General features: G+C 73.0%; 53 protein-coding genes (2 of these 53 only partly in view). 29 read left to right on the top strand and 24 right to left on the bottom strand.

Translation table 11 applies throughout. The annotated features are described in order from the left end of the window. From AC1C2V_RS06615 to AC1C2V_RS06575, 9 genes are all read left to right on the top strand, one after another. Positions 1-709, top strand: the final stretch of a protein-coding gene (locus AC1C2V_RS06615) for a dihydrolipoamide acetyltransferase family protein (RefSeq protein ID WP_495388789.1). Its footprint begins 887 nt before the window's first position; the window shows 709 of its 1,596 coding nt (coding positions 888-1,596); its start codon lies beyond the left edge, outside the window; the stop codon is at positions 707-709. After that, positions 706-2,379 (top strand): carboxyl transferase domain-containing protein, encoded by a 1,674-nt coding sequence (locus AC1C2V_RS06610; RefSeq protein WP_495388788.1) that lies wholly within the window; start codon positions 706-708, stop codon positions 2,377-2,379. Before AC1C2V_RS06615 ends, AC1C2V_RS06610 begins: the two co-directional genes overlap by 4 nt. Positions 2,380-2,384: 5 nt before the next feature. Further along, positions 2,385-4,709 carry an acetyl/propionyl/methylcrotonyl-CoA carboxylase subunit alpha gene (locus AC1C2V_RS06605; protein ID WP_495388787.1) on the top strand — a complete coding sequence of 775 codons (2,325 nt, stop codon included), beginning with the start codon at positions 2,385-2,387 and terminating at the stop codon, positions 4,707-4,709. After that, positions 4,706-5,908, top strand: a complete 1,203-nt coding sequence (locus AC1C2V_RS06600; protein WP_495388786.1) for an acyl-CoA dehydrogenase family protein — start codon at positions 4,706-4,708, stop codon at positions 5,906-5,908. The genes AC1C2V_RS06605 and AC1C2V_RS06600 overlap by 4 nt, the downstream gene beginning before the upstream one ends. A gap of 102 nt (positions 5,909-6,010) precedes the next feature. Further along, positions 6,011-6,541, top strand: a complete 531-nt coding sequence (locus tag AC1C2V_RS06595) for a MaoC family dehydratase (RefSeq protein ID WP_495388785.1) — start codon at positions 6,011-6,013, stop codon at positions 6,539-6,541. Then, positions 6,538-7,506 (top strand): HpcH/HpaI aldolase/citrate lyase family protein, encoded by a 969-nt coding sequence (locus tag AC1C2V_RS06590; protein ID WP_495388784.1) that lies wholly within the window; start codon positions 6,538-6,540, stop codon positions 7,504-7,506. The genes AC1C2V_RS06595 and AC1C2V_RS06590 overlap by 4 nt, the downstream gene beginning before the upstream one ends. After that, complete coding sequence (locus tag AC1C2V_RS06585) at positions 7,503-8,318, top strand: CoA transferase subunit A (RefSeq protein ID WP_495388783.1); 816 nt, start codon at positions 7,503-7,505, stop codon at positions 8,316-8,318. Before AC1C2V_RS06590 ends, AC1C2V_RS06585 begins: the two co-directional genes overlap by 4 nt. Beyond that, complete coding sequence (locus AC1C2V_RS06580; protein ID WP_495388782.1) at positions 8,315-9,067, top strand: 3-oxoacid CoA-transferase subunit B; 753 nt, start codon at positions 8,315-8,317, stop codon at positions 9,065-9,067. Before AC1C2V_RS06585 ends, AC1C2V_RS06580 begins: the two co-directional genes overlap by 4 nt. Next, the gene (locus AC1C2V_RS06575; RefSeq protein WP_495388781.1) at positions 9,064-10,239 is read left to right on the top strand and encodes an acetyl-CoA C-acyltransferase; all 1,176 of its coding nucleotides are present in this window, start codon (positions 9,064-9,066) and stop codon (positions 10,237-10,239) included. Before AC1C2V_RS06580 ends, AC1C2V_RS06575 begins: the two co-directional genes overlap by 4 nt. 9 nt (positions 10,240-10,248) lie before the next feature. Here the strand turns inward: AC1C2V_RS06575 and AC1C2V_RS06570 are convergent, their stop codons facing one another. Next, positions 10,249-10,689, bottom strand: coding sequence for an anthrone oxygenase family protein (locus tag AC1C2V_RS06570; RefSeq protein ID WP_495388780.1), 441 nt, complete (start codon positions 10,687-10,689; stop codon positions 10,249-10,251). An 88-nt stretch (positions 10,690-10,777) separates the two neighbouring features. Here AC1C2V_RS06570 and AC1C2V_RS06565 point away from each other — a divergent pair, with 88 nt between their 5' ends. Continuing rightward, entirely contained in the window at positions 10,778-11,365 is a 588-nt protein-coding gene (locus AC1C2V_RS06565) for a TetR/AcrR family transcriptional regulator (RefSeq protein ID WP_495388779.1), read from the top strand. A gap of 138 nt (positions 11,366-11,503) precedes the next feature. Here the strand turns inward: AC1C2V_RS06565 and AC1C2V_RS06560 are convergent, their stop codons facing one another. Next, entirely contained in the window at positions 11,504-17,467 is a 5,964-nt protein-coding gene (locus AC1C2V_RS06560) for a GH92 family glycosyl hydrolase (protein WP_495388778.1), read from the bottom strand. 187 nt (positions 17,468-17,654) lie between these two features. On the opposite strand from AC1C2V_RS06560, the gene AC1C2V_RS06555 reads away from it, so the two are divergent. The 4 genes from AC1C2V_RS06555 to AC1C2V_RS06540 all read left to right on the top strand — a co-directional run bounded on the left by AC1C2V_RS06555 (position 17,655) and on the right by AC1C2V_RS06540 (position 19,326). Further along, positions 17,655-18,386 carry a ThuA domain-containing protein gene (locus AC1C2V_RS06555; RefSeq protein WP_495388777.1) on the top strand — a complete coding sequence of 244 codons (732 nt, stop codon included), beginning with the start codon at positions 17,655-17,657 and terminating at the stop codon, positions 18,384-18,386. Positions 18,387-18,389: 3 nt separating this feature from the next. Continuing rightward, complete coding sequence (locus tag AC1C2V_RS06550; protein ID WP_495388776.1) at positions 18,390-18,587, top strand: hypothetical protein; 198 nt, start codon at positions 18,390-18,392, stop codon at positions 18,585-18,587. A gap of 31 nt (positions 18,588-18,618) precedes the next feature. After that, positions 18,619-19,011, top strand: a complete 393-nt coding sequence (locus tag AC1C2V_RS06545; RefSeq protein ID WP_495388775.1) for a VOC family protein — start codon at positions 18,619-18,621, stop codon at positions 19,009-19,011. Positions 19,012-19,083: 72 nt separating this feature from the next. Further along, positions 19,084-19,326: a transcriptional regulator gene (locus AC1C2V_RS06540; RefSeq protein WP_495388774.1), complete on the top strand. Its 243-nt coding sequence runs from the start codon at positions 19,084-19,086 to the stop codon at positions 19,324-19,326. Between the two features lie 125 nt (positions 19,327-19,451). Here the strand turns inward: AC1C2V_RS06540 and AC1C2V_RS06535 are convergent, their stop codons facing one another. Further along, a complete protein-coding gene (locus AC1C2V_RS06535; protein ID WP_495388773.1) occupies positions 19,452-19,724 on the bottom strand; it encodes a hypothetical protein in 273 nt (90 codons plus the stop codon). A 390-nt stretch (positions 19,725-20,114) separates the two neighbouring features. Here AC1C2V_RS06535 and AC1C2V_RS06530 point away from each other — a divergent pair, with 390 nt between their 5' ends. Next, entirely contained in the window at positions 20,115-20,666 is a 552-nt protein-coding gene (locus tag AC1C2V_RS06530; RefSeq protein WP_495388772.1) for a DUF2599 domain-containing protein, read from the top strand. A 125-nt stretch (positions 20,667-20,791) separates the two neighbouring features. On the opposite strand, the gene AC1C2V_RS06525 is transcribed toward AC1C2V_RS06530, so the two are convergent. From AC1C2V_RS06525 to AC1C2V_RS06495, 7 genes are all read right to left on the bottom strand, one after another. After that, positions 20,792-21,094, bottom strand: coding sequence for a PA14 domain-containing protein (locus tag AC1C2V_RS06525; RefSeq protein WP_495388771.1), 303 nt, complete (start codon positions 21,092-21,094; stop codon positions 20,792-20,794). 233 nt (positions 21,095-21,327) lie between these two features. Continuing rightward, a complete protein-coding gene (locus AC1C2V_RS06520) occupies positions 21,328-21,999 on the bottom strand; it encodes an AIM24 family protein (protein WP_495388770.1) in 672 nt (223 codons plus the stop codon). 86 nt (positions 22,000-22,085) lie between these two features. Beyond that, a complete protein-coding gene (locus tag AC1C2V_RS06515; RefSeq protein WP_495388769.1) occupies positions 22,086-22,838 on the bottom strand; it encodes a succinate dehydrogenase/fumarate reductase iron-sulfur subunit in 753 nt (250 codons plus the stop codon). After that, positions 22,835-24,880, bottom strand: coding sequence for a fumarate reductase/succinate dehydrogenase flavoprotein subunit (locus AC1C2V_RS06510; protein WP_495388768.1), 2,046 nt, complete (start codon positions 24,878-24,880; stop codon positions 22,835-22,837). The genes AC1C2V_RS06515 and AC1C2V_RS06510 overlap by 4 nt, the downstream gene beginning before the upstream one ends. A gap of 100 nt (positions 24,881-24,980) precedes the next feature. After that, complete coding sequence (gene sdhC / locus AC1C2V_RS06505; RefSeq protein ID WP_495388767.1) at positions 24,981-25,802, bottom strand: succinate dehydrogenase subunit SdhC; 822 nt, start codon at positions 25,800-25,802, stop codon at positions 24,981-24,983. Next, positions 25,799-26,086 carry an Rv0250c family protein gene (locus AC1C2V_RS06500; protein WP_495388766.1) on the bottom strand — a complete coding sequence of 96 codons (288 nt, stop codon included), beginning with the start codon at positions 26,084-26,086 and terminating at the stop codon, positions 25,799-25,801. Before AC1C2V_RS06500 ends, sdhC begins: the two co-directional genes overlap by 4 nt. A gap of 97 nt (positions 26,087-26,183) precedes the next feature. Further along, positions 26,184-26,705 (bottom strand): tRNA (cytidine(34)-2'-O)-methyltransferase, encoded by a 522-nt coding sequence (locus tag AC1C2V_RS06495; protein WP_495388765.1) that lies wholly within the window; start codon positions 26,703-26,705, stop codon positions 26,184-26,186. Positions 26,706-26,850: 145 nt separating this feature from the next. Here AC1C2V_RS06495 and AC1C2V_RS06490 point away from each other — a divergent pair, with 145 nt between their 5' ends. The 3 genes from AC1C2V_RS06490 (at position 26,851) to trpS (ending at position 30,355) form a co-directional block, all read left to right on the top strand. Then, complete coding sequence (locus AC1C2V_RS06490; protein ID WP_495388764.1) at positions 26,851-27,963, top strand: alcohol dehydrogenase family protein; 1,113 nt, start codon at positions 26,851-26,853, stop codon at positions 27,961-27,963. Continuing rightward, positions 27,950-28,999: a proline racemase family protein gene (locus AC1C2V_RS06485; protein WP_495388763.1), complete on the top strand. Its 1,050-nt coding sequence runs from the start codon at positions 27,950-27,952 to the stop codon at positions 28,997-28,999. Before AC1C2V_RS06490 ends, AC1C2V_RS06485 begins: the two co-directional genes overlap by 14 nt. A 219-nt stretch (positions 29,000-29,218) precedes the next feature. Then, complete coding sequence (trpS, locus tag AC1C2V_RS06480; RefSeq protein WP_495388762.1) at positions 29,219-30,355, top strand: tryptophan--tRNA ligase; 1,137 nt, start codon at positions 29,219-29,221, stop codon at positions 30,353-30,355. Between the two features lie 281 nt (positions 30,356-30,636). On the opposite strand, the gene AC1C2V_RS06475 is transcribed toward trpS, so the two are convergent. Beyond that, the gene (locus AC1C2V_RS06475) at positions 30,637-31,089 is read right to left on the bottom strand and encodes a MarR family winged helix-turn-helix transcriptional regulator (RefSeq protein WP_495388761.1); all 453 of its coding nucleotides are present in this window, start codon (positions 31,087-31,089) and stop codon (positions 30,637-30,639) included. Between the two features lie 74 nt (positions 31,090-31,163). On the opposite strand from AC1C2V_RS06475, the gene AC1C2V_RS06470 reads away from it, so the two are divergent. Further along, entirely contained in the window at positions 31,164-31,622 is a 459-nt protein-coding gene (locus AC1C2V_RS06470) for an SgcJ/EcaC family oxidoreductase (protein WP_495388760.1), read from the top strand. Positions 31,623-31,712: 90 nt separating this feature from the next. On the opposite strand, the gene AC1C2V_RS06465 is transcribed toward AC1C2V_RS06470, so the two are convergent. Next, positions 31,713-33,656: a phosphoenolpyruvate carboxykinase (GTP) gene (locus AC1C2V_RS06465; RefSeq protein WP_495388759.1), complete on the bottom strand. Its 1,944-nt coding sequence runs from the start codon at positions 33,654-33,656 to the stop codon at positions 31,713-31,715. 143 nt (positions 33,657-33,799) lie between these two features. Here AC1C2V_RS06465 and AC1C2V_RS06460 point away from each other — a divergent pair, with 143 nt between their 5' ends. After that, positions 33,800-35,284 (top strand): helix-turn-helix domain-containing protein, encoded by a 1,485-nt coding sequence (locus tag AC1C2V_RS06460; protein ID WP_495388758.1) that lies wholly within the window; start codon positions 33,800-33,802, stop codon positions 35,282-35,284. A 3-nt stretch (positions 35,285-35,287) separates the two neighbouring features. Here the strand turns inward: AC1C2V_RS06460 and AC1C2V_RS06455 are convergent, their stop codons facing one another. Together AC1C2V_RS06455 and AC1C2V_RS06450 are read right to left on the bottom strand one after the other, a co-directional pair. After that, on the bottom strand, positions 35,288-35,449 hold the full coding sequence (locus tag AC1C2V_RS06455) for a transporter associated domain-containing protein (protein WP_495389130.1): 162 nt from the start codon (positions 35,447-35,449) through the stop codon (positions 35,288-35,290). A 420-nt stretch (positions 35,450-35,869) separates the two neighbouring features. Beyond that, a complete protein-coding gene (locus tag AC1C2V_RS06450; protein ID WP_495388757.1) occupies positions 35,870-36,649 on the bottom strand; it encodes an ABC transporter ATP-binding protein in 780 nt (259 codons plus the stop codon). A gap of 154 nt (positions 36,650-36,803) precedes the next feature. Here AC1C2V_RS06450 and AC1C2V_RS06445 point away from each other — a divergent pair, with 154 nt between their 5' ends. Next, positions 36,804-37,184, top strand: coding sequence for a YybH family protein (locus AC1C2V_RS06445; RefSeq protein ID WP_495388756.1), 381 nt, complete (start codon positions 36,804-36,806; stop codon positions 37,182-37,184). A 63-nt stretch (positions 37,185-37,247) separates the two neighbouring features. On the opposite strand, the gene AC1C2V_RS06440 is transcribed toward AC1C2V_RS06445, so the two are convergent. Next, on the bottom strand, positions 37,248-38,597 hold the full coding sequence (locus AC1C2V_RS06440; RefSeq protein WP_495388755.1) for an alpha/beta fold hydrolase: 1,350 nt from the start codon (positions 38,595-38,597) through the stop codon (positions 37,248-37,250). A gap of 30 nt (positions 38,598-38,627) precedes the next feature. Between AC1C2V_RS06440 and AC1C2V_RS06435 the strand changes: the two genes are divergently transcribed. From AC1C2V_RS06435 to AC1C2V_RS06425, 3 genes are all read left to right on the top strand, one after another. After that, a complete protein-coding gene (locus AC1C2V_RS06435; protein WP_495388754.1) occupies positions 38,628-39,368 on the top strand; it encodes a YqeB family protein in 741 nt (246 codons plus the stop codon). Then, positions 39,352-39,945, top strand: coding sequence for a TetR/AcrR family transcriptional regulator (locus tag AC1C2V_RS06430; protein ID WP_495388753.1), 594 nt, complete (start codon positions 39,352-39,354; stop codon positions 39,943-39,945). The genes AC1C2V_RS06435 and AC1C2V_RS06430 overlap by 17 nt, the downstream gene beginning before the upstream one ends. Before the next feature lie 295 nt (positions 39,946-40,240). After that, entirely contained in the window at positions 40,241-40,468 is a 228-nt protein-coding gene (locus AC1C2V_RS06425) for an EamA family transporter (protein WP_495388752.1), read from the top strand. Between the two features lie 291 nt (positions 40,469-40,759). Here AC1C2V_RS06425 and glpK read toward each other — a convergent pair whose 3' ends face one another. The 3 genes from glpK to AC1C2V_RS06410 all read right to left on the bottom strand — a co-directional run bounded on the left by glpK (position 40,760) and on the right by AC1C2V_RS06410 (position 44,971). Beyond that, entirely contained in the window at positions 40,760-42,274 is a 1,515-nt protein-coding gene (gene glpK, locus AC1C2V_RS06420; protein ID WP_495388751.1) for a glycerol kinase GlpK, read from the bottom strand. Between the two features lie 75 nt (positions 42,275-42,349). Continuing rightward, positions 42,350-43,111 (bottom strand): MIP/aquaporin family protein, encoded by a 762-nt coding sequence (locus AC1C2V_RS06415; RefSeq protein WP_495388750.1) that lies wholly within the window; start codon positions 43,109-43,111, stop codon positions 42,350-42,352. A gap of 114 nt (positions 43,112-43,225) precedes the next feature. Further along, positions 43,226-44,971: a glycerol-3-phosphate dehydrogenase/oxidase gene (locus AC1C2V_RS06410; protein WP_495388749.1), complete on the bottom strand. Its 1,746-nt coding sequence runs from the start codon at positions 44,969-44,971 to the stop codon at positions 43,226-43,228. A gap of 100 nt (positions 44,972-45,071) precedes the next feature. On the opposite strand from AC1C2V_RS06410, the gene AC1C2V_RS06405 reads away from it, so the two are divergent. Further along, positions 45,072-46,043 carry a sugar-binding transcriptional regulator gene (locus AC1C2V_RS06405; RefSeq protein ID WP_495388748.1) on the top strand — a complete coding sequence of 324 codons (972 nt, stop codon included), beginning with the start codon at positions 45,072-45,074 and terminating at the stop codon, positions 46,041-46,043. Between the two features lie 71 nt (positions 46,044-46,114). Next, positions 46,115-46,645, top strand: a complete 531-nt coding sequence (locus AC1C2V_RS06400; RefSeq protein ID WP_495388747.1) for an amino-acid N-acetyltransferase — start codon at positions 46,115-46,117, stop codon at positions 46,643-46,645. A 128-nt stretch (positions 46,646-46,773) separates the two neighbouring features. Here the strand turns inward: AC1C2V_RS06400 and AC1C2V_RS06395 are convergent, their stop codons facing one another. Then, the gene (locus tag AC1C2V_RS06395; RefSeq protein ID WP_495388746.1) at positions 46,774-47,682 is read right to left on the bottom strand and encodes an HhH-GPD family protein; all 909 of its coding nucleotides are present in this window, start codon (positions 47,680-47,682) and stop codon (positions 46,774-46,776) included. A gap of 179 nt (positions 47,683-47,861) precedes the next feature. Between AC1C2V_RS06395 and AC1C2V_RS06390 the strand changes: the two genes are divergently transcribed. Next, positions 47,862-49,088 carry a hypothetical protein gene (locus tag AC1C2V_RS06390; protein WP_495388745.1) on the top strand — a complete coding sequence of 409 codons (1,227 nt, stop codon included), beginning with the start codon at positions 47,862-47,864 and terminating at the stop codon, positions 49,086-49,088. A gap of 27 nt (positions 49,089-49,115) precedes the next feature. Here the strand turns inward: AC1C2V_RS06390 and disA are convergent, their stop codons facing one another. Further along, positions 49,116-50,201, bottom strand: a complete 1,086-nt coding sequence (gene disA / locus AC1C2V_RS06385) for a DNA integrity scanning diadenylate cyclase DisA (protein ID WP_495388744.1) — start codon at positions 50,199-50,201, stop codon at positions 49,116-49,118. Positions 50,202-50,210: 9 nt separating this feature from the next. After that, the gene (gene radA, locus AC1C2V_RS06380) at positions 50,211-51,656 is read right to left on the bottom strand and encodes a DNA repair protein RadA (protein ID WP_495388743.1); all 1,446 of its coding nucleotides are present in this window, start codon (positions 51,654-51,656) and stop codon (positions 50,211-50,213) included. 169 nt (positions 51,657-51,825) lie between these two features. Between radA and AC1C2V_RS06375 the strand changes: the two genes are divergently transcribed. After that, positions 51,826-52,452, top strand: coding sequence for a hypothetical protein (locus AC1C2V_RS06375; protein ID WP_495388742.1), 627 nt, complete (start codon positions 51,826-51,828; stop codon positions 52,450-52,452). 44 nt (positions 52,453-52,496) lie between these two features. Then, positions 52,497-53,354: a pyrroline-5-carboxylate reductase gene (gene proC, locus AC1C2V_RS06370; protein WP_495388741.1), complete on the top strand. Its 858-nt coding sequence runs from the start codon at positions 52,497-52,499 to the stop codon at positions 53,352-53,354. Between the two features lie 166 nt (positions 53,355-53,520). Here proC and AC1C2V_RS06365 read toward each other — a convergent pair whose 3' ends face one another. The 3 genes in view from AC1C2V_RS06365 to AC1C2V_RS06355 are tightly spaced (each overlapping or abutting the next) and all read right to left on the bottom strand, a layout consistent with a single transcriptional unit that may run on beyond the window. Further along, positions 53,521-54,753: a CehA/McbA family metallohydrolase gene (locus AC1C2V_RS06365; protein ID WP_495388740.1), complete on the bottom strand. Its 1,233-nt coding sequence runs from the start codon at positions 54,751-54,753 to the stop codon at positions 53,521-53,523. Beyond that, positions 54,750-55,556 (bottom strand): ChbG/HpnK family deacetylase, encoded by an 807-nt coding sequence (locus tag AC1C2V_RS06360; protein WP_495388739.1) that lies wholly within the window; start codon positions 55,554-55,556, stop codon positions 54,750-54,752. Before AC1C2V_RS06360 ends, AC1C2V_RS06365 begins: the two co-directional genes overlap by 4 nt. Further along, positions 55,553-56,253 carry the 3' portion of an MFS transporter gene (locus tag AC1C2V_RS06355; RefSeq protein ID WP_495388738.1) on the bottom strand. 649 nt of this gene lie beyond the right edge of the window, so only the last 701 of its 1,350 coding nucleotides appear in the window; the start codon falls outside the window, past its right edge; the stop codon is at positions 55,553-55,555. Before AC1C2V_RS06355 ends, AC1C2V_RS06360 begins: the two co-directional genes overlap by 4 nt.

Here is a 56,253-nt window from a genome sequence, read left to right as displayed (position 1 = left end):
CCTCACGGTGGACGTCACCGCGAGCATGGAGCTGCTGGCGCGCCTCAAGACTCACCCGATGGCGGGCGGGCAGCGGATCACCGTGCTCGCCCTCGTGGCGCGGGCCGTGTGCGCGCTGCTGCCGGCGCACCCCGCGCTCACGAGCCGTTGGGTGGACCGCGCGGATGGGGAGGCGGAGATCGTGCGCCCCCCGCATGTGAACCTCGGGATCGCGGTGGCCACCGACCGGGGGCTCGTCGTGCCGCACGTCCCCGCCGCGGACACGCTGTCCCTCACCGGGCTCGCCGCCGCGCTCATGGAGCTCACCACCACGGCGCGGGCCGGGCGCACGACGCCCCAGCGCCTGGTGGGTGGCACGCTGACCATCACGAACATCGGCGTGTTCGGCGTGGATTCCGGCACGCCGATCCTCAACCCGGGCGAGCCCGCCATCCTCGGGCTCGGCCAGGTGGCCCGCCGCCCGTGGGAGCACGACGGCGAGCTGGCGCTGCGCCAGGTGACGACGCTCAGCCTCACGCTCGACCACCGCGTGGTGGACGGCGAGCAGGGCGCCCGGTTCCTCGCCGAGCTGGGGGCGGTGCTCGCCGACCCGGGCCTTGCCCTGCTGCTGCCGTCGGTCGAGCCTGTCGAGTCCACGGGGGCCCGGGTTTCGACCCTTCGACAGGCTCAGGACGACGCAAGCTCAACCGACGGGGTGGCGGGCGCATGACCGTCCTCGCCTCCGCCGTCGACCCCCGCGCCGACGCCGCCCGCACCAACGACGAGGCGCAGCGCGCGCTGGCGGACCGGCTGCGCGACCGCACCGCCGTCGCCGCCGAGGGCGGCACGCAGCGCGCCCGGGACCAGCACACGTCGCGCGGCAAGCTGCTGCCGCGCGACCGGGTGGCGCGGCTGCTCGACGAGGGCAGCCCGTTCCTCGAGGTCGCGCCGCTCGCGGCGTACGGGGTAGACCCTTCGGCAAGCTCAGGGCAGCCCGCCGGCCCGGGCGAGGTCGGAGCGTGGCCGGGTGCCGGCGTCATCGCCGGCATCGGGCAGGTGAGCGGGCGGCAGGTGATGGTGGTCTGCAACGACGCGACCGTCAAGGGCGGCACCTACCACCCGCTCACCGTGAAGAAGCACCTGCGGGCGCAGGAGATCGCGCTCGAGAACCGGCTGCCCTGCGTGTACCTGGTGGACTCGGGCGGCGCGTTCCTACCGCGGCAGGACGAGGTGTTCCCCGACCGGGACCACTTCGGCCGGATCTTCTACCACCAGGCGCGGTTGTCGGCGGAGCGGGTCCCGCAGATCGCGGCGGTGCTGGGCTCGTGCACCGCGGGGGGCGCGTACGTGCCCGCGATGAGCGACGAGACCGTCATCGTGCGCGGCCAGGGCACGATCTTCCTCGGCGGCCCGCCCCTGGTGAAGGCGGCCATCGGCGAGGACGTGACGGCCGAGGAGCTCGGCGGCGGCGAGCTGCACGCGCAGCGGTCCGGCGTCGTCGACCACCTGGCCGAGGACGACGAGCACGCGCTCGACATCGTGCGCGACATCGTCTCCACCCTGCCGCCGGACCCCGACCCGGCGTGGGACGTCGCGCCCGCGGTCGCGCCCGCCGTCGATCCCGCGGGGTTGTACGCCGCTGTACCAGTCGACGTGCAGCAGCAGTACGACCCGCGCGAGGTGATCGCCCGGCTCGTGGACGGCAGCGAGCTGCACGAGTTCAAGGCCGAGTACGGCAGCACGCTCGTCACGGGGTTCGCGCGCATCCACGGCCACCCGGTCGGGATCCTGGCCAACGCGGGCGTGCTGTTCCGGGAGTCGGCGCTCAAGGGCGCGCACTTCATCGAGCTGTGCGACCAGCGCGGCATCCCGCTGCTGTTCCTGCAGAACATCTCGGGGTTCATGGTGGGTCGGGACGCCGAGGCGGGCGGCATCGCCAAGGACGGCGCCAAGATGGTCACCGCCGTCGCGACCACCCGGGTGCCGAAGCTGACCGTGATCGTGGGCGGATCGTTCGGCGCCGGCAACTACGCGATGTGCGGGCGGGCGTACTCGCCGCGGTTCCTGTGGTCGTGGCCCGGCTCGCGGATCTCCGTGATGGGCGGCGCGCAGGCGTCGTCCGTGCTCGCCACCGTGAAGCGCGACCAGCTCGCCCGGCGCGACGAGGAGTGGGACCCGGCCGAGGAGGAGTCCTTCCGCGCCTCGATCCGCGACGACTACGAGGTCGCCGGCGACCCGTACCACGCGACGTCGCGCCTGTGGGACGACGGCATCATCGACCCGCTCGACACGCGTCGCGTGCTCGGGCTCGCCCTCGGCGTGTGCGCCCGCACGCCGCTGCCGGGCGGGTCCTCGACGACCGCCCCGACCGAGCCCCGCTTCGGGCTCTTCCGGATGTGAGGCGCATGTCCACCCGACCGTTCACCGCCGTGCTCGTCGCCAACCGCGGGGAGATCGCGTGCCGCGTGATCGGCACGCTGCGCCGCCTCGGCATCCGGTCCGTCGCCGTGTACTCCGACGTCGACGCGGACGCCCGGCACGTGCGCGAGGCGGACGTCGCCGTGCGCCTCGGCCCGGCGCCCGCCGCAGCAGGTCGAATCCGACTCGGGGGCTACCTGGACGTGGAGGCGGTGGTCGCGGCGGCCGTCGCCACCGGCGCCGACGCGATCCACCCCGGCTACGGCTTCCTGTCCGAGAATCCCGCCCTAGCCCTGGCGTGCGAGCGGGCGGGGATCGTCTTCGTCGGGCCGCCGGTCGGGGCGATGGAGACGATGGCGGACAAGGCCGCCGCCAAGCGGCTCGTCGCCGACCACGGCGTGCCCGTGCTGCCCGGCACGCTCGAGGACGGGCTCGACGACGACGCCCTGGTCGCGGCGGCCGACGGCGTCGGGTTCCCGCTGCTGGTCAAGCCCGTCGCGGGCGGCGGCGGCAAGGGGATGGTCGTCGTGAGCGCGGCGGCCGAGCTCCCGGACGCGCTCGCCTCGGCCCGGCGGGTGGCGGCGTCGTCGTTCGGCGACGACGGGCTGCTGCTGGAGAGGCTGGTGGAGCGGCCGCGGCACGTGGAGGTTCAGGTGCTCGCCGACGCCCACGGCACCGTCGTGCACCTGGGCGAGCGCGAGTGCACGCTGCAGCGCCGGCACCAGAAGGTGGTCGAGGAGGCGCCGTCGCCCGCCGTCGACGACGCGACGCGCGCGCGGATCGGCGAGGCGGCGTGCGCTGTCGCCCGGTCCGTCGGGTACGTCGGGGCGGGCACCGTGGAGCTGCTCGTGCCCGCCGACGACCCGTCGTCGTTCTGGTTCATCGAGATGAACACCCGCCTGCAGGTGGAGCACCCCGTCACCGAGATGGTCACCGGCCTCGACCTCGTCGAGCAGCAGCTGCGCGTCGCGGCGGGGGAGCGGCTCGCGATCCGGCAGGAGGACGTGCGCCTGCGCGGGCACGCCGTCGAGGCTCGGCTGTACGCGGAGTCGCCCGCGCGCGGGTTCCTGCCCGCGGCCGGGCGCGTGCTCGCATACGACGACGCCGGGGCGCTCGCCGGGCCGGGCGCCTCGCCGCTCCGGCTCGACAGCGGGCTGCGCTCGGGCACGGAGGTCACCGGCGACTACGACCCGATGCTGGCCAAGGCTGTCGCGTGGGCGCCGACGCGCGCCGAGGCGATCCGGCGGCTCGACGGGTTGCTGGCCGACGTCGTCGTGCTGGGCGTCGAGACCAACGCCGGGTTCCTGCGCGACCTCCTGGCCGACGACGACGTGCGCGCCGGCCGCCTCGACACCGGCCTCATCGACCGCTTCGTCGCGGCCTCGCCGGTCGAGCCGGTCGAGACCGCTTCGCTGGTCGAGACCGCTTCGCTGGTCGAGACCGCTTCGCTGGTCGAGCCTGTCGAGACCCCTCGAGCGTTCGGGAACCGGGCTTCGATCCTTCGACAGCCTCAGGACGGCGCGAGCTCGACCGTCGGACGGGTGGCCGCCGCGCTGCTGATGCTCCCGACGTCGCGCGACGCGACCCCCGGACCGTGGGCCGCCGCCGACGGGTGGCGACTCAACGCTCCCGCCGCGCAACGCCGCGTGCTGCTCGTCGACGCGGCGGGCGCCGAGCACGCGGTGACCGTCGTCGGGACGCCGGACGACGCCGTCGTCACGACCGACGACGGCGAGCCCACTTCCGCCTCGCTGCGCCCGCTGGGTGACGACCGGTTCCTGCTCACCGTCGGCGGCCTCACCCGGCCCCTGGCCGGTGTCGTGGATGGGCTCGTTGCCCACTCCGGCGGGCGGAACCGGGCCACGAGCCCACCCACGACACCAGCGGTGTGGGTGCACGTCGACGGACGGACGACGTCGTTCACCGTGCTCGACCGGGCCGCGCAGGCCGCGCGACGACGCGCCGCGCGCGAGGTGCCCGCGGCCGACGACGGCGCGGCGCAGGTCGCGCCCGTGCGGGTCTCGATGCCGGGCACGGTGTCGGTGGTGCCCGTCGCGGACGGGGACGTCGTGACCGCCGGCCAGCCCGTCGTCGTCGTCGAGGCGATGAAGATGGAGCACCCGCTGCTCGCACCCGTCGCCGGCGTCGTCCGGCTCGACGTGCGGCCCGGCGACCAGGTGCGGCTCGACCAGGTCGTCGCGGTCGTCGACCCGCCCGCGATCGACCCCGCCACACCAGCCCCCGCCCCGGCACACCCCGCCGCGGCGGCCGCGCCTATCCAGGCTGACCCCGCCACCCGAGGAGCGTCATGATCAGCGAGACCCAGTCCACCGTGCTCACCGACGAGCAGCGCAAGCTCAGCGCCGTGGTGCGCGAGTTCGCCGACGAGGTGGTGGCCCCCGCGGCATACCGGTACGACACCGAGCGTCGCCTGCCCCTGGAGATCATCGCCCAGATGGGCGACCTCGGGCTGTTCGGCCTGCCGTTCCCGGTGGACGTGGGCGGGCAGGGCAAGGACTACGTGTCGCTGTGCCTCGCGGTCGAGGCGCTGGCCCGGGTGGACCAGTCGATCGCGGTGACGCTCGAAGCGGGCGTCGGGCTGGGCATCATGCCGATTTTTCGGCACGGCACGGGCGCGCAGAAGCAGAAGTGGCTGCCCGACCTCATGGCCGGCAGGGCGCTCGCCGCCTTCGGGCTCACCGAGGCGGAGGCCGGGTCCGACGCCGGGGCCACGCGCACCACGGCACGGCTCGAGGAGGGCGCGGGGCCCGACGGCGCGGGCGAGTGGGTGATCGACGGGTCCAAGCAGTTCATCACGAACTCCGGCACGCCCATCACCAGCGTCGTCACCGTCACCGCCGTGACCGGACGCCGGACGGCCTCGGACGGTTCGGACCAGCCGGAGCTGTCGTCGTTCCTGGTGCCCTCGGGCACGCCGGGCTTCGCCGTCGGCCCGGCCTACGACAAGGTCGGCTGGCACACCTCCGACACGCACCCGCTGACGCTCGAGGGCGTGCGCGTCCCGGCCGCCCACCTGCTGGGCGAGCGCGGCCGTGGCTACGCCAACTTCCTGCGCGCGCTGGACGAGGGCCGCATCGCCTTCGCCGCGCTCGCGACGGGCGCCGCGCAGGGCTGCCTGGAGGAGGCGCTGCGCTACTCGCGCGAGCGCCACGTCTTCGGCCGCGCCATCGGCAGCAACCAGCACATCGCGTTCACGCTGGCGCGCATGCAGGCGCGCGTGCACTCGGCACGGCTGTGCTGGATGGACGCCGCGCTGAAGCAGGTGCACGGGAAGCCGTTCAAGGCCGAGGCGTCGGTGGCGAAGCTCGTGGGCGGCGAGGCGGCGATGGCCAACGCCCGGGACGCGTCGCAGATCTTCGGCGGGTACGGCTTCCTCAACGAGAACCCGGTGGCGCGGCACTACCGCGACTCCAAGATCCTCGAGGTGGGCGAGGGCACCACCGAGGTGCAGCTCATGGTCATCGCCCGCGACCTGGGGCTCGCGTCGTGACCCCCGGGCAGGTGCCGAACAGGCGGTTGACACCGTTATCGCGCGCCGACGGCCGTCATAGCGGTGTCAACCGCCTGTTCGGCACGGGGAGGGAAGGGCGCGATGCGTGACGAGGTGCAGCGCGGGCTGTACTCCGACGAGCTGGAGCCGGACGTGCGGTACGTGCACCGGCCGGGGCGCACGATGACGGAGGCGGACGACGTGCTGTTCACGTCCGTCACGATGAACCCGCAGGGGCTGCACCTGGACGCGGCGTGGGCGGCGACGCAGCCGTTCGGCAAACCGCTGGTGAACTCGATGCTCACGCTGGCCACGCTGGTGGGGCTGTCGGTGGCGCACCTGACGCGCGGCACGATCGTGGCGAACCTCGGCTTCACGGACGTGGCGTTCCCGCACCCGATGTTCCACGGCGACACCCTGTACGGCGAGACGACGATGACGGACCGGCGGCCGTCGCGCTCGCGGCCGGGCACCGGCGTCGTCACGTTCGAGCACGTGGGGCGCAACCAGGACGGCGAGGTCGTCGCCCGCGCCGTGCGCACGGTGCTGATGTGGACGCGCGAGGGTCACGAGGCGCACGAGAGCGAGCGCACCAGTGACGGTGCTGGGACCGACGTCCGGAGGGGGACATGAACCCCCTCCCCTTCGCCCTCGGTCCGGCGCTGCTGTTCTGCCCGGCCGACCGGCCCGACCGATATGCCAAGGCCCTGGACCGCGCGGACGCGGCGATCCTGGACCTCGAGGACGCGGTCGCGGCGGGGCGCAAGGACGCGGCCCGCGCGGCCCTGGTGGAACAGTCACTCGATCCCGACCGTGTGATCGTGCGGGTGAACGCCGTCGGCACGCCCGACCACGACGCGGACCTCGCCGCCCTCGCGCACACGCCCTACCGCACGGTGATGCTGCCCAAGGCGGACGGCCGGTTCGTCGGCCCACTGGTGGGGCCCGACGGCCGCCCGTACGCCGTCGTCGCCCTGTGCGAGACGGCGGCGGGTGTGCTCGCCGCACCGGCGCTCGCGGCCCGGCCCGACGTCGTCGCGCTCGCGTGGGGGGCGGAGGACCTGGTCGCGTCGCTGCACGGCACGTCGAGCCGGGGAGCGGACGGCCGGTACCGGGACGTCGCGCGGCACGCCCGGTCCGCGGTGCTGCTGGCGGCGGGCGCGGCCGGCAAGGCGGCGATCGACGCCGTCCACCTCGAGCTGGACGACCTGGCGGGCCTGCGCGACGAGGCCGAGGACGCCGCGGCGAGCGGGTTCGCCGCCTCGCTGTGCGTGCACCCGAGCCACGTGCCGGTGGTGCGCGCGGCCTTCGCGCCGTCGGAGGCCGAGATTGAGCGGGCGCGCGAGGTGCTCGCCGCCGCGGCTGGTCAGGCGGAAGCGTTCGAGTGGCTGCCGGGCGTCGGCGGCGCCGGCGCGTTCACCGGCGCGGGCGTGCTCACGGTGGGCGGGCAGATGGTGGACGCCCCGCTGCTGCGACACGCCGAGGCGGTGCTGCGCCGCGCGGAACGGGTCGGCCAGCACCAAGGTGATCCCGACAGCGCCGCGGTCGGAAGTACTGTCGTCGGAAGTACTGTCGAGGAGAATGGGGGACCACGATGACGACACGGCTGCAGCCCAGCGCCGTGGCCGCGCTGGAGGGCCTGCTGCACGACGGCATGACGATCGCCGTCGGCGGGTTCGGCCTGAGCGGCAATCCGAACGACCTCATCGAGGCGGTGCGCGACTCCGGGGTGAAGGACCTGACGATCGTGTCCAACAACATGGGCGTGGACGGCAAGGGGCTCGGGATCCTGCTGGAGAACGACCAGGTGCGCAGGGTGCTGGCCTCGTACGTGGGGGAGAACAAGCTGTTCGCGCAGCAGTACCTGGACGGCGAGCTCGAGGTCGAGTTCGTGCCGCAGGGCACGCTCGCCGAGCGCCTGCGGGCGGGCGGTGCGGGCATCCCCGCCTTCTACACCCCGACGGGCGTGGGCACACCCGTGGCCGAGGGCAAGCCCGTGGACGAGATCGACGGCCGTCGGTACGTGCTGGAGCGGGCGATCGTGGCCGATCTGTCGCTGGTGCACGCCCGGCGGGCCGACCGGTTCGGCAACCTCGTCTACCGGTACACGGCACGCAACTTCAACCCCGTGATCGCGACGGCGGGGCGCGTGACGGTGGTCGAGGCGGAGGAGATCACCGACGAGCCGATCGACCCGGACGTCGTGGTGACCCCCGGCATCTACACGAACCGCCTGGTGCTGGCGCGCGAGCGGGTCAAGGACATCGAGCAGCGCACGGTGCGCCCGCTGGCTGAGCCTGTCGAGACCACCCCGCCGGTTGAGCCTGTCGAAACCCGGGTTTCGACAGGCTCAACCAGCGAAGGGGTTTCGACCAGCGCAACCGGCGTAGAGCATGGAGGTGCGGCATGACCTGGACGCGCGACCAGATGGCCGCGGTCGCCGCGGCCGAGCTGCGCGACGGCGACTATGTCAACCTGGGCATCGGCATCCCGACGCTGGTGGCGAACCACCTGCCGCCCGGCGTCGGGATCACGCTGCAGAGCGAGAACGGCCTGCTCGGCATCGGGCCGTTCCCGGTGGAGGGCGAGGAGGACGCGGACCTCATCAACGCGGGCAAGCAGACGGTCACCGCGATGCCGGGCGCGAGCTTCTTCGACGCGGCCGACTCGTTCGCGATGATCCGCGGCGGGCACGTGGACATCGCGATCCTGGGGGCGTTGCAGGTGTCTGCCACCGGCGACCTCGCGAGCTGGACCGTGCCCGGCAAGCTCGTCAAGGGGATGGGCGGCGCGATGGACCTCGTGGTCGGCGCCCGGCGCATCGTCGCGCTCATGGACCACGTGGCCCGCGACGGCACGCCCAAGCTGCGCGGCCGCTGCACCCTGCCGCTGACGGGGGAGGGCGTGGTCGACCGGGTCGTCACCGACCGGGCCGTGCTGGACGTGACGGACCACGGGCTCGAGGCCGTGTTCGTGCTCCGGCGGCTCGCGCCCGGCGTCACCGTCGACGAGGTGCGCGAGGCCACCGAGGGGGAGCTGGTCGTGGAGCTGGAGGAGTCCGTCCTGCCGGTCGAGCCTGTCGAGACCAGGGTTTCGACCCTTCGACAGGCCCAGGACGGCGCAAGCTCAACCATCGACCGAGGGGAGCAGCCATCATGAGCGTGATCGTGGGGTACCGCCGCACGCCGTTCGTCCGCTCGAACGGCGCGTTCGCCGCAGTGCCGGCCACCGCGCTGGGCGCGCACGCGCTCGCCGGGGCGCTGGCGGCGGCGGGCGTCGAGCCGGGCGAGGTGGACGTCGTGATCGGCGGTCAGGTGCTGCAGGGCGGCGCCGGGCAGAATCCGGCCCGGCAGGCGGGCGTCGGGGCGGGGGTGCCGATGACGGTGCCGGCCGTGACGCTCAACGCCGTCTGCCTGTCCGGGGCGGAGGCGGTGGTGCAGGCGCACCGGCTGATCGCGGGCGGCGAGGCGCAGGTGGTGGCCGTGGTGGGCATGGAGTCGATGACGCTGGCCCCGCACGCGTGGGTGGGCTCGCGGGCCGGGCAGAAGTTCGGCCCGGTGGAGCTGATCGACACGATGACGCACGACGGCCTCACCGACGCGTTCGAGCGCGACTCGATGGGGCTGAGCACCGAGCGGCACGGGGAGAGCATGGCCGCCGCCGCGTGGAACACGCGCGAGGCGCAGGACGCCCTGGCCGCGGCCTCGCACACGCGGGCGGCGAAGGCGGCCGAGCTGCTGGCCGAGGAGATCGTGCCGTTGGAGGTGCCGGGGCGCCGCGGGTCGGTGACCGTGGACGCCGACGACGGCGTGCGGCCCGACTCGACCCTCGAGGGCCTGGGCCGCCTGCGCCCGGCGTTCCGCCCCGAGGGCACGATCACCGCGGGGAACGCGTCGCAGATCTCGGACGGCGCCGCGGCGCTGGTGCTCGTCGCGGACGACGTGGCCGCCGCGCGCGGCCTGACCGGCGTGCGGGTGCGGGGGCACGCGCTGGTCGCGGGGCCGGACGTGGGCCTGCACGCGCAGCCGGCCAACGCGATCACCGCGGCCTGCGAGCGGGCCGGCCTGGCGCCCCGCGACCTCGCCGCCGTCGAGATCAACGAGGCGTTCGCCGCCGTGGTGCTCGCGTCGGCGGACATGCTCGGGCTCGACCCGGAGCTGGTCAACGCCCATGGCGGGGCCATCGCGCTGGGGCACCCGATCGGGGCGTCCGGAGCACGGGTCGTGGGGCACCTGGCCCGGCGGCTGCAGGAGGTCGGGCCCGGGTCCGTGGGCGTCGCCGCGTTGTGCGGCGGCGGCGGTCAGGGGTCGGCGGTGCTGCTGGAGGCGTGAGCGCGGCCGTCACCGCGCGGCGGCGACGGTCGCCAGCACGAACGCGGCGACGATCAGGGCGAGGCGCACCAGGTGCAGGCGGTCCCACCGGCTCTTCTGCTCCTGGTAGTCGGCAGGCGCGGTCTCGGGCGTCACGTTCTTCGACCGGTTGTTGATCGGGACCAGCAGCGCGACGGACAGCACCACGCTGACGAGCATCAGCCCGACGGCGGTCCAGGCGGGGGCCGCGGCGTCGGGCCTGACGAGCGCGGTGCCGGCGACCAGGAGCGTCGAGCCGATGTACCAGAACGGCATGAGGCGGCCGAGCATCCGGCCACCGTGGGCGCGGGCGAGGATCCCGGCGTCCTCGGGCAGGCCCTCGAAGATCGGGTTCATCACGAACGCGACCGACAGCTCCACCCCCACCATCAGCCCGACGACCACGACCGCGACGATCGGCAACCATTCCATGACCTGCTCCTCCGCTGGCTAGCGCCGCTAGATCTAGCGGCGCTTGAGAACGTATCAGAGATACGCTAGCAGTGCTAGAGTCGATGTCATGCCGACCCCCGCCGCAGCACGCCGAGCCCGTCAGCTCGAGGAACGCCGGGACCGGATCATCGCCGCCGCCCGGCACCTCGCCGAGGAGCAGGGCTGGGAGGCCGTGACGACCCGGCGCCTCGCGGACGCGATCGAGTACAGCCAGCCCGTGCTGTACGGGCACTTCCCGCAGGGCAGGACGGAGATCGTCACCGCCGTCGCGCTCGCCGGCTTCGAGGAGTTCGCGGCGGCGCTGAGCGCGTCGGCGCTCGGCTCCGAGGCGTCCGACGCCGAGCGGGTCCGGGCGCTCGTGACCGCCTACGTCGACTTCGCCGACCGCCACCCGGCCACCTACGACGCCATGTTCCTGCTGCCCGTCGTGGTCCCGTTCGCGTCGGACGAGACCCCGGCGGTCATGCGCGAGGGGTTCGAGGCGATCGCGAGCATGCTGCGCAGCCTCGACCCCCCGGTCGCGGACGTCGGGACGACGGCGGAGGTGCTCTGGGGCGCCGTGCACGGCCTCGTCACGCTGCACCGGGCCGACCGGCTCTCGGCCGGGAACCAGGAGGAACGGGTGGAGACGCTCGTGCGTCTCTTCGCCCGCTGACCGTCGGGCGTGCCGAGATAGAGAAGCTGAACCCGCGAGATAGAGAAGCTCGGACGAGGCCGCACATGTGCGGCCTCGTCCGAGCTTCTCTATCTCGCGGGTTCAGCTTCTCTATCTCGGCCCATCAACCCCGGCGGGTTACTCCGCCGGCAGGTTCGCCAGCAGGGCGCTCAGCCCGCTCGCCTGGGTGCGCCAGTCGAACACGTTGGCCTTCTCCGTGCCGTTGCCGCCGGCCCAGCGCAGGCCGAGGCGGTCCTCGCCGTTGCGGTCGTGCGCCCACACGGACGCCGCCTGACGGTCGACGAACTCCTGGTACGGGTGGTCGTCCACGGCATCGTTGAGGTCACCCAGGTACCGCATGAAGATGCCCTTGAACTGCTTCTGGTTGTCGTCGCACGTGCCCTTGGCGTCGCACGACTCCGTGAGCACCCCGTCGGTCACCAGCTCCGGCGCCGTGGTGCCGGCGTCGGCCAGCCCGCGCACCGTGTCGAGGACGTCTGCGTCGCCGGTGGCCCGGTACAGCTCCAGGCCGCCGCCCAGGAACAGGCCCTGGTTGTAGCTCCAGACCGTCCCGCCGTTGTTCTCGCAGTCGGCGGTGAGGCCGTCGTTCACCAGGCCGTCGGAGTTGATCATGCCGCTGGACGTGAGCCAGTCCCAGCCCTCCTGCGAGCGGTCGAGCCACTGCGTGTCACCGTCGATGCGGTGATGCAGCTCGGCCGTCAGGCGCACCCAGAGCCCGTTGGTGATGGCGTTCTTGTAGGTGCGCTCGTGGTCCCACCACACGCCGCCGCCGCAGGTGCTCGTGTCCCAGTACCCGTGCACGAACTCACCGATGGTCTCGGCCATGTCCAGGTACTTCCGGTCGCCGGTGAGGTCGTACGCCTGGATCCAGGCCAGGCCCCACCACTCCGAGTCGTCGATCGCCCGGCTGGTGAAGTTGCCCCAGAGCTCGTCGCCGGAGAGCTCGCCGGCAGGGAACGCTCCCTTGTTGCGCTCGAAGGTGCGGTCCACCTGCGGCAGGTAGCTGGTGTCGCCGGTGCGCTGCATGTACTCGATGACGGTCTCCGTCGCGACGGCGGAGTTCCACCACGACGACGGCCACCACGCCTTGTCGGTGTCGTAGTCGCTCATGAGCACCTCGGCGGCGCGGGTCGCCCGCACCGCCGACGGCGGCGACTCGATCAGGGCGTCGACGAGTGGCAGCAGCGCCGCCTTCGCGAGCCTGCTCACCTTCTTCTCCTTCGCTGTGTCGATGGCGGACCGCATGTCGGCCAGCGCCTCCGCGAGCGGGGCCGAGTGGCTCCCGTCCGCGGCGTCCTGCGCCTGGTCGACGAGGCCCAGGAGGGTGCGCGAGACGCCCTTGGCGACGTCCCCGCTGCGGGTCAGGTCGCCGACCTGCGCCCGGATCTGGTCGAGGCCCTCGCCGGCCCCGACCCACAGCGACACGACCAGCTCGAGGTCCTCGCGGACCCGGTCGGGGAGCCGCTTGCTCGGCATCGCGTCCATCGCGGCCTTGAGGGCCCGCACCTGGGCGCGCACCCCGTCGGTGTCCCCGGCGTCCTCCGCCTCCTGGGCGGCGTCGAGGATCTCGCCGAGCTCCCGCGCGGTGCGCGCGGGGATCTCGCGGTCGTGCCTGGCCTCGTCGACGACCTCGGAGATCTCCGCGACGAGCGGCTGGTGCGCCAGCAGCTCCAGCTCGGACAGCGAGGTGGCTGCGTCCTGAGACTTCGTCACGACGAGCCGGTAGTGCCCGTAGATCCCCGGGTCCGCCACGGAGAAGGCTCGCGTCTGCTGACGCTCGGCGAACTTCTGCCCGCGACGGGTATCGAGGGTGACCCAGCGCTTGCCGTCGGACGAGCCCTGCAGCTTCCACGCCTTCGGGTCGCCGCCCTTCTCGTCCCCCGACGTGAGCGTGTACATCGTCGCCCGGGCCGTGGGTCCGGACAGCTTGTACGCCACGGTGGGCTTCGGCGACGTGAACGTCGTCGATGTGCCGGACGTGTCGTCGAACAGCCGCTCGGCCTTGGCGACGTCGTCGTCCGTGCTCGCCTTGCCGGCCTTCGGGCCGGTGACGTCGGTGAGCGGGTCGGGCACCTTGTCGCCCTGCGTGATCGACGGCGTCACGTCGTCCTCGCCGGTACCCCAGGCCGACGGCTGGGGGCCCATGGCGAACTCGATGGTGCCGCCCCGGGTGAGCTGCTCGTGCGTGAGCGACGTCGAGCTCTGCGGCTCGCCGTTCACCGTGACGCCCTGGACGTAGACGTTCGTGGCGCTGTTCTCGGGCGCGTCGATCACCAGGTCCTTGCCGTCGGCGAGGTGGATGGTGGCCTTGGTGAACAGCGGTGAGCCGATGGCGTACGTCGGGCTGCCCACCTGCAGCGGGTAGAACCCGAGGGAGCTGAAGACCTGCCAGCCCGACATCTCCCCGTTGTCCTCGTCGCCCGGGTAGCCCTGGCCGATGTCGCTGCCGACGAAGCCACGCGCGAGCGCCTCGCGGACGATCGCCTGCGTCTTCGACGGCTGGCCGGTGGCGTTGTACAGGTACGGGATGTGGTGCGAGACCTGGTTGCTCAGGCCCCACTGGCCCATGCGGACGGCCTTGGCCTCGCGCATCTCGTGGATGACGCCGCCGTAGGCGCCCGGGAACTGCGCCGTCTCGGGCGTCGCGAAGAACTCGTCGAGCTTGTCGGCGAGCTGCCCGCGGCCGCCGTACAGGTTGGCCAGACCCTGGCCGTCCTGGACGGCGTGGAACGCGAAGTTCCAGCCGTCGGTCTCGGTGAACGGGCTGCCCCAGTCGCGCGGGTCGAAGTCCGCCGCCGACTGCTCCCAGCTGCCGTCGGCGTCCTTGGCCCGGAAGAACCCGGTCTCGGGGTCGAAGAGCTTGACGTAGTTCTGTGCGCGGTTGAGGTAGTACTCGTGGTTGTCCGCGTACTCCTGGTGGCGCGGGTCGGACGCGTCGGAGGAGTCCAGCAGCTTCTTCGACATCGTGGCGATGCCGTAGTCGTTGAGGTAGTCCTCCAGCGACCACGACACGCTCTCGTGGGTCTCCGCCGGGGTGTACCCGAGGAACGTCGCCTGCTCCTGGCCCTTGCGGCCCACGTGCTCGTTCGGCGGCGCCACGGACGCGTTCTTCAGCGCCGCGTCGTACGCCCGCTGCACGTCGATGCCGTCACCGTCCGCGCCGACGACCCCCTTGACGTACGCGTCCGCGAACGACACGTCCGAGCTGGTGCCGGTCATGGAGTTCGCGTAGCCCGGGGCGGACCAGCGCGACACCCAGCCGCCGTCGGCGTACTGCTGGGTGAACCCGTCGACCATCTCCGCGGCGTCGCCCGGGTAGAGCAGCGAGTACGCCGGCCACGCGGTGCGATAGGTGTCCCAGAAGCCGTTGTTGACGTAGACCTTGCCGTCGACGATCTCCGCCCCGGTCTTCGTGGCCGTGGTGCCCTCCGGCGCGGGGTCGAGGTCGGAGCCGGACTGGTCGACGTGCTGCCACTCCGGCTCGGCCGCGGTGCCCACGTTCTCGTGCCCGGAGTTCGGGTAGAGGTTCAGGCGGTAGAGGTTGGAGTACAGCGTGGTGAGCTGGTCCTCGCTCGCGCCCTCGACGTCGATCACGCCGAGCTTGGCGTCCCACAGGTCCTGCGCGCGGTCGCGCACGGACTCGAAGGTGTCGTCGCCGGCGATCTCGAGCGCGAGGTTGCGCTTCGCCTGCTCGACGCCGATCAGCGACGTCGCGATCCGCATCTCGACCGTCCTGCTCTGGGACGTGTCGAACTTCAGGTAGCCCGCGACGTCGTCGCGGCTGCCGGGGGAGAGCTTGTCGCCGGCGGTGGCGGGGCGGTCGAACGCGGCGTAGACGTACATCCGCTTGAGGCCGTTGCTCTGGCCGCTCGCGACGTCGGTGTAGCCCGACAGGGTGCCCGCCTCCGGGTCGAGGGTCAGCCCACCCTCGTTGCTGACGTTGTCGAACAGCACGTTCGACTCGTCGCCGGTGAACGTGAACCGGAACATCGCGGCGTGGTCGGTCGGCGTGATCTCGGTCTTCATGCCGTCGTCGAAGGTGACGCCGTAGTAGTGCGCGCGCGCCACCTCGTTGTCGTGGCCGAAGGTCTGCGCCCGGACGTCGCGGGCCGCGTCGGGAACGCCCTGGGCGGCCGACGGCATCACCTGGAACGTCTGCCTGTCGGCGATCCACGGGCTGGGCTCGTGGCTCAGGTTGAACGACTGGATCGTGGGCCGGTTCTGGCCGTCGTTGTTCCGCTGGTACTGGTACAGCCAGTTGCTGGCCCCGGCGTCGGTCGACGGCGTCCAGAAGTTGAAGCCGTGCGGCACCGCCGTGGCGGGGAAGTTGTTGCCGCGCGAGAAGTCCCCGCTGGAGTTGGTGCCGCGCGTCGTGACCACGTGGTCGGACGGGCGCGCGGAGGTGTTGGCCTCGGGGGCCGCGCCGATCTCGACGTCGTCGATCCAGCCGCTGAAGTCGGCCGGGCCGGCGTCCTTGTCGTAGCCGAGCAGGACGCGGTCGACCGTCTTGCCCGCGGCCACCTGGCCCAGGTTCGCGCGGACGGCGTTCCACTGGTTGGTGTACAGCACCTTCGCGTCGCCCTGGCCCTGCGGGCTCAGGCCGAAGCCGTGCTGGTCGGTGGCCCCGAGGTCGCTCAGGTACGTGCCGTCGGTGAACGCGAGGTCGACGGCGACGTGGGTGCTCGCGTACGACTGGTCCTTCTCCGACGCCTCGGGGAAGAGCGCGTACGACAGCTGCGTGTCGTCGCCCACGGGCACGTCGACGTCGAGCACGCGGTTGTCCGCGTACCCGCGGTCCTCGGCGGTCTGGCTCCCCGCGTAGCGCAGGGCGTGCACGCCGGTCCAGCCCGCCTCGGTCTTCGCCGCGTACGCGCTGGACGGCCCGGAGCCGAGCGTCGTCGCCATCGGCGTGGGCTCGACGGCCTCTCCGGACAGCAGCCACTCGGCGAGCTGGGTGCCGTCGGCGCCGGAGTTCTCGGTGATCTTCAGCCGGTAGAAGCGGAGCTCCTGCGGCTCGTCGACGGAGTACTGCCGGGTCTCGAGCCGCTCGGCGAAGCCCTGGTTGCGGCGGGTGTCGAGCGTGGTCCAGCTCTCGCCGTCCTTCGACCCCTCCAGCTTCCAGGCGCGCGGGTCCCGCTCGGGGGCGTCGCCCGCGGAGGCCAGCGCGTAGGTGGCGACGGGCACCGCCTTTTTCATCTCGTACGTCACGGTGGCGGTCGTGTCACCCGCGAGCCACTTGGTGCTGACGTCGCCGTCGGCGAGGTTGGCGGCCGCCTCGTCGGGGGCGTTCTCGGCGCTGGCGCTGACCTTCGTCACGGAGTCGGTGACGTCGCCCGGGAAGGTGATCTCGCCGGGCTGGAGGCGCTGCACCGTGGCGTCGGCGATCATGACGTCGACGGAGCCCGCCGAGTGCGTGCGCACCTGGAACTGGGGTCGGCCGCCGCCGTCGCCCGGGCGGGCGAGGTCGACCGTGACGGTCTGCGGGTCGGCGGTGAGCGCGACCTCCTCCCCGCCGACGTCCTTGCTGCCGCCGTAGACGTTGAGGAAGACCGTGCCGCTGCCGCTCAGCGTCACCTGCGCGCGCAGCGGGGTGCCGCGCACCAGGTCGGGCATCGGCACCTGCACCCACGTCTCGCCGGCGGTCGCCATGCTCCAGTGCATGGCATCGTCGTCGTCCGCCGCGGTCGGCTCCAGGGTGCCTGGCACCTCGCCGACGCCGTTCTGGAACGGCCCCTCCCAGCCGAGCTCGTCGGTGCGGCCCTCCAGCAGGTCGTCGCCGGTCGGGGTGCTGGGGCCGCGCTCCAGCACGGTGGTGCCCGTGACCCCGGACGAGCGCGGGCCGTCGGGCCCCTGCTCGGTCTCGCTGTCCCAGGTGGGCTGCGGGTCGTCGGGCTCGAACGAGGTGGCGAAGGTGCCCCCGGCGGCGGCGTCCGCGGGTGCGGCCGCCGCGGAGCCGATCCCCGTGACGCCGATCCCTGTGACGCCAAGCGCGAGGGCCAGCGTGGAGGAGACGGTGCGCCGGAGGCGGCGGGGCGGGGCGCCGGGTGGCGCGGGCGGTCGGTGGATCGGGCGCGAACGCATCGGACGAGAAGGCATCGTTGACCTCATGGCTCGGGGGCAGGCCGGGGCCCACCAGATCGACTGCATCGTCGTGTGCCGGCTAGCCCATCACAGATTGACAGCGCTGCCAATGGATAGTTCAGATATGTGTTTTCACCCGCTCGGGGCGGCGCCCCTGGGCGGCCGAGGCATGGGCCAGGATGGGGCCGTGAGCTCACCCGACGACGCGCCCGAGCCCGTTCGCATCCTCGTCCTGGCCGGCCGCGGCCGGCACGAGGACCCGTGGCACGACCACGCCGCGACCTCGCACCGCCTCGCGCAGGTGCTGTCCGGCCTCGACCTCGGCGCGGGGGCGCCCGACGTCGTCGTGCGCAGCACCTTCCCCGACGCGCTCGACGGCGCCGACGGCTTGGACGACGTCGACCTGCTGGTCGTCAACGCGGGCAGCGCGTGGCCCGGGTTCCGGGAGGCCGGCATCGGCCCCGACGACGCGGCGTGGGCGCCGTTCCACGACCGCCTCGACGCGTGGGCGCGGGCCGGCGGCCGGATCCTTGCCGTGCACCAGGCGGCGAACGCCTTCGGCGACCGGCCGGCATGGGAGGAGGTGCTCGGCGGGCGCTGGGTGCCGGGAGCCTCGATGCACCCGCCGCTCGGCTCGGCCACCGTGTCCCTCGCCGTCGGCGCACACCCGATCACCGAGGGCCTCGGCGCCGTCGAGGTCGTCGACGAGCGGTACTGCCGCCTGCGCGTGGCGCCGTCGTCGCAGGTGCTGGGCTGGGTGACCGACGACGACGGCGAGCGCCATCCCGCCGTCTGGGTCGCGACCGCGCACGGCGGCCGCACCGTGTACAGCGCGCTGGGTCACGACGGCCGCGCCTACGACTCCCCGTCGCACGCGGACCTGCTGCGCCGGGCCGCGACCTGGCTGCTGGAGGGCTGACGCGTGCGCGTGCTCGGCGTAGGGGCGCTGTTCCTGGTGGCGTTGGTCGCGGCCACGTATGCGATCGAGGGCCTGGCACCGGACATCTCGCCGCTCGGCCAGTACGCCGTGATGCTTCCGATCTTCGTCGGCGGAGGGCTCTCCGTTCGCGCGGCTGCGGAGCGGCGCCGTCGGGAACGGTCCCGAGACAAAGTATCTTGACGTCGAGATACTTCGACGGCGAGGGGGAGCGATGCGGCTGCACCACGTGCAGGTGGCGTGCCCGGCGGGCGGTGAGGACGCGGCGCGCGCGTTCTACGGTGACGGGCTGGGGCTGATGGAGGTGCCGAAGCCGCCGGAGCTGGCCGGCCGCGGCGGCTGCTGGTTCTGCGGGTACGACGACGCCGGCGCGGTGGTCGCGGAGATCCACGTCGGCGTGGAGGACCCGTTTGCCCCGGCCCGCAAGGCGCACCCGGCACTGCTGGTCGACGACGTCGCCGAGCTCGACGCGACGGCCGACCGGCTCCAGGCCACGGGCTTCGCCGTCGACCGGACCGAACGGGAGACGTTCCCCGGGTACCTGCGGTTCCACACCCGTGACGGCGCGGGCAACCGCGTCGAGGTGCTGACCCCGCGTCGCGTGTGAGCGACGAGGGGCGGCCGGGCCGGAGCCCGGCCGCCCCTCGCTGTTCTGACTACTCAGGATGCTCGTCACCCGTTGGCGGACCTCGACGAGAGGGTTCACGAACGCGGCCGCCTCGGGATCCTCGCGATTCTCAACGAGACGAAGGAGGCGGACTTCACACACCTGAAGAGGGCTCTCTGGCTGAGCGATGGGAACCTGGGTCGCCACCTTGAGGTCCTTGTCGAGGCGGGCCACGTGACGTTGCGCATAGGTTCCGACGGGCACCGCATCCGCACCTGGGTGCGCATCACCGCGAAGGGCCGGCGAGAGAGTTGAGGTCAGAAGTGGAGTTGCTCCGCCAGCTGATTCGACCGCCGAACGCTAGATGCCCCCACGCACTTGGGACCGGAACGCGAGAGCATCCCGCCGCGTAGCCACGAGGTACTCTCGCGCAAAAAGAATCACGCAGCGCCGTTGGCACCGACCAGGCCCGGCGTGGGGGCGAGACGGGCCCGTCGCGTTGAAATCGCGAACAGGACGGCCGCGACGACGAGGAGCGGACCGAGAACGAACCCGGCGATCTCGGCCGGCAAGAGCCCCGACGTCGGGAGCCCCTCGTCCGCGCGGACGCCCTCGGTATAGCCCGTGTATGCACCGGCGGCGAAGAGTGCTACGCCCGCAACCCCGACAAACCAGTACGTCGCTGTGGTCACGCGGCGGTCGATCGATGTCATCTAGCTCCCTAGAAGTCGCTGCTGTCGTGGCAGTTGCGGTCCCGCCCACCGTATGGCGGCGGCCTGGCCTGGCGGGACGTGAATTGTGGACTCCACAAAGACCACACAAGGGTTGCGCAAAACCTAGAGGTCGGCTTAGCCTTTCCTTGGCGTTTGCTGAACGGCAACGCTCGGCCTTTGTGCCCGCAACCACCCCTGGGAGAGCCGGTGAGTCGCAGTCCCCGAACGGCCGCCGTCATCGCTGCTACCGCCCTCGTCGCCGGCTCCACGGCTACGGGCGCTTCGGCGAGCGAACCTGCACCTCACGAGACCTTTCGATCAGCCCAAGCGACGGCTGTGAACGTCGAATCCTAGTCAGCGGCAGTTGCCGATGTTGCTGGCTACGACGGTGTGCAGGTCCACGCCGAAGTGAACGCAGCCGACGAAGCCGTCACCGCGACGTTCGACCTCCAAGGAGGGCGTTTCATCGATGGCAACGATGGCGGAATCGTTGCCCTCGATGGAAACGAGGATTACCTGTTCGTGGTTCTTCCCGAGGTTGTCGACGCCTCAGGCGAGCCGGTTGATGCTTCGGTGCAGGCAACCGGTGAGACTGTCGCGGTGGATCTGGGTGCGTTGGATGAGGCCGCCTACCCCCTGGATGTGAGCGTGATGGCGGTTTCGGACCTCATCGCGAAGGTCACCAAGGTGAGCACGACGCAGGGTGCAAGGTTCAAGGTCCAGCCCTCTGCGTACGGCCGCGCCGCTCCGACCCTGATTCACAACCAGTGGGGCTGGCCGGAGGCCAAGCGTAAGGGCGTCTGGAACTACGCGAGCATGCAGCAGCAGTACGTCTGCCACCCGATGTCGGCAGTCGCTCGGGTCAAGAGCACCTGGAACCTTGAGAGTTGGCGACCGGTCGTGTCGGCCGCGACGCTCGTGAAGACAGCCTGCAACCCGTAGCAGCAGCCACCGCACGGCGACAGGTACATACGGCAGCACCCCCGCCGCGGAATGCTCCGGGGGTGCTGCTATGCATCTGTGCAGCCCGCCAAGGCGCGACTCCCATGACGGCGCACCTGACGACTTCAGCCGAACTTCTTGCGGAGTTCGGCTTCGTTCACGTTCTCAACCCCGTGCTTGCGCAGCACACGCGCGAAGGCACGGGCCTCGGCCTCAGGCGTTGACTCACGGGCCGCCGACGGTTCGCCTCCGCATCCGCCTTCTTGAGGCCCTGGGTCGATGGCTGGCTCGTCGTCGAGGAACAGCCGGAATCCGTTGTCGCCCACGGCGTAGAACGTGTAGTCGCCCGACGTGGCCGCCGTGAGCGTGCCGGTCCAGCGCGCCGTGGTGTGTTCCGTCTGCCCCGTGAAGGACTCGTAGGCCGGCACCAGGTTCGGCTGGACGATGTCGAGGTCGAGGGCGTCGCCCCCAAGCTCGTGGAAGTCGTGCGCGCCAGGGGCGGACGTCGAGAAGTACTCGCCCTTGAGTCGTGGACCTCGATCGGATCGTCGTTCGCCTGGGCCGCGGGGACGGCAATACGTCCGTAGGCGTTACGGAAGCATGAAGTGCCCGAAGCGACAAGTGGTGCGGCGCGCGATGCCCACGCGCCGCACCCCGCCGGTCACTGCTGGTTCGGCACGGGGTGGCCCTCGGAGGCCTGCACGACGACGATCCCGTCGCCGGTCAGCCCCAGCTGGTACGCCTCGCCGGAGCCGCGGCCGAGGACGGCGCCCATCTTCGCCGTCTTGCGCACGGTGCTGGTGAGCGACGTCGACCAGAGCACCACGCTCTGCATGTCGACGTACGTCGGCTCGTCGACCTGGAGCACCACCGGGGTGCCGTAGGCGGTGACGGCGAGCGCGCCGGAGCCGGTGAACGTGGTGTTGAACAGCCCGCCGCTGAGCATCGAGGCGCCCTGGACCCGGTTGATGTCCCAGGTGAGCGTGCTCTCGAACGCGAGGATGTTGCCGCCCGAGACGGTGACGCTCTCGTTCTCGAGGTACAGCACGAACACCTCGTCGGCGTCCTGGGCCAGGAAGACGTCGCCGCTGCCGGAGACCTTCATCAGCGACATCCCCTCGCCGGTGAACGCCTTCTTGAACAGCTTGGTCATGCCGCCGGCGCCCTCGTAGGCGAAGTCGACGTCGCCCTGGTAGGCGACCATCGAGCCCTGCTTGGCGAAGAAGAACCCGCCGGAGCCGGCGAGGTCCACCTTGACCATCCGGGGGTTGACGAGCTGGAAGCTACCGGGCTCGCCCTGCGGCTCGGTCAGGGTCATCAAGCTGCTGCGCATGGCTCCCATCCTGCCGTCTGCGTGCAGCCCGCGGTATCCGCCGGAAGCATCTGACGTGTCGGCCGGAAGGACGACCTCGGCGACGATCAGTCGCGGCGACGCGAGATGGTGCGGCCGAGCCAGACCAGTGGGTCGTAGCGCCGGTCGGCCACGCGCTCCTTCATCGGGATGAGCGCGTTGTCGGTGATCTTGATGCCCTCCGGGCAGACCTCGGTGCAGCACTTGGTGATGTTGCACAGGCCGAGCCCGTGCTCGTCCTGGGCGGCGGGCACGCGGTCGGCGACGTCGAGCGGGTGCATCTCCAGCTCGGCGACGCGCATGAGGTAGCGCGGGCCGGCGAACGACTCCTTGTTCTCGTCGTGGTCGCGCACCACGTGGCACGTGTCTTGGCACAGGAAGCACTCGATGCACTTGCGGAACTCCTGGGACCGCTCGACGTCGACCTGTGCCATCCGGTACTCGCCGGGGACCAGGTGGGCCGGTGGCGTGAACGACGGGATCTCGCGCGCCTTCTCGTAGTTGAACGACACGTCCGTCACGAGGTCGCGGATCACCGGGAACGTCCGCAGGGGCGTGATGACGATCTCGTCGTAGTGCGTGAACACGGACGTCCGCGTCATGCACAGCAGGCGAGGCCGCCCGTTGATCTCCGCCGAGCACGACCCGCACTTGCCGGCCTTGCAGTTCCAGCGGATCGCGAGGTCGGGCGCCTGGGTGGCCTGGATCCGGTGGAGCACGTCGAGCACCACCTCGCCCTCGTTGACCTCCACCCGGAAGTCGACGAGCTCCCCGTCGTCAGCGTCGCCCCGCCAGACGCGGACGAGACGCGTGTCGGTCATGGCCTGCCCCTTCCCGGTGAGCCCTGCGGGTGGTCCGTCAGCTCTATCGGCGTGTAGTACTTCTCGAGCTCGGTGAGGTCGAACAGCGCGAGCAGGTCGTCGCGCATCGGGTCCCGCTCGGCCACGTCGACCTCGACGCGCGGCACCACGGGGTGTCGGTCCAGATCGGGGTCCCGGCCGTCGCCGTCGCGGCCGGCCGGGACGCAGCGGGTCACCAGCACCCGGTGGCGCCACTGCGGGTCGAGCGTCGGGTAGTCGTCCCGCGTGTGCCCGCCGCGGCTCTCGGTGCGGCGCAGCGCCGAGGACGCCACGGCCTCGCCGACCATGAGCATGTTTCGCAGGTCGAGCGCCAGGTGCCAGCCCGGGTTGTACTGCCGGTGCCCGGTGACGACGACGGTGCGCAGCCGTGTGCGCAGCTCGCCGAGCCGGTCCGTCGCGGCGGTCATCTCGGCCTCCGTCCGGATGATGCCGACGAGGTCGTTCATGGTTCGCTGCAGGTCGGCGTGCAGCGCGTACGGGTTCTCGCCGGCCCCGCCCGACCCGCCCGACCCGCCCCGGCCGTCCGCCTGCCGGGCGAACGGCGCCAGGGCCATCTCCGCGGCCGCGTCGACGTCCTCGTCGTGGACGGCGGGCCGGCCGCCTCCCCGCCCCGCGACGCCGTCGACGTGGTCGGCCGCGCCGATCCCCGCGCGGCGACCGAACACCAGCAGGTCGGACAGCGAGTTGCCGCCGAGCCGGTTCGAGCCGTGCATCCCGCCCGCGCACTCGCCGGCGGCGAACAGGCCCGGCACGCTCGTGGCTCCGGTCTCCGGGTCGACGTCGATCCCGCCCATGACGTAGTGGCAGGTGGGGCCGACCTCCATCGGCTCGGCCGTGATGTCGACGTCGGCCAGCTCCTTGAACTGGTGGTACATCGACGGCAGGCGCCGCTGGATCTCCCCGGCGGGCAGGCGGCTCGCGATGTCGAGGAGGACGCCGCCGTGCTCCGAGCCGCGACCCTCCTTCACCTCGGTGTTGATCGCGCGGGCCACCTCGTCGCGCGGCAGCAGGTCGGGGGTGCGGAGGTTGTTCTCCTGGTCGTCGTACCAGCGGTCCGCCTCGTCCTCGGTCTGCGCGTACTGGCCCTTGAACACGTCCGGGACGTACCCGAACATGAACCGGTCGCCGGCCGAGTTCTTGAGCACCCCGCCGTCGCCGCGCACCCCCTCGGTCACGAGGATGCCCTTGACGCTGGGCGGCCAGACCATGCCGGTCGGGTGGAACTGGACGAACTCCATGTCGACGAGGTCCGCGCCGGCCCGCAGCGCCAGGGCCTGGCCGTCGCCCGTGTATTCCCACGAGTTCGACGTCACCTGGAACGACTTGCCGATTCCGCCCGTGGCCAGCACCACGGCGGGTGCCGAGAACACCACGAACCGGCCCGACTCCCGCCAGTACCCGAACGCCCCGGCGATCTCGCTCGCCTGCCCTGAGCCTGCGGCGTGCCCCGAGCTTGTCGAAGGGTCGGTGAGCAGCTCGGTGACCGTGCACTCGGCGAACACCCGCAGCCGCGCCTCGTAGTCACCGGTCTCGGCGTGGTCGGCCTGCTGCAGGGCCACGATGCGCTGCTGCAGCGTGCGGATGAGCTCGAGCCCGGTCCGGTCGCCGACGTGCGCGAGCCGCGGGTAGGTGTGCCCGCCGAAGTTGCGCTGGTGGATCCGGCCGTCCGCCGTGCGGTCGAAGAGGGCGCCCCAGGCCTCCAGCTCCCAGACGCGGTCGGGCGCCTCCTGCGCGTGCAGCTCCGCCATCCGCCAGCTGTTGAGGAACTTGCCGCCGCGCATGGTGTCGCGGAAGTGCACCTGCCAGGAGTCCTTCTCGGCGACGTTGCCCATCGCCGCCGCGCACCCGCCCTCGGCCATCACGGTGTGCGCCTTGCCGAACAGCGACTTGCAGACGATCGCCACCCGCAGCCCCCGCTCGCGCGCCTCGATGGCGGCGCGCAGCCCGGCACCGCCCGCGCCGATGACGAGGACGTCGTAGTCGTGGCGTTCGGTCTCGGTCAAGGCGGGCTCCTAGTCCTTTGCCGTTCTTCGGTCGAGGCTGCGGTTCCACTGCGGGCGAGCGCCTCGTTCCTCCGCCCTCACCCTGCGTTGCACCTCCGCCTCACCCGAGGAGCCGCAGGTCGGTGATGGTTCCCGCCGCCACGAGGGCGACGTACAGGTCGGTGAGGACCAGGCTGGCGAGCGTGACCCACGCGAAGAGCATGTGTCGCGTGTTGAGCGCGGAGATCTTGGTCCACAGCCAGTACCGCACGGGGTGCTTCGAGAAGTGCGTGAGCCGCCCGCCCATCACGTGCCGGCACGAGTGGCACGACACGGTGTAGCACCACAGCAGCGCGACGTTCACCAGCAGCACGATGTTCCCGACGCCGACGACGAAGCCGTCGGTGGGATGCCGGAACGCGACGATCGCGTCGTAGGTGTTGATCAGCGACACGAGCAGCGCGAAGTAGAAGAAGTACCGGTGGACGTTCTGCATGATCAGCGGGAACCGCGTCTCGCCCGAGTACGTCGCGTGCGGCTCCGGCACGGCGCACGCGGCGGGGGACAGCCAGATCGAGCGGTAGTACGCCTTGCGGTAGTAGTAGCAGGTCAGGCGGAAGCCGAGCAGGAACGGCAGGCTGAGCGCCGCGTACGGGATGAGGGGGTTGTCCGGGAGGAACATCCCGAAGTGCGCGGAGCCCGGCTCCGAGGCGCACCCGAGCGACACGCACGGGGAGTAGAACGGCGTCAGGTACCGCTCGTCCGCGAAGAAGTACTGCTGCTGGAACGCCCGCACCCCGCCGTACACGAGGAAGACCAGCAGGCCCGCGGTGGTCGCCGCCGGCGGCAGCCACCACCGGTCCGCCCGCAGCGTGGGCGCCCCGATGGCGGCACGCCCGGGGGTGGCGACCCCGCGCGTGCCGGCGTCACGCGCGGTCGTCACGTCCGGTCGCCGTGATAGCCGCCGACGCCCTCGTCGTCGGCGTCGGTCCACATGCTCTCGTCGAGTGGGGTGTCCGGGACGACCACGTGCTCCGGGACGCCCGGAGCGCCCTGCGGTGCGGGCGGGGACGAGGCGAGGGCATCGGCGTCGATCTCCAGCCGCTCGAGGTCGTTCGCGAGCCGGCGGACCGCCGGCGCGTCGCCGAAGGCCCGGTGCACCTCGGCGACGCTATGTCGCAGCTGCTCGATCGAGTGTTGGAGCGTCGAAATCTCAAGGCTCGTCACACGCCACCTCCTGGACGCCGCACCTCACATCGTTGTGAGGTGCGTCACCGACGACTCTGCCGTGAATGCCCCGGGACGGCAAGGGCGGCGCGCGGGCTCAGGCGCCGGGAAAGCCCGCCTGCCGCCAGGCCTCGTAGACGACGATCGACGCGGCGTTGGTGAGGTTGAGCGACCGGCGCCCGGGCAGCATGGGGATCTTCACGCGGCCGGTGACGCGCGGGTGCTCGAGCGCCTCGTCCGGCAGGCCGGTGGGCTCGGGGCCGAAGAGCAGCACGTCGCCGGGGCGGTAGGAGACGTCGGTGTACGTCGTCGTCGCGTGCGCGGTGAAGGCGAAGACGCGCGCGTCGGGCAGGGCGTCCAGAGCGGCGTCGAAGGTGGGGTGCACGTCCGTGACGGCGAGGTCGTGATAGTCCAGCCCGGCGCGCTTGAGCTTCGCCTCCGACAGGTCGAAGCCCAGCGGCTCCACCAGGTGCAGGCGCGCCCCCGTCACCGCGGCGAGCCGGATCGCCGAGCCCGTGTTCCCCGGGATACGCGGCTCGTAATAGACGACGTGGACGAACGGGGACGGCCCTTCGACAGGCTCAGGGGAGACCGGTGGCGCGGGCGGGAGCTGTGGCACGGCCTGATTCTCGCACTGCGGGCTCCTACGCCGTGGAGGAAGGATCGGTCGCTCCGTGGTGGAAAAACAGGAAAGTACAGTGCGGAAGAACTGCAACGTCCGCGCGGTGGTGCGCCGCCGGTCCGCACGCCCCTAGGCTCGCCAGATGGCGGAGATTCCCGAGGTGATGAAGGCGGTGCAGCTGGTCGGCCACGGCGGCCTCGACCAGCTGGTCTACCGCGACGACGTGCCCACTCCCGCGCCGGCGCCGGGCGAGGTCCTGATCGACGTGCACGCCTGCGGGATGAACAACACGGACGTGTGGGTACGCGAGGGTGCCTACGGCACCGAGACCGATCCGGGGTCGGTCTCGACCTGGCGTCGGGGCAGATCCACCCTGACGTTCCCGCGCATCCAGGGCGCCGACACGGTCGGCGTGATCGCGGACGTGGGCGAGGGTGTGCCGGCGTCGCGGATCGGCGAGCGCGTGATGGTGGACTTCTCGATCTACCACCGCCCCGAGGGCGACGACAGCCTGGCGGACATCGACTACATCGGCCACGGCCGCGACGGGGGCTACGCCGAGTACGTCACGGTGCCCGCCGAGAACGCCTACGAGATCACGGCCGACATCGACGACGCCGAGCTCGCCACCTTCTGCTGCGCCTACCTGACCGCGGAGCAGATGCTCGACCGCGCCCGCCTCGCCCGCGGCGAGCGGGTGCTGGTGACCGGGGCGTCCGGAGGGGTCGGCTCCGCGATCGTCCAGCTGGCGAGGGTCCGCGGCGCCGTCCCGTACGCCGTCACGAGCGCGGGCAAGGAGGAGGCCCTGCGCGCGATCGGCGCGCAGGACGTCGTCCTGCGCGACGCCCCCGACCTCGTGGCCGAGGTGGAGCGGGTGGTCGACGGACCGGTCGACGTGGTCGCGGACCTGGTCGCGGGCCCGATGTTCAACGACCTGCTGCGGATCCTGCGGCCGGAGGGCCGCTACACCACCGCGGGCGCCATCGGCGGCCCGGTGGTGAACCTCGACCTGCGCACCCTGTACCTCAAGCAGCTCGAGCTGCACGGGTCGTCCCAGGGCACGCGGACGGCGTTCCGCCGCCTCGTACGCTACATCTCCGACGGCGACATCCGGCCGTTGCTCGACCGCACCTACCGGCTCTCCGACCTGCACGAGGCGCAGCGCGCCTTCATGTCCAAGACGTACGTCGGCAAGCTGGTCGTCGTCCCCGACCGGCACTGGGACGTCGTGGGGGCACCGCATGCGGCACCGTGAGCGCACCCTCGAGCTGATCGACACGCAGGCGGGCGGCGACGTCAGCCGGATCGTCATGTCCGGCGTCGAGCCGCTGCCGGGCGCGACCGTGCTGGAGAAGGCCCGCTACCTGGAACGCGCCGGAGACGGGCTGCGCCGGCTGCTGCTGTCGGAGCCGTACGGGGACCCCGCGATGTCGGTGGACCTGATCGTCGAGCCGAGCCACCCGGAGGCGCAGGCCGGCTACATCATCATGGAGGCGATGGGGTACCCGCTGTACTCGGGCTCCAACACGATCTGCACCGCCACCGCTCTCCTGCAGAGCGGGACCATCCCGCTACGCGAGGGCGACGGGCTGCAGGACATCGTGCTCGAGTCGCCCGCGGGCCTCGCCCGCGTCAGCGCACGGATCGTCGACGGCAGGGTCGTGTCGGTCACCACGGAGGGTGAGCCGGCGTACGTGGCCGACGAGGCGCTGAGCGTGGAGGTGCCCCAGCACGGCGACGTGCTGTTCGACCTCGTGTGGAGCGGCGCCTACTACGCCCTGATCGACGCGTCCCGGTACGGGTTCAGCCTCAGCGTGACGGAGCAGATCGCGCTGACCGCGTTCGGGGACGCATTCGTCCGTGCGGCCCGGCCGGGCCTGCGCCAGGAGCACCCCGACCTGGGCGACGTCGGGCCCCTGCCGTTCGCGCACTTCATGGGGCCGCTGCGCGAGATCGCCGACGGCCGGTGGGAGTCGCCGTCGGCCACGTACGTGCACCCCGGCGTGCTCTGCCGCAGCCCCACCGGCACCGGCACCTCCGCGCGCCTGGCGCTGATGGCCCGGCGCGGCGAGATCCGGGAGGGGCAGTCGCTGGAGACCATCTCGCCGCGCGGCAGCCGGTTCGTCGGCACCGTGCTGCAACAGGCCCAGGTGGGCGACTACCCCGCGCTGCGCTCTGCCATCACCGGGGCGGCCCGCACGATGGCGCGCTCCCAGGTGACGGTCGACCTGGACGACCCGCTGGTGGACGCCTCCGACCTGGAGCACGTGCTCTCGGTGCAATCGTCGTGAGCCGGCCCGTCGGCCGCGTGCCCGCCTGCCCCTCGGTCAGCTCGGCCTTGACCGCGGCGTAGGGTGGGCGGCATGTCGATGCGTGCGTCCTGGTGGTGGCTGCCCCCGCAGCCCTGACCTGACGCACCCACGCATCCCGTCCCGAGCTGCCCGTCGCAGCCGGGACGTTTTCGTGTCCGGACCGGGCCGACGGGCGGCGATCCCTGAAGGAGCCGCTCGATGTCTACTGCCACCGTGTCCATGCCCGCCCTGTCCACGCCCACCCTCGCGTCGTCTGCGACCGCGACGGCGAGCGCCGCCGTCGCGCAGGCCCGCTCCGCCGAGATCGAGGCCGAGTTCTCCCGCGACCCTGGCCGCTTCCGCGTCCTCACGGGCGACCGCCCCACGGGTGCGCTGCACCTCGGCCACCTGCTCGCCACGCTCGACAATCGGGTGCGTCTCCAGGACGCCGGCGTCGAGGTCGTCCTCGTCGTCGCCGACTACCAGGTCATCACCGATCGGGACGACGCCGGCGACCTGCCCGCCGTCGTGCGCGAGGTGGTGCTCGACTACCTGGCCGCCGGGATCGACCCGGAGCGCACCACGGTCTTCACGCACTCGGCCGTGCCCGCGCTGAACCAGCTGCTGCTGCCGTTCCTGTCCCTCGTGAGCGTGGCCGAACTGGAGCGCAACCCCACCGTCAAGGCCGAGGCGGCCGACGCCGAGCGCCGCCAGGGCCGCGGCATGTCGGGCCTGCTGTTCACCTACCCGGTGCATCAGGCCGCGGACATCCTGTTCTGCCACGGCAACCTCGTGCCGGGGGGTCTGGACCAGCTGCCGCACCTGGAGACCACCCGCACGGTCGCGCGCCGGTTCAACCAGCGCTACGCGCCCTCCCGCCCGTACTTCCCGGAGCCCGAGGCGCTGGTCACGCCGTCGCTCACCGTGCTCGGCGACGACGGGGCCAAGATGAGCAAGTCGCACGGTAACGCGCTCGAGCTGCGGGCGTCCGAGGACGAGACGGTGCGGTTCTTCCGCGGCGCCCGGACCGACTCCGAGCGGCGGATCACCTACGAGCCCGAGCGGCGCCCGGAGGTCGCGAACCTGCTGCGGATCGGCGCGCACTTCGCGGGGACGACGCCGGACACGCTGGCCGAGTCGGTCGGCGCGGCGGGGGCGGGGCGGCTGAAGGCGGTCGTCACAGAGGCCGTCGTGGAGGGGCTCCGGCCGCTGCGCGAGCGGCGACGGGCCCTGGCCGCCGACGCCCCCGCCGTCGTCCGCGACGTCCTCGCGCGGGGGAACGCGCGCGCGAACGCCGTGGCCGACCGCACCCTGGCCGACGTGCGCGAGCTCATGGGCACGGTGTACGACGCGTGAGGTGACCGCCGCGCCCTGGGTGCCGCCGGCCCCGTCGAGGGACACGCGGACCCCCGCGCCGCCGGTCGACTCCCGGACGCGGTGCTGCCATCCCTCGGCCGAGTAGTCGACCGCCAGGGTCGCGCCGAGCTCCCGCGCCTGCGCCAGCTTGCGCTCGCCTCCCGTGCCGTCCTGGGGTGTGGTCGAGACGCTAGGACCTCAAGATGACGTGAGGTCAAGGCCAGGGCTGAGGTCAAGGTCGATGTGCGAGCCCGCCGGCGCACCCGATCCGGGTGCGGTGGTCAGCGAGGCTTGTTCAGGCGGGACGTGGCCACGCGGTAGCCGTCGGTCGCGCGCTCGAAGTACCGGCCGAGGGCCGCGCGCCCGGCGTCGTCGAGGTCGGCGAGGGCGGGCCCCACCAGCTCGCGGACGTCCGCCAGCTGCTCCTCGAGCCCGGGGGGCGGGGCGTCGGTCGCCGAGACGACGGTGCGGCGGCGGTCGTCGGGGTCGGCCCCGCGGGCAGCCAGGCCGAGGCCGACCAGGCGGTCGACGACGCGCGTCGTCGCGCTCGGCGAGAGCCCGAGATATCCCGCCAGCTCGCCGGTGCTGAGGTGGCCGTGCAGCCCGAGCAGGCTGTGCGCCTGGTAGTCGGTGGCGCCCAGGCCCAGCCGGTTGGCGGCGGCGAGGTGGTAGGTGACGACGGCGGCGAGGTATCGGCGGTACGTCGCCGAAGCGTCCGGTGGCTCAACAGGCACAGGGTTCCTCTCGACAAGTATGTGCATGCGTGCAACTATTGCAGCGTCGCAGTCAATTGTCGCAGGAGGAAGCCATGACCGGAATCACCGCCGTCACCGAGCCCCGGGCCGAGGTCGTCCGCGCCGAGGCGCTCGCCGTCGTCGACCGGCTGGTCGACGCGTGGGACCGCGGCGACGCGGCCGCCTACGCTGCCCAGTTCACGCCGGACGCGCCGTACGTGACCTTCATGGGTACGACGTACCGCGGCCCGGAGGGCATCGAGCGGTCGCACGCCGCACTGTTCCGCAGGTTCCTCAAGGGCACGCACATGTTCGCCCGCGTCGTGTCCGTCTCGGTGCCGCACCCCGACGTGGCGGTGGTCCTCGCCGAGGGCGACGTGGCCACGAAGCCCCCGCGCAGGGCGTCGAAGGTGCAGACCTTCACCATCGTCCGCACGGGGGAGGGCTGGCGCGTCGCGGCCTTCCAGAACACGCAGCGCAAGCGGCTCTACGAGCGCATCGGCATCGCCTTCACGCCGGAGATGCGGCCCTGACGCGAATCGGGTCGGCAGTTCGTGATCGGGACGGCAGTTCGAACTGCCGACCCGATCACGAACTGCCGACCCGATCGAGGGTTGCGGCCCTCAGGCGGTCGTGCCGAGCCGCTCGCGCAGCAGGGCGAGCTGCGACCGGAGCTGCTGGGGCACGCGGTCGCCGAAGGAGTCGAAGAACTCGCCGGTCAGCGCCGCCTCCGCCAGCCACGGCTGGGCCGGGACGTCGAAGAGGGCGGCAAGGTCGGCGTCGGACAGGTCCAGGCCCTCGGTGCGCAGCGCGTCCGGGGCGGGCAGCAGGCCGACGGGGGAGTGCACGGCGCCGGCGTCGGTGCGCAGGCCCCGCGCCCGGTCGAGCTGGGTGACGATCCACTCGACCACGCGCGAGTTCTCGCCGAACCCGGGCCACAGGAAGCCGCCGTCGTCGCCCTTGCGGAACCAGTTCACCTGGAACACCTTGGGTCGCTTGTCGGCGTCGATCGCCTTGCCCACGCGCAGCCAGTGCGCCCAGTGGTCGGCCATGTTGTAGCCGCAGAACGGCATCATCGCGAACGGGTCGCGACGCAGCTCGCCGACAGTGCCCTCGGCTGCCGCCGTGCGCTCGGAGCTGATGGTGGCACCCATGAACACGCCGTGGTCCCAGCTGGTCGCCTGCGCCACGAGCGGCACGTTCGTCGCGCGCCGGCCGCCGAAGATCACCGCGTCGACGGGCACGCCCGCCGGGTCCTCCCACGAGTCCGCGATGGACGGGCACTGGGCGGCGGCCACCGTGAACCGCGAGTTGGGGTGCGCGGCCGGGGTGTCGGACTCCGGCGTCCAGTCGTCGCCCCGCCAGTCGACCAGGTGGGCGGGCGGCTCGGGGGTGAGCCCCTCCCACCACACGTCGCCGTCGTCGGTGAGCGCCACGTTGGTGAAGATGACGTCGTGGGAGAGCGTGTCGATCGCCGTCGGGTTGGTCTCGACGCCGGTGCCGGGCGCGACGCCGAAGAAGCCGGCCTCGGGGTTGATCGCGCGCAGGCGGCCATCGGTGCCGGGGCGCATCCAGACGATGTCGTCGCCGAGGGTCTCGACGGTCCAGCCCGGGATGGTCGGACGCAGCATCGCGAGGTTCGTCTTGCCGCAGGCGCTGGGGAAGGCGGCGGCCAGGTGGTACTGCCGCTTCTCGGGGGACGTCACCCGGATCAGCAGCATGTGCTCGGCCAGCCAGCCCTCGTCGCGGGCCATCGCCGAGGCGATGCGCAGCGCGAAGCACTTCTTGCCCAGCAGCGCGTTGCCGCCGTACCCGGAGCCGTACGACCAGATCTCGCGGGTCTCGGGGTAGTGGACGATGTACTTGGTGTCGTTGCAGGGCCACGGCACGTCCGTCTCGCCGTCCGCAAGCGGGGCGCCCACGGAGTGCACGGCCGGCACCCACTGCTGCCCGCCGTCGATGAGGTCCATGACGCGGGTCGACACGCGCGTCATGACGTGCATGGACGCGACGACGTACGGCGAGTCGGTGACTTCGATGCCCACCTGGGAGATGGGGCCGCCGACGGGGCCCATCGAGAACGGCACCACGTACATCGTGCGGCCGCGCATCGACCCGGCGAAGACGTCATCGAGCTCGGCGCGCATCTCGGCCGGGGCGCGCCAGTTGTTCGTGGGGCCCGCGTCCGCCTCGCGCTCGGCGCAGATGAAGGTGCGCGACTCGACGCGCGCCACGTCGGACGGGTCGGACCGGGCGAGGTAGGAGTTCGGGCGCTTGGCCTCGTCCAGCTTCGTCAGCGTGCCCGCCTCGACCATCCGGTCGAGCAGCCGCTGCTTCTCCGCGACCGAGCCGTCGCACCACACGATCTCGTCGGGCTGCGTCAGCTCCGCGATCCGGCGCACCCAGGCGTGCGCGTCCCGCGGCGCCGGTGCGGCCGACGTCGAGAACGCGGCCGAGGTCGCGCCTCGCGGCGACGCGGCGCCCGCCGGCTCACCGAGAGCCAGAATGTCGGGCGCGAGCTCGGCGATCGCGAGTCGCGTGCGGCGCGGGTTCGCGGTGAAGGTCATCGGGTGCTCCGTCCGTCGGCGTGGCCCTGCATGGCCCTCCGTGTGCGATGCCGGGAGGGCTGCCACCAGCGTGCCCCGCCTCGGCGGCACCTTTCCAGTAACTCACCCGTGAAGATTCGCCGATCTTCACGTACCGTGAATTCATGCCCGACCGCGACCCGCGAGCCCCGTCCGTGAGCCCGGACCTCATCACGCTTGGTCGCCGGATCCGGCACGCGCGGACCTCGCGGGGCCTGACGCTGGAGGCGCTGGGGGAGCGGGTCGGCTCGGCGCCGAGCCTGCTGTCCCTGATCGAGAACGGGCGGCGCGAGCCACGCCTCTCCGTGCTGCGCGGCATCGCCGACGCCCTCGGCGTCGCGGTGCCCGACCTGCTCGCCGACGAGCCGCCGTCCCACCGTGCCGAGCTGGAGATCGCCCTCGAGCGTGCGCAGCGCGGGCCGTTGTTCGGCGCCCTCGGGCTGCCGTCGGTCAAGCCGAGCCAGAAGCTTCCGGTGCCGGTGCTGGAGCAGCTCGTCGGCCTGCACGCCGAGCTCGCTCGGCGGGAGGAGGAGGCTATCGCCACCCCCGAGGAGGCTCGTCGCGCCAACACCGAGCTGCGGAACGAGCGGCAGGAGCGGGACAACTACTTTCCGCAGATCGAGGCCGTCGCAGAGGACCTGATCCGGCGGGCGGGGTACTCGGGCGCCGGCGCGCTGACGCACCGCACGGTGGCGCGCATGGCCGAGCAGCTGGGACTGACCATCCTGCACGTGGACGACCTGCCTCGGTCCGCGCGCTCCGTGATCGACCTGCGAAACGGACGCATCTACCTGCCCCCGGCGTCGATCCCGGGCGGGCACGGGCTGCGCTCGCTGGCGCTGCAGGCCATCGCGCACCGCGTGCTGGGGCACGAGCGGCCGCGCAGCTACGCCGAGTTCCTGCGCCAGCGCGTCGAGATCACGTACTTCGCCGCGAGCTGCCTCATGCCGCAGTCCGTCGCCACGGAGTTCCTGCAGCAGCGCAAGCGCGAGAAGGACCTCGCCGTCGAGGACTTCCGCGACGCGTTCGGCGTCACGCACGAGGCCGCGGCGATGCGCCTGACCAACCTCGCCACCGTGCACCTCGGCATCCCGCTGCACTTCCTGCGCGTCGGGGACGACGGCGCCCTCTTCCGCGGCTACGCGAACGACGGACTCCCCCTGCCGCAGGACGTCACGGGCGCGATCGAGGGCCAGCTCGTGTGCCGGTGGTGGGCCGGGCGGGAGGCGTTCACGCGTCGTGACCGGGCCACGGAGTCGTACCAATACACCGATACCCCGGCGGGCACCTTCTGGGACTCCGTGCAGACGGGCTCCGGCGCCGACGGCCGGCAGTTCTCCATCACGGTGGGCGTGCCGTATGCGCACGCCAAGTGGTTCCGCGGCCGTGACACCCACGTGCGGCACAGCTCCACCTGCCCCGACCCCTCCTGCTGCCAGCGCCCGCCGGCCGACCTGGCCGAGCGCTGGCACGGCGTCGCCTGGCCCAGCGCGCGGATGCACCAGCAGGTGCTGGCGGCGCTGCCGCGCGGAGCGTTCCCCGGCGTCGACGACACGGACGTCTTCGCCTTCCTGCAGCGGCACGCGCCCCGCGACGACGCCGGCACGTGACGTTCAGGACGGGGGTTCCACCCGAACCGTGCGGATCCGACGGTCCTCGACGGACTCCACGGTGAGGGTCCGGCCGCCGACCGTGACCTGGTCGCCCGGCTCGGCCAGCCGCCCGAGCCGGGCGAGCACGTAGCCCGCGACGGTCTCGTACGGGCCGTCGGGCAGCTCGACGGAGGTCAGCCGGGCGAAGCCCTCGGGGGTGAGCCCGGCGTCGTAGGTGCCGAGCGGCGCGCGTGGCGGCCGCGGGGTCCACGTCCTCGCCCGTGACCGGGTAGCGCGAGTACGGCAGGCCGCGGGTGCGGGCGTCCGCCTCGGCCAGGGTGAGCGTCGCGTCGAGGAAGACGACGTCCCCGCGCGGGCGCATCACCTCGCCGAGGGTGCGGTCCGACGCGGTGAACGCGTCGGTCAGGATGCGCCGTTCGTCCTCGTGCAGGCCGGGGTGCGCGGCCACCAGGTCGCGCAGCTCCTGCTCGCTGGTCTCCTCGGAGCGCACGTCCGGGTCGCCGCCGAGCAGGCGCACGACGGTGTCGGTGGAGCGGGACAGGAGCCAGCCGCCGCTCCGGGTCGGGTTCCCTGGGCCGGCCGTCAGCGGAAGCGCTGGGCCGCCAGGGGCGCGTTCTCGGCCAGGTCCCGGACGGCGGGGTGGTCGGCGTCGGCGAGGACGTCGCGCAGCGCGCCGGACGCGACGAACGTCCCCTCCGCCATGACGTGGACGGTGGGGCAGAGCCGGTCGACCAGCTCGACGTCGTGCGAGACGAGCAGCAGGGCGGTGCCCTGCTCGGCGGTGATCTCGGTGAGCCGGCGCACGACCTCGCCGCGCATCGTCGGGTCGACGGCCGTGAGCGGCTCGTCGAGCAGCAGGGCGTCCGGGCGGGTCGCGAGGGCGAGCGCCAGGCCAAGGCGCTGCTTCTCGCCGCCGGACAGCGAGTGCACCGTGCGCGACGTGAACTCCGCGCCGAGTGCGACGTCGTCGAGCAGGTCGGCGACCGTCTGCCCGCCGGTGCGCCCTGCCTTGCGCGCCTCCTTGAGCGCCTCGGTCAGCGCCTTCTCCACTGTCCAGCGGGGATCGACGCCGAGCCCGTTCTGCGCCACGGACCGCACGCTCGCCCGGAACCGCTTCTTGTCGCGGCGGGACAGGCGCGAGACGGTGCGGCCCTCGTACGTCACGTGGCCCTCGCGGATGCGGATCTGCCCCAGCAGCGCCTGGACCAGCGTCGACTTGCCGGCTCCCGACTCGCCCACCACGCCGACGGGCGTGGCGCCCGGCAGCAGCTCGAGGTCCACTCCCTGCAGGATCGCGGGGCCGCCGTAGCCGACCACGAGGTCGGCCGCGCGCAGGATCGGGGTGGGGGAGGTGGTGCTCATGCGGGTGTCACCTTCATGTGTGCGTGCGCCGGACGACGGGGCCGGCCGGTAGTCCGACGAACGACGGTACCGCGCAGTTCCCACGGTGCCCGCACCGGTACCCGCACCGGTCCCCCACGCTGCCGGGGGCGTGGCCCGTGAGCATACTGCGGAGATGGCTCTGGACCGGGAGGCCGTGCGGCGGTGGGTCGCCGGGTACGAGGACGCGTGGCGGGCTGGGGACGCTGACGCCGTCGCGCGGCTCTTCACGCCGGACGCGCGGTACGCGCGCTCGCCGTACGACCCCGAGGAGCTGGTCGGCCACGACGCGATCCGCGGGTTCTGGCTCGTCGACGAGGGCGCCAGCTTCACGATGACGGCCGAGCCGCTCGCCGTCGAGGGCGACCACGCCGTCGTCCGGCTCGAAGTGCATTACACGGAGCCGGACGAGCAGGAGTACCGCGACCTGTGGGTGCTGCGCTTCGCACCCGACGGGCGCGTGGCCGACTTCGAGGAGTGGGCGTACTGGCCGGGGAGGTCGTGGACGGCGTCGTGACGAGTCCATGCCGACGGGCCGAACTACCTCGCCGAGATTCGCACTACCTCGCGGGATTTCGCACTACCTCGCGGGGCGGGCGCCGCCGCGGGCGTCCAGACGGGCGAGGAGCTTGCCGAAGACGTCGCCGAGGCGCAGGCCGTCGTGCTCGAACTCGTTGGTCACCCAGGCGCGGGCGTTCCCGACGTGCGCGGCCGTAGCCAGCGAGAGCTGCGCGTCCACGAACATGTCGTCGTGGTAGACGGCGGCCTCGAGCGGCACCTCGTTGGCGGCGAGCGCGTCGAGGTCGTACAGGTCGTCCCAGTCATTGCGGGCGGCGAGCGCCTCGGCGGCCGCGCGGAAGGGGCGCAGCGCCGCGACCTGCTCGAACATCCAGGGGTAGATCATCTCGCCCGTGAACAGCAGCGGCCGGGCCCCGGCAGCGAACGCCGGGTCCTCGTCGCGCACCCGCTGGGCGGCCCACGCCGTCGCGCCGGTGCCGGACTGGGCGTAGATCGACTCGTGCAGGACGGCGTACATCGGGTTGGTGGCGAAGCCGGTGGCAGCCCCGACCTCGGCGAGGAAGGTGTCGGTGAGCTCCTCGGGGGCGGCCTCGTCGAACGCCTCGTCCATGATCCAGTGCACGCGCTCGAACCCGGGGCCCATCCCGAAGGCCGTGCCGAGGGTCTGGAAGCGCTCGACGGTCAGCAGGTCGCCGCCGGGCAGCCGCGCGTCGCCTGCGGCGATGCGGTCGGCGGCCCGGGCGATGCGGGCCTCGTCGTCGGGGTAGCGCTCGCGGTAGAGGGCGTTCTTCGCGACGACCCGCGGCTGGGTGCGCCGGTACACGTCCTCGGCGCTCGCGCTGAGCCCCGCGAGGCCGCCGGTGACGTACGACGCCGCCACGCCCTCGGGCGCCCGCGACAGGTAGGTGAGCGTGAGGAAGCCGCCGTACGACTGCCCGAGAGTGGACCAGCGCCGACCGCCGTACACGGCCTCGCGCACGTGCTCGGCGTCGGCCACGATCGAGTCGGCGCGGAAGTGGGTGAGGTACTCCGCCTGGGCCTCCGCGGACCCCAGCGCGGTGAGGGCGCCGGCGCGGACGGCCGTCGAGCGCCCGGTGCCGCGCTGGTCCAGCAGCACCACGCGGAACCGCTTCAGCGCCTCGCCCGCCCAGCCCTCCGGGCCGGTGGGCCGCGGCCCCTTGCCGCCGGGGCCGCCCTGGAGGAAGACGAGGAGCGGCAGGTCGTCGGCGCGCTTGGTGGGGTCCACGAGCTCGCGGACGAAGAGCGACAGCGTGCGGCTGTCGTCGGGGCGCGACCAGTCCAGCGGCACCGTAAGGGTGCGGTCGGTGACGTGGACGCCGGGAATCGTGTATTCGTGCGCTGCGATGGTGCCCGTGATGCTCACGGGCCCAGGGTAGGCCCCGGGTTGCATTATTGGAGTGCACGCTCCAATAATTGCGGGGTGCAGACCACCGAGGTGCGCCAGCCCCGTGCCGTCCCCGTCCTCGTCCTCGTGGCGACCGTCGTCGCCGGCGTGGGGCTGGGCTTCCTGCTCCCGCCGCTCGCCCGCTGGCTCCAGGGTCTGCTCGAGCGCAGCCCGCTGCCGAGCCTCGGCCCGGTCGACCTGCTCGCGGGGCTGCCCCTCGCCTGGTCCGTCCCGATCCTCGGCGGGCTCGGCCTGGTGGGCGGGGTGCTCCTGGTGCTGACCACGATCGGGGAGGCGCTGCGGCTGACCGTCGCGGACGACCACCTGGAGCACCGCACGGACGACCGGGAAGGCTGGATCGAGCGCGCCGGGGTCGCCGACGTCTTCCGCGACGGTCGCTACCTGGTCCTCCTCGGCGGGGCCGGAGCCCCGCGGGCGCGGCTCGATGCCGACACGCTGCGCAAGTCCGAGGTGCGGGCCGCGTTCGAGGCGCACCACTGGCCGTGGCGCGACGCCGACCCCGACGAGGCCGACTACGCGCGGTGGATGGACGGCCGGCCCGGGTTCACGGCGACGGAGCACGCCCTGCTGCGGCGGCGGCTCGAGGAGCACAAGGACCCCGCCGTGGCGGAGCTGGACGCCGAGCTCGCCGGGATCGGCCTCGCCGCGCGCCGGCGCGACGACCGCCTGCAGGTGCGGCGGGTCCGCGGGGCAGTAGGCGGCGACGCCGGGACGGCGGCGCGGCGCCCGGACGGTGCGCGTGGCACGCACGGTTGACCCGGAGCGGCACGCCCTCCGGCGCCTGCAGATCGTGGACGCCGGCCTGACGGTGCTGGCCGAGCGGGGCTACGAAGGCGCGACGACGGCCGCGATCTGCCAGCAGGCCGGCATCGGCTCCGGCACGTTCTTCCACTACTTCGCCACCAAGACGGAGCTGGTGCTCGCGATCCTCGAGCTGGGCACCGCCGACATCGTCGAGCGGGCAGCCGTGTACGAGGGGCGCAGCGACCCGCGCGGCGTGCTGCTCGACATCCTGGCCGGGTGGGCCGACGATGCCGCCGACCCCCGCATCCCCGGGTTCGTGCGCGCCGTCGCGGGCGTCATGCACCTGCCCGCGGTGGCCGACACGCTCGCGGCCGACGACCGGGCCCAGCGCGACCTGCTGCTCCCGTGGATCGAGCGCGGGCAGGCGGCGGGGGAGGTGCGCGACGACGTCCCCGCCGCCCGCATCGCCTCCTGGCTCGCCCTGCTCTCGGGCGGCTTCCTCGAGCGCGTCGCGACGGACGACGACTTCACCGTCGCGGGCGAGCGCGCCCTCCTGCTGACCACCGCGGAGACCTTCCTGCGCGGCTGACGGCCCGGCTGCGGATGCGGGGTAGTTCGGTCTCCCGGGGACGCGGAAGCGCGCCGGGGGGGGGCCTCCGAGCGGTGCGCGACGGCCTCGCGTCGAGCGTCGGCATCGCGGTCCAGTACCTCGCCCTGGCGCAGGCAGGGACGGGCTCGGGGATCTGGCCGGTGGCGTCCGGACGCGCGGCGGCGGTCGTCCTCGTCGGCGCGCTCGTGATCCTGGTCCCGGTGGCGTCGGTGCCCGCCCCGGAGCGGGCCGTCCGGGAGGGGACGCCCCGGTCGCCGCCCGGCCGAGCCCGGGAGTGCGGCTCGCGGCGGCCCTCTCCGGCGTCCTCGCCGCAGCCGCCCTCGTCTGCTACCTGCAGGCGACGCGGACCGAGCTCGTCACCGTCGCGGTGGCACTGTCCGCCCTCTATCCGGTGGTCCCGGTGCTGGTGGGCGTCCTCGTCCTGCGCGAGCGCCCGCGCGCGATCCAGGTGCTGGGCCTCGCCCTGACGGCGGTCGCCTCCGGCCTCCTCGTCGTGGCGTAGCCCGGACGCGGAGCCGAGGGGGCACCGCGTTCTCACCACCCGGCAGCCAGCCGAACGCAAAAGCTGAAGGGACGACGTCGCTTCGTCCGGTCGTAGAAGTTCCCGAAGTGGAGCGCCCCTTGGAGCGCGTGAACGCGACCGGACGAAGCGATGTCGTCCCTTCAGCGGCCGGTGGTTTCGACAAGCTCAACCAGCGGCCGGTGGTTTCGACAAGCTCAACCAGCGGCCGGTGGTTTCGACAAGCTCAACCAGCGGATGCTGGTTTCGACAGGCTCAACCACCGAGGTAGGACTACTGCACGTCCTCGTCGACCCAGTCGAACGTCTTCGTCACGGCCTTCTTCCACGACCGGTAGAGCCGCTCACGCTCGTCCTCGGCCATGGCCGGCGACCAGCGCTTGTCCTCGACCCAGTTGGCGGTGACGTCCTCCTCGCCCTTCCAGAAGCCGACGGCGATGCCGGCGGCGTAGGCGGCGCCGAGCGCGGTCGTCTCCGCGACCTTGGGCCGCACGACGTCCACCCCGAGCTGGTCGGCCTGGAACTGCATGAGCAGCTCGTTCTGGACCATGCCGCCGTCGACCTTGAGCTCGGTGAGCTCGACCCCGGAGTCGAGGCGCATGGCGTCGACGACTTCGCGGGACTGGAACGCGACCGCCTCGAGCGCGGCGCGCGCGATGTGGTTGCGAGTGACGTACCGGGTGAGCCCGACGAGCGCGCCGCGGGCGTCCGGACGCCAGTACGGGGCGAAGAGGCCCGAGAACGCGGGCACGAAGTAGGCGCCGCCGTTGTCGTCCACCTTGCGGGCGAGCCACTCGACGTCGGGTGCGTCCTCGAACATGCCCAGGTTGTCGCGCAGCCACTGGATGAGCGAGCCTGTGACGGCGATCGAGCCCTCGAGCGCGTAGCGGGCGGGCTGGTCGCCGATCTTGTAGCAGACGGTGGTGAGCAGGCCGTTCCTGCTCGGCACCTTCTCCGTGCCGGTGTTGAGCAGCATGAAGTTGCCGGTGCCGTAGGTGTTCTTCGCGGTACCGACCTCGAAGCACGCCTGCCCGAAGGTCGCGGCCTGCTGGTCGCCGAGGATGCCGGCGATCGGGACGCCGGGGACCAGGCCGCGGGCGCGGCCTTGCCCGTACACCTCGGAGGAGGAGCGGATCTCGGGCAGCATCGACATCGGGATGCCCATGTCGGCCGCGATGTCCTCGCGCCAGGAGAGGGTGTCGAGGTCCATGAGCATGGTGCGCGACGCGTTGGTGACGTCGGTGACGTGCACGCCGCCGTCGGGCCCGCCCGTCATGTTCCACAGCACCCAGGTGTCGGTGTTGCCGAACAGCAGATCGCCGCGCTCGGCGGCCTCACGCGCCCCGTCGACGTTGTCGAGGATCCACTTGACCTTGGGGCCGGAGAAGTAGGTGGCCAGGGGCAGGCCGACGATCGACTTGTACTTGTCGGGGCCGACGTCGCCGCCGAGCTCGTCGACGATCGCCTGCGTGCGGGTGTCTTGCCACACGATCGCGTTGTAGACGGGCTTGCCGGTGCTCTTCTCCCACACCACCGCGGTCTCGCGCTGGTTGGTGATGCCGATCGCGACGAGGTCGGTGTGCGCCAGGTTGCCGCGGGTGAGCGCGAGGCCGACGACCTCGCGCACGTTGGTCCAGATCTGCTCGGCGTTGTGCTCGACCCACCCGGCTCGGGGGAAGATCTGCTCGTGCTCGAGCTGTCCTGACGAGACGATGCGGCCGGAGTGGTCGAAGACGATGGCACGCGAGCTCGTCGTGCCCTGGTCGATGGCGAGGACGTAGTCAGCCATGGGGGATGCCCTTCACGTCGGTGTGGTGGTGGGAAGCCGGCCGGGCCCGCGAGAGGCCCGGCCGGCGGGGTCGGGTCAGGAGTAGACGGAGCCGAGGAGGCCGGCGAGCACGCCACCCACGAGCGGCCCGGCCACCGGGACCCACGAGTATGCCCAGTCGCTGGAGCCCTTGCCCTTGATGGGCAGGAAGGCGTGCGCGATGCGCGGCCCGAGGTCACGTGCCGGGTTGATGGCGTACCCCGTGGGTCCACCGAGGCTGGCGCCGATCGCGACCACGATGAGCGCGACGGCGAGCGGCCCCAGCTGGTGCGGAGTCTTGCCCGAGACGACGACGAAGAACACCAGCACGAAGGTTGCGAGGACCTCGGTGATGAAGTTCCAGGCGTAGGAGCGAATCTCCGGGCCCGTGGAGAACACGGCGAGCTTGGTGGCTCCCGGGGCGTCCTGGTCGAAGTGCTTCTTGTACGCGATGAACGCGAGCACGGCGCCGATGATCGCGCCGATCATCTCGGCGGCGAAGTAGATGAACATGTTGCTCACGGTCGGCTCGATCGTGGCGGTGATCTGCCCGTCGGGACCGGTGAGCTGGGCGAACGGCTGCTGCGCGGTGTACAGGCCGATCGTCACCGCAGGGTTCAGGTGCGCGCCGGACTTGTACGCGGTGAAGACACCGGCGAACACGCCGAGGCCCCACCCGAAGTTGACCAGCAGCCATCCGCCGTTGAACCCCTTGGTCCTGGGGAGCACCACGTTGGCGACGACGCCGGCGCCCAGCAGGATCAGCGTCGCGGTACCGAGTATCTCGGACCAGAACGCGTTCATGATCAGTGTGTCCATCGTCGGATCTCTTTCTGTTAGGGACCTCGTTGTCCTCTCCGGGACCGGAGAGTACCGCGTCGGGCGATGCCCTGCGGGTGGTGATGTCCCGGCCGTACGCCCGGCCGGGGTGGGTCAGCCCCGCAGGGGCTGCATGGCGGCGACGTCCGGGACGCGGAGGCGCACGGCCTCCGCGCTGGCGTCATCGGGCTCGAGCGCCGCCGCGTCGTCGGCGTCGGCGCGGGCGGTGTAGGCGTCGATCTCGGCCTGCCGGGTGGCGTCGTCCCAGCCGAGCAGCGGCGCGGTGATGTCGGCGATCTCGGCGAGCGCGCCACGGCCCTGGTCGGCCACCTCGTACACGAGGCGCGTGCGATGCAGCAGCAGGTCCTCGAGGTGCAGCGCGCCCTCGTGGCTGACGCCGAAGTGGATCTCGGCGCGCAGGTAGGCGGGGGCGTGCTCCAGCGGGCGGGCCAGCGACGGGTCCTGCTCGCACAGGTCGACGAGCTGGCGCAGCGAGGACCCGTACCGGTGCAGCAGGTGGTCGACCATGGAAGGCGTCCAGCCGTACCGCTGCGCCCAGGTGCGGGCGAGGCGCCGGGTGGCCCGCAGCCCGACGGCGCCGAGCAGCGGGATCTGGTGTGTGATCGACGGCAGAGCCGCGGCGCGCTGGCCGATGGCGAAGTCCACGGCGTCCTTGGCCATGACGCGGTAGGTCGTGAGCTTGCCGCCCGCGATGACGGTGAGGCCGGGCACGGGGCTGGCGACGGTGTGCTCGCGCGAGACCTTGGCCGAGCTGGTGCCCTCCTTGGTGCCGGGCTGCAGCAGCGGTCGCAGGCCGGCGTACGTCCCGACGATGTCGTCGCGCGACAGCGGGTGCGCCAGCACGGCGTTGGCGTGGTCCAGCACGTAGTCGATGTCCTGGGCGGTCGCGACGGGGTGCACCGGGTCCTGCACCCACGGGGTGTCCGTGGTGCCGACCACCCAGTACCGGGACCACGGGATCACGAAGAGGACCGACTTCTCGGTCTGCAGGATCAGGCCCACCGTCCCCTTGATGCGCTCGCGCGGCACCACGATGTGCACGCCCTTGGACGCGAGCACGCGCAGGCCGCCGGCGTCGCCGGCCAGCGCCTCGGTGTCCTCCGTCCACACACCCGTGGCGTTGATGACGTGGCGGGCGCGGACGGCGATCTCCTCGCCGGTCTCGAGGTCGAGGAGGACGGCGCCGTTCACGGCCCCGGTGGCGCCCTTGGTGAGCGCCACCAGCTGGGTGCGGGCCGCCGCGTGGGCGCCGTAGCTCGCGGCCGTGCGCACGAGCGTGGACACGAGGCGGGCGTCGTCCACCGACGCGTCCCAGTACTGGACGGCGCCGATCGCGGCGTCGTGGGCGAGGTCGGGGAACTTGTGCTCCATCTGCCGCCGGCTGAGGTGCCGGTGCAGCGGCATGGCGCGCCGGCCGGGGGCGAGCGAGGCCAGGATGTCGTAGAGCGCGATGCCGGCGCCGACGTACGCGCGCTCCCACAGCCGGTGCTCGAGCGGGTAGAGGAACGGGACGGGCTTCACCAGGTGCGGGGCGATGTCCTTGAGCAGGAGGTCGCGCTCGGTGAGGGCCTCCTTGACCAGGTGGAAGTCGAGCATCTGCAGGTACCGCAGGCCGCCGTGCACCAGCTTGCTGCTGCGGCTCGACGTGCCCGAGGCCCAGTCCTGCGCCTCGACGATCGCGGTGGACAGGCCGCGGGTCGCGGCGTCGAGGGCGACACCGGCGCCGGTGATGCCGCCGCCGATGACCAGGACGTCGAGCTCGCCGCTCGGGGCCTGCGAGGCCTTGAGCGCGGCGAGCGCTTGGGTGCGTGACTCGGCGGTAAGCCGGGTGGAGGCCATCGTGGGTTCCTTCCGATCGGCGAAGACGTACTCAGACCAGCACTCTTGGCACGTCCGCGCAACCTGGGTGCACAAACGTGCAGGGTGAGATGCTGGAGTCATGTCGAACCAGCTGTCGAGCTATCGGGACCGTGACGTCGTCATGGCCGCGACGATGTACTACCTGCAGGACATGAAGATGGAGACGATCGCGCGGCACCTGCGGACGTCGCGCTCCACCGTGTCGCGGCTGATCAAGAGGGCGCGGGACACCGGCGTCGTCGAGATCACGCTGCGCCCGGGCCACTCCCGCGCGCCCGGCCTGGGGCAGAAGATCGTGGAGCGGTACGGCATCGACGCCTACGTGGTGCCCGTCTCCGACGCGGCCACCCACGGCGACCGCCTCCAGCAGGTCGCAGTCACCACCGCGCGCCTGCTGGCCCGCTGGTTCGACTCCGACATGGTGCTGGGGATCGCGTGGGGCACGACGCTCGCCGCGATCGCCGAGCACCTACCCCACAAGCCCACGCGCGGCTCCGCCGTCGTGCAGCTCAACGGCGCCGCCAACACGCGCACCTCGGGCATGAGCTACGCCGGCGACCTGATCGCAGGCTTCGGCGCCGCCTTCGACGCGACGGTGCACCACTTCCCGGTCCCGGCGTTCTTCGACTTCGCCGAGACGCGCGCCGCCATGTGGCGCGAGCGCTCCGTGCGCCGGGTGCTCGACGTCCAAGGCCGTGCCGACATCGCGTTGTTCTCGGTCGGCGCCCTCACCGGAGGGGTGCCCTCGCACGTCTACTCGGCCGGCTACCTGGACCCCGACGACGTCGCCCTGCTCGACGCCGAGGGCGTGGTCGGCGACGTGTGCACCGTCTTCGTGCGGGCGGACGGCACCTACCGCGACATCCAGCTGAACGCCCGTGCCACGGGGCCGTCGCCGGCGGAGCTGCGCCGCGTGCCGCGCCGGCTGTGCGCCGTCGCCGGGGACAACAAGGTCCGGCCTCTGACCGCGGCGCTCGCCGCGGGCGTCGTGACGGACCTGGTGATCGACGAGGTGACCGCCGCGGCCCTCGTGGAGCAGCCCCGCCCCTGACTTCCGCGCACGTGAACGTCCGTGCACCGGACGCCCGTGCCGTCGCGGGGGCCCGACCGTAGAGTGACGGCGTGCTCCCGGACCTGCCTGCGGACCACGGCGCGTCGTTCGCCGTCCGTCCCGCCCTGCCGGCAGACATGCGCACGGTGCGGCGGCTCGTGGAGCCGTACGCCGAGCGCCGGATCCTGCTGGCCAAGGAGATGGTCGGCTACTACGAGGCGGTCCAGGAGTTCCTGGTGGCGGTGGACCCCGACGGCGGCGTGATCGGGTGCGGCGCGCTGCACGTCATGTGGGACGACCTCGCCGAGGTGCGCACGCTCGCGGCCGACCCGGCCTGGCGCGGTCGCGGCGTCGGGCACGCGCTCGTCGAGGGGCTCGTCGGCCGGGCGCGGCAGCTCGGGCTGCGGCGCGTCTTCTGCCTCACCTTCGAGGTCGGGTTCTTCCGCACGCACGGGTTCCGCGAGATCGACGGCACCCCCGTCACCACCGACGTGTACGCCGAGCTGCTGCGCTCCCACGACGACGGCGTCGCCGAGTTCCTCGACCTCGCGCGGGTCAAGCCCAACACCCTCGGCAACTCCCGCCTGCTGCTGGAGCTCTGACCCCGCCGCTGGTTGAGCCTGTCGAAACCATCGCTGGTGAGCCTGTCGAAACCCTCGCTGGTTGAGCCTGTCGAAACCCTCGCTGGTGAGCCTGTCGAAACCCGGGACTCGACAGGCCCAACCCACCGTCAGGCGGGCAGGTGGTACCGGCCGGCGTCGTCCTGCTCGACGAGCCCGTCCTCGATCAGGCCGGCGAGGCACCGGTCCACCTGGAGCGCGTGGGGGCCGGAGTCGACGAGCAGGACTCGGGGCACGGGATCGACGGCGGCGCGCAGGGCCGCCATGACGCGGCCGCGCACCTGCCGGTCCGTGCCGTGCCAGGCCTGCGTGCGACGGCGGTGCGCATCCTCGTCGGGTGGGTGCCCGGCGGCGCGCCATGCGCACAGGTCCGCGACGGGGCACGCGCCGCAGCGCGGAGCACGGGCCGTGCAGACGAGGGCACCGAGCTCCATCGACGCGGCGGCCCAGCGTGCCGCGGTCTGGTCGTCCTCGGGCACGACGCCGGCCGCGTGGGCTCGCTCCGCCGCCGTGGGGGAGGGTGCGCCGAGCGCGCTGCCGCCCAGGGCGCGGGCCAGCACGCGCCGCACGTTGGTGTCGACGACGACGGAGCGGCGTCCGAACGCGAACGCGCGGACCGCCGCGGCGGTGTACTCCCCGACGCCGGGCAACGCGCGCAGGGCGACCTCGTCGACCGGGACCTCGCCGTCGTGCCGCTCGACGATCGCTGCCGCGCACTGGTGGAGTCGCAGCGCGCGGCGCGGATACCCGAGCCGGTCCCAGGCACGCAGCACGTCGGCCGTGGAAGCGGCGGCGAGGTCGGCCGGCGTCGGCCATCGCTCCAGCCACGTCCGCCACACCGGCTCGACGCGCACCACCGGCGTCTGCTGCAGCATCACCTCGCTGACCAGCACGCCCCACGGGGTGCGGTCCGCGCGGCGCCACAACAGGTCGCGGGCGGCGTCGTCGAACCACGCGACCGTGCGCGCGACCAGCTCGTCGCGGGTCGAGGTCGGCGCTTCGGCGGTGGGGGAGGGCACGGTCGCCCATTCTCGCCCACGACCTGTCAGGTTCACAGCCCCGTATACGTCGCCCTGGTCCTGACAGCTCGCGTGCGCGAGCGGGTGGTTCCCGGGACGACGGCGGCGCGGCTCCGCGGAGCGCGCCCGCGCGCGTCGTACGGTGGCGCGGCGGCACGGATCGAGACGGAGGGGTGCCCGTGACACGTGCGGACGACGGGCGTCGAGGTGGGGGCACCTCGCGCGGCGGTGGTGCGCGCTCCGCCGGTGGGCGGACCAGCGCGTCCGGCTCGTCCGCGCGCTCCGGCGGCACGCCCCGGTCGTCACAGGGCGGCGCGTCCAAGCGATCGTCGTCCGCGTCCTCGCGGACGTCCGCCTCGAAGGGCTCGCCCAAGGGTGCCTCGAAGAGCACGCCGAAGAAGGGCGCATCGAAGGGCGGGTCCAAGAGCTCTGCGCCGCGGGCGGGTGCACGCCAGAACGCGTCGTCGAACTCGCGGTCCACGGGTGCGCGGTCGGGCGCACGCGGATCCGCCGGCCGGTCGACGACGGCGCGCGCGTCGGGCGCGCGGCGCGGCGACCGTCGCGTCGCCACGGCGTCCCCGCTCGTCGCGCCGGGAGCCTCCCGCGGGGGCGCCCGCGCGGCGGCGGGTCGGAAGCCGGCACGACGGCAGCCCGCGCGGCGGCCGGCGGCCCGGCGCGGGCGGCGGTCTCCGGTCGTCTCGTTCCTGGTCGTGATCCTGCTGACCGCGCTGGGCGTGGTGGGCGGCTACGGGCTCGGGCAGGCGGTGGACGGGGTGCGCGGGGTGCTGGCCGGAGGCCCGGAAGGGCTGGCGGCGGACAAGGTCGCGGTGCCGGAGCCGCTCGACGTCGGTGGGCCGGCCACGACGTGCCGCCCGGAGAACGTGGAGCTTCGGCTCTCGTCGAGCGCGAACACCGTCACGGCGGGCTCGCCGGTGTCGTTCATGGTGCGGGTGACGAACGTCGGGCGGGTGCCGTGCCTGTTCGACGGCGCGGACGCCAGCCGCGCGGTGACGATCACCGACGAGTCCGGCAAGGAGCGCCTCTGGTCGTCCGCCGACTGCGCCGACGGCACGCGGATGCTGCTGCTCGGCCCGGAGAACATGGACGTCCGCGAGGTGAAGTGGTCCAGCGGTCGCTCGGTAAAGGGTTGCGAGGGCGAGCAGCCCGCCGTCGAGGCCGGCACCTACCAGGCGACCGCGACGCTCGCCGACGTCCCCGGCACCCGCAGCGAGCCCGTGACCTTCACCGTCGCCGAGAAGGCGAAGAGCGACGCGAAGGCCGACGACGCGAAGGACGCGAAGGCCGACGACGCCAAGGCTGACGGTGCCAAAGCTGACGACGCGAAGGGCGTCGAGCCGGCCGAGGAGTCGAAGGGCGACAAGGCCGCTGACGAGAAGACCCGCTGAACGGCGGGACGAGGCCGGCGGAACAGGTCAGACGTAACGTTCCAGGATGCTGGACTCGGCCAGGCGGGACAGGCCCTCGCGCACGGCGCGGGCGCGCTGCTCCCCGACGCCGTCCACGGCCATGAGGTCGTCCACGCTGGCGGCGAGGAGCTTCTGCAGCCCGCCGAAGTGCCGCACCAGCCGCTCGATGATCGCGGCGGGCAGCCGCGGCACCTTGGCCAGCAGCCGGTACCCGTGGGGCGCCACCGCGGCGTCGAGGGCGACGCCCCCGCCCGGCAGCTCGAGCACCCGCCCGATGTGGCCGAGGTCGAGGAGCTGGGCCGAGTCGAGGGCGGCGAGGTCGGCGTGCACGTTCGCGAGCGTGCGGCTGTTGCGATCGAGCTCCACGTAGTCGCGCACCACGAAGTCGCGGTCGGCGCCGACGCCGCCGATGAGCTCGTCGAGCTGCAGGGCGAGCAGCCGGCCGTCGGCGCCGAGCTCGACGACGTACCCGTCGATCTCCTCGGAGATGCGGCGCAGCATCTCGAGGCGCTGCACCACCGAGCACACGTCGCGCACGGTGACGAGGTCCTCGATCTCCAGCGCGGACAGGGTGCCGGACACCTCGTCGAGGCGCGAGCGGTACCGCTCGAGGGTGGCGAGCGCCTGGTTGGCGCGGCCCAGGATCGTGTCCGGGTCCTCGAGGACGTGCCGGAACGAGCCGATGTAGATGGCGATGATCCGCATGGACTGGCTGACCGAGATGACGGGCAGGCCGGTCTGCTTGGCGACGCGCTCCGCGGTGCGGTGCCGGGTGCCGGACTCGCTGGTCTCGATGGACGGGTCCGGCAGCAGCTGGACGGCGGCGCGCCGGATGCGGGTGGCGTCGCGGTCGAGCACGCACGCGCCGTCCATCTTGGACAGCTCGCGCAGGCGGGTGGCGGAGAACTGGACGTCCAGCTCGAAGCCGCCCGAGCACATCTGCTCCACCGTCTTGTCGAGGCCGAGCACGATGAGCGCGCCGGTGCGGCCGCGCAGGATCCGTTCCAGGCCGTCGCGCAGCTCGGTGCCGGGGGCGACCGCGGCAAGCGTCTCCCGGAGCAGGGCATCGGAGTGCACGGAAGAGGGAGCCACGGGGGAATCCTACGACGTGGGAGTGCGCTCGCCCTGGTGATCCGCCGATCGGACACCGACTCCGGCGAGCTCGACCGCCTCGGCGAGGTGCCGGGCCTCCAGCAACTGCATCCCGGCGGGCGCCTTGACGGCGGCGCCGGAGGGCACCACGGCGCGCACGAAGCCGAGGCGCGCGGCCTCCCCGACACGCCGGTCGAGCCCGGTGACGGGCCGGAGGTCGCCGGCGAGGCCGACCTCGCCGAGCGCGATCGTGCCGGTGGGCAGCGGCTCGCCCGTGCGGGCGGAGACGATCGCGAGGGACGTGGCCAGGTCGGCGGCGGGCTCGGTGACGCGGGCGCCGCCGATCGTGGAGACGTACACGTCCTGGTCGGCGAGGCGCAGCCCGGCATGCCGGTGCAGGACGGCGAGGATCATCGCCAGCCGCGACGACTCGACGCCGCTGGTGGTGCGGCGCGGGTTGGCCAGGGGGGACGGCGCGACGAGCGCCTGGAGCTCCAGGGCGAGCGGCCGCCGTCCCTCGAGGGTCACGGTGACGCAGGTGCCGGGCACGCCCGCGCCGAGGTGGGAGAGGAACAGCCCGCTCGGGTCGCTGAGGCCGACGATCCCGGCCTCGGACAGCTCGAAGCAGCCGACCTCGTCCGTGGGGCCGTACCGGTTCTTCACGGCGCGGACCATCCGCAGCCGCGAGTGCCGGTCGCCCTCGAACTGGCACACGACGTCCACCAGGTGCTCCAGCGTGCGCGGCCCGGCCACGGTGCCGTCCTTGGTGACGTGGCCGACCAGCAGCACCGGCACCTGGCGCTCCTTGGCGACGCGGATGAGCGCCGCCGCGACCTCGCGCACCTGGCTGACCCCGCCGGGGGTGCCGTCCACCTCGGCCGAGGCGATGGTCTGCACGGAGTCCACGACCAGCAGGTCCGGCTCGTTGGCCTCGATGTGGCCGAGCACCGTGCCGAGGTCCGTCTCTGCGGCGAGCAGCAGGCTCGGGGCCAGCGCGCCCACCCGCTCGGCGCGCAGCCGGACCTGCCCGGCGGACTCCTCGCCGGTCACGTAGAGCACGGTGCGGGCGTCGCGCCCGTCGCCGCCGCGCGCGTACGTGGCAGCGACGTCGAGCAGCAGGGTCGACTTGCCGACGCCGGGTTCCCCGGCCAGCAGCACGACGGCGCCCGGCACGAGGCCGCCGCCCAGCACCCGGTCCAGCTCGTCCACCCGCGTGGGCTCCGTCTGCGCGGCGGTGATGTCGATGTCCGAGATGGGGCGCGCGGGCGTTCTGCTCGGGCTCACCGCTACCGTGCGCGGCCCGGACGCCGCCGGCCCCTCGTCGGTCACGGTGCCCCACTCCTGGCACTCGCCGCACCGGCCCACCCACTTGGAGGTGGTCCATCCGCACTCCGTGCAGCGGTAGCCGGGGCGCGCCTGCTTGGCGCGGGTGCGGGACGAGGCGGTGGTGCTCACGTCGTCAGACGCTAGAGGTCGGCACCGACAGCGGTGCTCGTGCCGTCGTCGGACCGGCGCCGCGGCGTCGACGCGCGGTCGTCGACACGCGGCCGCCGGACGCGATCGATCGGCGGCGGCGCCCCCTAGGCTGCGGGTGCATCGACGCACCGACCCGCAGGAGGACATCGTGAGCCAGGCACGCACGGGCGGGAACGGGCGCCCGTCGCCGGAGGTGTTCCGCCGCCGTCGGATCGTGGTGGCGTCGGGCGCGGGGCTACTGGTGCTGCTGGTGGTGCTGCTCACGGCGTTCGTCTGGCCCGGGTTCGCCCACGACGAGCCGGAGCCGCAGGCCACGGTGACCGCCCCGGTGCCGACGCCGACGATCTCCCCGAGCGGCCGTCCGAAGGACCAGACGACGTTCCTCAAGGCCACGCCGGACGCGGTGCTGCAGCTCGCGCTGCGCGAGGCGGCGACCTACGAGGCGTGGGAGAAGGACGCGGACGCCGTCGAGGCGTGGCAGCTCACGTACGCCGACGGCGACGGAGACGGCGCCACGTCGGCGCAGGTGCTGGCCGGCCAGTGGGAGGACGACGACACCGCGACCGCCGCCTACGAGGCGCTGGTCAAGGCCGTGGGCGAGCCGACGGGCGAGGGCGACGTGGCGGTGGACGACAAGGCCGTGGGCGCGTACGTCATCACCCCGGGTACCACCGAGGGCACGTCGGTCGTCACCTGGCGCAACGGCACGGCCGTCCTGCAGGCCACCGGCCCGTCGGGTTTGATGGAGGACTTTTACTCCGCCTACCCGCTGTAGTCCCGCCGCCCGCCGGCAACTCGCGGGGACGTACCGTGGTGCCCGTGAGCGAGCAGACTGACGAGCAGGCCCCGACGAGTGCCCAGGTGAGCGGCGTGAAGATGGCGTTCCTCGGCACGGGCAACATGGGCGAGGCGGTGCTGGCCGGGGCGCTGGCCGCCGGTGTCGCCCCCGAGGACGTGGTGGCGACGTCGCGCCGCGCGGAGCGCGGGGCGCACCTCACCGAGCGGTTCGGGGTGCGCGCGACGACGGACAACGTGGCCGCGGTCGAGGGCGCGCACGTCGTGGTGATCGGGGTGAAGCCCAAGGACGTGGGCGCGATGCTCGACCGCGTGGCCGACGCGCTGGACCCCGGCGCCGTCGTCGTGAGCGTGGCCGCCGGCCTGCCGCTGTCGTTCTTCGAGCAGCGCCTGCCCGCCGGCACGCCCGTCGTCCGGGCCATGCCGAACACCCCGGCGCTGGTCGGCGCGGGCGTCACCGCCGTCGTCGGCGGCACCGCCGCCCGCGAGGACGACGTCGCGCTGGTCGAGAAGGTGCTGTCCGGCTCGGGCCACGTGTTCCGCATCGCGGAGAAGGACATGGACGCGTTCGGTGCCCTCGCCGGCTCGGGCCCGGCCTACGTCTTCTACGTCGTCGACGCGATGGCGGAGGCCGGCGTGCTGCTGGGCCTCACGCGCGACGTCGCGCGCCGGCTCGCCGTCGAGACCGTGCTGGGCTCGGCCAAGCTGCTCGACCAGACGGGGGAGCACCCCGTGCTGCTGCGCGAGAAGGTGTCGTCGCCCGGCGGCACCACCGTCGCCGCGCTGCGCAAGCTGGACGACGGCGGCGTGCGGGCCGCCTTCCTCGACGCGCTCGAGGCCGCGCGCGACCGCTCGCGCGAGCTGGCCGCCGAGCACGGCTGACCCGTCGAGGCTTCGTCGGTCGAGCTTGCGCCGTCCTGAGCCTGTCGAAGGGTCGAGACCACGAACCGGGTTTCGACAGGCTCGACCAGCGGGCTCGACCAGCGGGCTCGACCAGCGGGCTCGACCAGCGGGCTCGACCAGCGGGCTCAACCAGCGGGGGCGGCGGTCAACGGGTGATCGCCAGGATCTCGCCGGTCGGGCTCTCCAGCCGGAACGGCCCGCGGCCGGCGCGGTCGGCGGGCAGCACGACGCGGTCGCCGTGCAACCTCCGCCGCCGGCCGTCGACGTCGCCGAGCACCGTCCCGTCGGCCGCGAGCGCGACCAGGTCGTCGCCGAGGCGCACGAGGGCGGGGGCGTCGGGGCCGGGCCGGGTGATCGCGGTACGCCCGGCCCGCACGCCGTCGAGGATCGCCTCGGCGCTGCGGTCCGCGGCGGCGACCCAGGTGACCGGCGTGCCGGGCAGGTAGCCGTGGCGGGGGTGGTGGTAGTCGCTGCCGCCCAGCAGGGTCGCGTCGTCGCGCCACCGGGACAGCAGGGTCCAGGGGGCGGCGGCCCGCGGCTCGCGAAACCACGTGACGTGCCAGAGTTCGAGCGCGTCCGGGAGGGCGGCCAGCGGGTGCTGCCACGCCCACTCCTCCTGCAGCGGGTGGTTGACGCTCAGCACGCCGCCGCGCTCCGCGACGGTCGAGACCCAGCGGTCGGGGTGCTCGCGGAAGTCGACCCAGCCGATGTCGCCGAACGCGTTCGCGTGCCCGCGGGCGGTCGTGACCTCCTGGCCGGGCAGCAGGGTGATGCCGTGCGCGGCGCCGACCCCGGCGAGCAGCGGGTGGTGGGAGACGGTGTTGTGCTCCGTGACCGCGAGGAAGTCGAGCCCGTTGCTGACGGCCAGCGCCGCCAGCTCCCCGAGGGACTGCTCGCCGTCCGAGTGGGTCGAGTGCGCGTGGAAGTCCCCGGCGAACCAGGTGAGGCCGTCGGAAGCGGGCAGCCCGCGCGCGCTCGCCCGGGGCGCGTCCGGTCGCGGCTCGCCCGCGGGCTCGGGCGGCACCGGCGACGACGGCGACGACGCAGGCAGCTCGACCGTGACACGCACCTCGATCGGCTCCACCGGCAGCCGGTACAGCCCGAGCTGCACGCGCCACTCGCCCGGCTCGAGCTCGCCCGGGACGTAGCCCGGGGTCGCGGCGTCGCGCTCGACGACGAAGCTCTGCTTCGAGCCGCCCGACCACCCGCGCCACCCCGCGGGCCCCTCCAGACCGAGGTCGACGACGGCGGCGTCCCGGTCGTAGTCCAGCGTCACCTCGACGCTCGGCTCGCCGCCGACCTCGAACGCGACCGTGCGCAGGTCGTCGGCGAGCAGGTCCTCGAGCCCGAGGCGCAGCGTCCGCTCCAGGCGCGTCACGACGACCACCCGGCGACGAGCTCGACGCCGGCGCGCTCCAGGGCTGCGTGCCAGGCGGGGTCGCGCAGCAGCCGCGCCTCCCAGGCGCGGACGGTGCCGGTGGTGGACGGGTGCAGGAACAGCTCGCTCACTCCTTCGGGAAGGTCGCCCAGGCGGGCGACGAGGTCGGCGCGCAGCGCCTCGTAGCCGCCGAGGGCGACGGCGTCGCGCCGGTTGGTCCAGATCGTCGCGGGCAGGGGCACGCCGAGCCGGTCGGCGAGTGCCACGGCGCGGGCATGCTGGTCGGCGAGCGGCGGGGGCAGGGGGCCGCCGATGTACGGGGCGGGATCGCGGGGCAGCCGGAACGCGAGGCCGTGCCGGGCGCACCAGGTGAGGGCCTCGGCGAGGAACGACCGCCCGTGCAGCCCGTAGAGGGTGCCGGCGTGGGAGTCCGTCGCGACCGGGCTCAGCCCCCGGTCATGCATCCACGCGAGCTGGGCGTCGAGCTCGGCCGCGACGTCGGCGGTCTCGGCGCGGGCGCCGACCTCCCCCGGGTCGTCGGGGAGCGCGCCGTCGGGCCCGACGAGGCTCGCCCCCGGCGAGAGGGGACGCCAGGGCGGCAGCCCGCGCTCGCCGCTGAGCGTGAGGTGCAGGTGCGGGGCGACCCCGGCCTCGCGCGCCCGGCGGGCGGCGGCGTCGGAGCCCGGCGCGACGGGGATCAGCGTGGTCGCGGTGACGTGCCCCGCGGCGGCCAGCTCGAGGACGACGTCGGTGCTGGCGTCGTCCCGGCCGAGGTCGTCCGCCGTGATGACCAGGCCCCTCATCGCGCGCCCTCCTCGGTCGGCACGCGGTCGGCCGGCGGGGCGGGGACGGTGACGAACCGGGACGCGACGGCGCCGATCGTGGTGAGCACGAACGGGTAGACGCACAGGTACATGCGGAACGCGAGGCCGGGATCGTCACCCGGCTGGGCGCCGGAGTTGTAGCCGAAGAACACTCCGAGCGACGTCAGCGCCAGCCCCGTCACGATCCCGTTGAGGCGCCCGAAGAAGCCGAACGCCGAGAGGAACAGGCCCTCGCGGTGCTCGCCGTGCACGGCGGCGTCGGAGTCGAGCACGCGGGCCACGACGAGGTCGTTGGTGGCGAGCATGCCCGACCAGCCGGCGCCGACCACCGCCCCGGCGACCATGGCGGTGACCAGGCTGTCGGCGAAGAACAGCCCGGCGAAGCTCACCGCGAGCACGGCGTAGGCCGCGCGCCACGTCCACAGGGCCCCGCGCCGGGCGACCACCCGGGTCCAGACGGCGAGCCCGCCCGCCGCCACGAGGATGACGACGGCCTGCAGGAAGAGGGCGTTCGTCACCGCGAGCCCCAGCGAGTACCGCACGTACAGCTGCACGCCCGTGAGCACCAGCCCCATCGCCACGGCGTAGCAGGCTCCGACGAGCCCGACCTTCCAGAACAGCGGGTTGCGCAGGATCGCGACGATCCCCGACCAGAGGGCGGGCCTCCGGTCGGTGG

This window comes from Isoptericola sp. Y541 (assembly GCF_059445465.1).
Note: the sequence above shows the minus strand (reverse complement) of the source record. Positions and strands in the feature narration are given on the sequence as shown.

Bases quoted from the DNA above. Each gene is read 5' to 3' on its own strand.
- AC1C2V_RS06610 (WP_495388788.1), top strand. From the start codon at position 706: ATGACCGTCCTCGCCTCCGCCGTCGACCCCCGCGCCGACGCCGCCCGC.
- AC1C2V_RS06605 (WP_495388787.1), top strand. From the start codon at position 2,385: ATGTCCACCCGACCGTTCACCGCCGTGCTCGTCGCCAACCGCGGGGAG.
- AC1C2V_RS06600 (WP_495388786.1), top strand. From the start codon at position 4,706: ATGATCAGCGAGACCCAGTCCACCGTGCTCACCGACGAGCAGCGCAAG.
- AC1C2V_RS06595 (WP_495388785.1), top strand. From the start codon at position 6,011: ATGCGTGACGAGGTGCAGCGCGGGCTGTACTCCGACGAGCTGGAGCCG.
- AC1C2V_RS06590 (WP_495388784.1), top strand. From the start codon at position 6,538: ATGAACCCCCTCCCCTTCGCCCTCGGTCCGGCGCTGCTGTTCTGCCCG.
- AC1C2V_RS06585 (WP_495388783.1), top strand. From the start codon at position 7,503: ATGACGACACGGCTGCAGCCCAGCGCCGTGGCCGCGCTGGAGGGCCTG.
- AC1C2V_RS06580 (WP_495388782.1), top strand. From the start codon at position 8,315: ATGACCTGGACGCGCGACCAGATGGCCGCGGTCGCCGCGGCCGAGCTG.
- AC1C2V_RS06575 (WP_495388781.1), top strand. From the start codon at position 9,064: ATGAGCGTGATCGTGGGGTACCGCCGCACGCCGTTCGTCCGCTCGAAC.
- AC1C2V_RS06570 (WP_495388780.1), bottom strand. From the start codon at position 10,689: ATGGAATGGTTGCCGATCGTCGCGGTCGTGGTCGTCGGGCTGATGGTG.
- AC1C2V_RS06565 (WP_495388779.1), top strand. From the start codon at position 10,778: ATGCCGACCCCCGCCGCAGCACGCCGAGCCCGTCAGCTCGAGGAACGC.
- AC1C2V_RS06560 (WP_495388778.1), bottom strand. From the start codon at position 17,467: ATGCGTTCGCGCCCGATCCACCGACCGCCCGCGCCACCCGGCGCCCCG.
- AC1C2V_RS06545 (WP_495388775.1), top strand. From the start codon at position 18,619: ATGCGGCTGCACCACGTGCAGGTGGCGTGCCCGGCGGGCGGTGAGGAC.
- AC1C2V_RS06535 (WP_495388773.1), bottom strand. From the start codon at position 19,724: ATGACATCGATCGACCGCCGCGTGACCACAGCGACGTACTGGTTTGTC.
- AC1C2V_RS06520 (WP_495388770.1), bottom strand. From the start codon at position 21,999: ATGCGCAGCAGCTTGATGACCCTGACCGAGCCGCAGGGCGAGCCCGGT.
- AC1C2V_RS06515 (WP_495388769.1), bottom strand. From the start codon at position 22,838: ATGACCGACACGCGTCTCGTCCGCGTCTGGCGGGGCGACGCTGACGAC.
- AC1C2V_RS06490 (WP_495388764.1), top strand. From the start codon at position 26,851: ATGGCGGAGATTCCCGAGGTGATGAAGGCGGTGCAGCTGGTCGGCCAC.
- AC1C2V_RS06485 (WP_495388763.1), top strand. From the start codon at position 27,950: ATGCGGCACCGTGAGCGCACCCTCGAGCTGATCGACACGCAGGCGGGC.
- trpS (WP_495388762.1), top strand. From the start codon at position 29,219: ATGTCTACTGCCACCGTGTCCATGCCCGCCCTGTCCACGCCCACCCTC.
- AC1C2V_RS06470 (WP_495388760.1), top strand. From the start codon at position 31,164: ATGACCGGAATCACCGCCGTCACCGAGCCCCGGGCCGAGGTCGTCCGC.
- AC1C2V_RS06465 (WP_495388759.1), bottom strand. From the start codon at position 33,656: ATGACCTTCACCGCGAACCCGCGCCGCACGCGACTCGCGATCGCCGAG.
- AC1C2V_RS06460 (WP_495388758.1), top strand. From the start codon at position 33,800: ATGCCCGACCGCGACCCGCGAGCCCCGTCCGTGAGCCCGGACCTCATC.
- AC1C2V_RS06450 (WP_495388757.1), bottom strand. From the start codon at position 36,649: ATGAGCACCACCTCCCCCACCCCGATCCTGCGCGCGGCCGACCTCGTG.
- AC1C2V_RS06445 (WP_495388756.1), top strand. From the start codon at position 36,804: ATGGCTCTGGACCGGGAGGCCGTGCGGCGGTGGGTCGCCGGGTACGAG.
- AC1C2V_RS06440 (WP_495388755.1), bottom strand. From the start codon at position 38,597: ATGCAACCCGGGGCCTACCCTGGGCCCGTGAGCATCACGGGCACCATC.
- glpK (WP_495388751.1), bottom strand. From the start codon at position 42,274: ATGGCTGACTACGTCCTCGCCATCGACCAGGGCACGACGAGCTCGCGT.
- AC1C2V_RS06415 (WP_495388750.1), bottom strand. From the start codon at position 43,111: ATGGACACACTGATCATGAACGCGTTCTGGTCCGAGATACTCGGTACC.
- AC1C2V_RS06410 (WP_495388749.1), bottom strand. From the start codon at position 44,971: ATGGCCTCCACCCGGCTTACCGCCGAGTCACGCACCCAAGCGCTCGCC.
- AC1C2V_RS06405 (WP_495388748.1), top strand. From the start codon at position 45,072: ATGTCGAACCAGCTGTCGAGCTATCGGGACCGTGACGTCGTCATGGCC.
- AC1C2V_RS06360 (WP_495388739.1), bottom strand. From the start codon at position 55,556: ATGAGGGGCCTGGTCATCACGGCGGACGACCTCGGCCGGGACGACGCC.